57 protein-coding genes, 1 tRNA gene and 3 pseudogenes (1 of these 61 running past the window's edge) are annotated in these 57,671 nt (G+C 46.0%); 42 read left to right on the plus strand and 19 right to left on the minus strand.

Annotated elements, in window-relative coordinates; all coding sequences use genetic code 11:
• The 11 genes from AMS66_RS32855 to AMS66_RS26060 all read left to right on the plus strand — a co-directional run.
• The coding region (locus tag AMS66_RS32855) for an ATP-binding protein (RefSeq protein WP_160319738.1) at positions 1-1,999 on the plus strand (1,999 nt) is incomplete at its 5' end.
• Positions 1,996-2,799 (plus strand): response regulator, encoded by an 804-nt coding sequence (locus tag AMS66_RS26020; RefSeq protein WP_053783557.1) that lies wholly within the window; start codon positions 1,996-1,998, stop codon positions 2,797-2,799. The genes AMS66_RS32855 and AMS66_RS26020, both read left to right, overlap by 4 nt.
• Positions 2,799-2,999 carry an S-layer homology domain-containing protein gene (locus AMS66_RS26025; RefSeq protein ID WP_053783558.1) on the plus strand — a complete coding sequence of 67 codons (201 nt, stop codon included), beginning with the start codon at positions 2,799-2,801 and terminating at the stop codon, positions 2,997-2,999. The genes AMS66_RS26020 and AMS66_RS26025 overlap by 1 nt, the downstream gene beginning before the upstream one ends.
• Positions 3,000-3,008: 9 nt before the next feature.
• Complete coding sequence (locus AMS66_RS34790) at positions 3,009-3,203, plus strand: S-layer homology domain-containing protein (RefSeq protein ID WP_082350910.1); 195 nt, start codon at positions 3,009-3,011, stop codon at positions 3,201-3,203.
• A 283-nt stretch (positions 3,204-3,486) separates the two neighbouring features.
• Positions 3,487-4,131 carry a formylglycine-generating enzyme family protein gene (locus AMS66_RS26030; protein ID WP_236703659.1) on the plus strand — a complete coding sequence of 215 codons (645 nt, stop codon included), beginning with the start codon at positions 3,487-3,489 and terminating at the stop codon, positions 4,129-4,131.
• Between the two features lie 424 nt (positions 4,132-4,555).
• Positions 4,556-6,208, plus strand: a complete 1,653-nt coding sequence (locus AMS66_RS26035) for a helix-turn-helix domain-containing protein (RefSeq protein WP_053783559.1) — start codon at positions 4,556-4,558, stop codon at positions 6,206-6,208.
• A 115-nt stretch (positions 6,209-6,323) separates the two neighbouring features.
• Positions 6,324-7,298 carry an iron-hydroxamate ABC transporter substrate-binding protein gene (locus AMS66_RS26040; protein ID WP_053783560.1) on the plus strand — a complete coding sequence of 325 codons (975 nt, stop codon included), beginning with the start codon at positions 6,324-6,326 and terminating at the stop codon, positions 7,296-7,298.
• Positions 7,299-7,310: 12 nt separating this feature from the next.
• Positions 7,311-8,318, plus strand: a complete 1,008-nt coding sequence (locus tag AMS66_RS26045) for a FecCD family ABC transporter permease (protein ID WP_053783561.1) — start codon at positions 7,311-7,313, stop codon at positions 8,316-8,318.
• Positions 8,315-9,322 (plus strand): FecCD family ABC transporter permease, encoded by a 1,008-nt coding sequence (locus tag AMS66_RS26050; protein ID WP_053783562.1) that lies wholly within the window; start codon positions 8,315-8,317, stop codon positions 9,320-9,322. Before AMS66_RS26045 ends, AMS66_RS26050 begins: the two co-directional genes overlap by 4 nt.
• Positions 9,323-9,553: 231 nt before the next feature.
• Complete coding sequence (locus AMS66_RS26055) at positions 9,554-10,369, plus strand: helix-turn-helix domain-containing protein (protein ID WP_053783563.1); 816 nt, start codon at positions 9,554-9,556, stop codon at positions 10,367-10,369.
• Between the two features lie 296 nt (positions 10,370-10,665).
• Positions 10,666-11,715, plus strand: a complete 1,050-nt coding sequence (locus tag AMS66_RS26060) for an NAD(P)/FAD-dependent oxidoreductase (protein ID WP_053783564.1) — start codon at positions 10,666-10,668, stop codon at positions 11,713-11,715.
• A gap of 147 nt (positions 11,716-11,862) precedes the next feature.
• Here AMS66_RS26060 and AMS66_RS26065 read toward each other — a convergent pair whose 3' ends face one another.
• The 3 genes from AMS66_RS26065 to AMS66_RS26075 all read right to left on the minus strand — a co-directional run bounded on the left by AMS66_RS26065 (position 11,863) and on the right by AMS66_RS26075 (position 13,341).
• Positions 11,863-12,159 carry a putative quinol monooxygenase gene (locus AMS66_RS26065; RefSeq protein ID WP_053783565.1) on the minus strand — a complete coding sequence of 99 codons (297 nt, stop codon included), beginning with the start codon at positions 12,157-12,159 and terminating at the stop codon, positions 11,863-11,865.
• A gap of 84 nt (positions 12,160-12,243) precedes the next feature.
• On the minus strand, positions 12,244-12,894 hold the full coding sequence (locus AMS66_RS26070) for a nitroreductase family protein (RefSeq protein ID WP_053783566.1): 651 nt from the start codon (positions 12,892-12,894) through the stop codon (positions 12,244-12,246).
• 27 nt (positions 12,895-12,921) lie between these two features.
• Complete coding sequence (locus AMS66_RS26075; RefSeq protein ID WP_053783567.1) at positions 12,922-13,341, minus strand: MarR family winged helix-turn-helix transcriptional regulator; 420 nt, start codon at positions 13,339-13,341, stop codon at positions 12,922-12,924.
• Positions 13,342-14,242: 901 nt separating this feature from the next.
• On the opposite strand from AMS66_RS26075, the gene AMS66_RS34795 reads away from it, so the two are divergent.
• The 5 genes and pseudogenes from AMS66_RS34795 to AMS66_RS26095 all read left to right on the plus strand — a co-directional run bounded on the left by AMS66_RS34795 (position 14,243) and on the right by AMS66_RS26095 (position 18,617).
• Positions 14,243-14,365, plus strand: coding sequence for a helix-turn-helix domain-containing protein (locus AMS66_RS34795; RefSeq protein WP_144424630.1), 123 nt, complete (start codon positions 14,243-14,245; stop codon positions 14,363-14,365).
• A gap of 91 nt (positions 14,366-14,456) precedes the next feature.
• Positions 14,457-14,978: a TetR/AcrR family transcriptional regulator gene (locus AMS66_RS26080; RefSeq protein ID WP_053783568.1), complete on the plus strand. Its 522-nt coding sequence runs from the start codon at positions 14,457-14,459 to the stop codon at positions 14,976-14,978.
• A gap of 116 nt (positions 14,979-15,094) precedes the next feature.
• Positions 15,095-16,047: pseudogene (locus AMS66_RS26085) on the plus strand (NAD-dependent epimerase/dehydratase family protein).
• Between the two features lie 525 nt (positions 16,048-16,572).
• Positions 16,573-18,000: an FAD/NAD(P)-binding protein gene (locus tag AMS66_RS26090; RefSeq protein ID WP_053783569.1), complete on the plus strand. Its 1,428-nt coding sequence runs from the start codon at positions 16,573-16,575 to the stop codon at positions 17,998-18,000.
• Positions 18,001-18,131: 131 nt separating this feature from the next.
• Entirely contained in the window at positions 18,132-18,617 is a 486-nt protein-coding gene (locus AMS66_RS26095) for a hypothetical protein (protein ID WP_053783570.1), read from the plus strand.
• A gap of 115 nt (positions 18,618-18,732) precedes the next feature.
• Here the strand turns inward: AMS66_RS26095 and AMS66_RS26100 are convergent, their stop codons facing one another.
• Positions 18,733-19,410, minus strand: coding sequence for a G1 family glutamic endopeptidase (locus tag AMS66_RS26100; protein ID WP_053783571.1), 678 nt, complete (start codon positions 19,408-19,410; stop codon positions 18,733-18,735).
• 261 nt (positions 19,411-19,671) lie between these two features.
• Here AMS66_RS26100 and AMS66_RS26105 point away from each other — a divergent pair, with 261 nt between their 5' ends.
• The 4 genes from AMS66_RS26105 to AMS66_RS26120 all read left to right on the plus strand — a co-directional run bounded on the left by AMS66_RS26105 (position 19,672) and on the right by AMS66_RS26120 (position 24,445).
• Complete coding sequence (locus AMS66_RS26105) at positions 19,672-20,418, plus strand: DeoR/GlpR family DNA-binding transcription regulator (RefSeq protein ID WP_053783572.1); 747 nt, start codon at positions 19,672-19,674, stop codon at positions 20,416-20,418.
• Positions 20,419-20,420: 2 nt separating this feature from the next.
• Complete coding sequence (pfkB, locus tag AMS66_RS26110) at positions 20,421-21,332, plus strand: 1-phosphofructokinase (protein ID WP_053783573.1); 912 nt, start codon at positions 20,421-20,423, stop codon at positions 21,330-21,332.
• Positions 21,333-21,468: 136 nt separating this feature from the next.
• Positions 21,469-23,463, plus strand: a complete 1,995-nt coding sequence (locus AMS66_RS26115) for a PTS fructose transporter subunit IIABC (protein WP_053783574.1) — start codon at positions 21,469-21,471, stop codon at positions 23,461-23,463.
• Positions 23,464-23,659: 196 nt separating this feature from the next.
• A complete protein-coding gene (locus tag AMS66_RS26120; RefSeq protein ID WP_053783575.1) occupies positions 23,660-24,445 on the plus strand; it encodes a class I SAM-dependent methyltransferase in 786 nt (261 codons plus the stop codon).
• A gap of 504 nt (positions 24,446-24,949) precedes the next feature.
• Here the strand turns inward: AMS66_RS26120 and AMS66_RS26125 are convergent.
• Positions 24,950-26,112 (minus strand): annotated as a pseudogene (locus tag AMS66_RS26125) (oxalate decarboxylase family bicupin).
• A gap of 152 nt (positions 26,113-26,264) precedes the next feature.
• Here AMS66_RS26125 and AMS66_RS26130 point away from each other — a divergent pair.
• On the plus strand, positions 26,265-27,185 hold the full coding sequence (locus tag AMS66_RS26130; protein WP_053783576.1) for a DUF1214 domain-containing protein: 921 nt from the start codon (positions 26,265-26,267) through the stop codon (positions 27,183-27,185).
• Between the two features lie 172 nt (positions 27,186-27,357).
• On the opposite strand, the gene AMS66_RS26135 is transcribed toward AMS66_RS26130, so the two are convergent.
• Positions 27,358-28,245 (minus strand): SDR family NAD(P)-dependent oxidoreductase, encoded by an 888-nt coding sequence (locus tag AMS66_RS26135; protein ID WP_053783577.1) that lies wholly within the window; start codon positions 28,243-28,245, stop codon positions 27,358-27,360.
• A gap of 204 nt (positions 28,246-28,449) precedes the next feature.
• On the opposite strand from AMS66_RS26135, the gene AMS66_RS26140 reads away from it, so the two are divergent.
• Entirely contained in the window at positions 28,450-28,887 is a 438-nt protein-coding gene (locus AMS66_RS26140; protein WP_053783578.1) for a MerR family transcriptional regulator, read from the plus strand.
• A 64-nt stretch (positions 28,888-28,951) separates the two neighbouring features.
• On the opposite strand, the gene AMS66_RS26145 is transcribed toward AMS66_RS26140, so the two are convergent.
• Positions 28,952-29,872 (minus strand): AraC family transcriptional regulator, encoded by a 921-nt coding sequence (locus AMS66_RS26145; protein WP_236703633.1) that lies wholly within the window; start codon positions 29,870-29,872, stop codon positions 28,952-28,954.
• Between the two features lie 177 nt (positions 29,873-30,049).
• Here AMS66_RS26145 and AMS66_RS26150 point away from each other — a divergent pair, with 177 nt between their 5' ends.
• The 5 genes from AMS66_RS26150 (at position 30,050) to AMS66_RS26170 (ending at position 34,770) form a co-directional block, all read left to right on the plus strand.
• A complete protein-coding gene (locus AMS66_RS26150) occupies positions 30,050-30,325 on the plus strand; it encodes an Atu4866 domain-containing protein (protein WP_053783580.1) in 276 nt (91 codons plus the stop codon).
• 25 nt (positions 30,326-30,350) lie between these two features.
• The gene (locus tag AMS66_RS26155; RefSeq protein WP_053783581.1) at positions 30,351-31,088 is read left to right on the plus strand and encodes an SDR family oxidoreductase; all 738 of its coding nucleotides are present in this window, start codon (positions 30,351-30,353) and stop codon (positions 31,086-31,088) included.
• 144 nt (positions 31,089-31,232) lie between these two features.
• Positions 31,233-32,135 carry a LysR family transcriptional regulator gene (locus tag AMS66_RS26160; protein WP_053783582.1) on the plus strand — a complete coding sequence of 301 codons (903 nt, stop codon included), beginning with the start codon at positions 31,233-31,235 and terminating at the stop codon, positions 32,133-32,135.
• A gap of 147 nt (positions 32,136-32,282) precedes the next feature.
• The gene (locus tag AMS66_RS26165; RefSeq protein ID WP_053783583.1) at positions 32,283-33,023 is read left to right on the plus strand and encodes a spermidine synthase; all 741 of its coding nucleotides are present in this window, start codon (positions 32,283-32,285) and stop codon (positions 33,021-33,023) included.
• A 130-nt stretch (positions 33,024-33,153) separates the two neighbouring features.
• The gene (locus AMS66_RS26170; protein ID WP_053783584.1) at positions 33,154-34,770 is read left to right on the plus strand and encodes a sensor domain-containing diguanylate cyclase; all 1,617 of its coding nucleotides are present in this window, start codon (positions 33,154-33,156) and stop codon (positions 34,768-34,770) included.
• A 77-nt stretch (positions 34,771-34,847) separates the two neighbouring features.
• On the opposite strand, the gene AMS66_RS26175 is transcribed toward AMS66_RS26170, so the two are convergent.
• The 4 genes from AMS66_RS26175 to AMS66_RS26190 form a co-directional block, all read right to left on the minus strand.
• The gene (locus AMS66_RS26175; protein WP_053783585.1) at positions 34,848-35,207 is read right to left on the minus strand and encodes a winged helix-turn-helix transcriptional regulator; all 360 of its coding nucleotides are present in this window, start codon (positions 35,205-35,207) and stop codon (positions 34,848-34,850) included.
• Positions 35,208-35,410: 203 nt separating this feature from the next.
• Entirely contained in the window at positions 35,411-35,806 is a 396-nt protein-coding gene (locus AMS66_RS26180) for a DoxX family protein (protein ID WP_053783586.1), read from the minus strand.
• Positions 35,807-35,863: 57 nt separating this feature from the next.
• Complete coding sequence (locus AMS66_RS26185) at positions 35,864-36,856, minus strand: Gfo/Idh/MocA family protein (RefSeq protein WP_053783587.1); 993 nt, start codon at positions 36,854-36,856, stop codon at positions 35,864-35,866.
• Positions 36,857-36,897: 41 nt separating this feature from the next.
• On the minus strand, positions 36,898-38,088 hold the full coding sequence (locus tag AMS66_RS26190; RefSeq protein ID WP_053783588.1) for an adenosylhomocysteinase: 1,191 nt from the start codon (positions 38,086-38,088) through the stop codon (positions 36,898-36,900).
• 232 nt (positions 38,089-38,320) lie between these two features.
• Here AMS66_RS26190 and AMS66_RS26195 point away from each other — a divergent pair.
• A tRNA-Leu gene (locus AMS66_RS26195) sits at positions 38,321-38,404 on the plus strand.
• A gap of 61 nt (positions 38,405-38,465) precedes the next feature.
• Here AMS66_RS26195 and AMS66_RS26200 read toward each other — a convergent pair.
• Positions 38,466-38,645: a hypothetical protein gene (locus AMS66_RS26200; RefSeq protein ID WP_053783589.1), complete on the minus strand. Its 180-nt coding sequence runs from the start codon at positions 38,643-38,645 to the stop codon at positions 38,466-38,468.
• Positions 38,646-38,804: 159 nt separating this feature from the next.
• Between AMS66_RS26200 and AMS66_RS26205 the strand changes: the two genes are divergently transcribed.
• Positions 38,805-39,959 (plus strand): sn-glycerol-1-phosphate dehydrogenase, encoded by a 1,155-nt coding sequence (locus AMS66_RS26205; RefSeq protein WP_053783590.1) that lies wholly within the window; start codon positions 38,805-38,807, stop codon positions 39,957-39,959.
• Positions 39,960-40,662: 703 nt separating this feature from the next.
• On the opposite strand, the gene AMS66_RS26210 is transcribed toward AMS66_RS26205, so the two are convergent.
• Positions 40,663-41,259 carry a helix-turn-helix domain-containing protein gene (locus AMS66_RS26210; protein ID WP_024629188.1) on the minus strand — a complete coding sequence of 199 codons (597 nt, stop codon included), beginning with the start codon at positions 41,257-41,259 and terminating at the stop codon, positions 40,663-40,665.
• Between the two features lie 439 nt (positions 41,260-41,698).
• Here AMS66_RS26210 and AMS66_RS26215 point away from each other — a divergent pair.
• From AMS66_RS26215 to AMS66_RS26260, 10 genes and pseudogenes are all read left to right on the plus strand, one after another.
• A pseudogene (locus AMS66_RS26215) lies at positions 41,699-42,094 on the plus strand (phage holin family protein); the annotation flags it as partial.
• 281 nt (positions 42,095-42,375) lie between these two features.
• Positions 42,376-42,663, plus strand: coding sequence for a Dabb family protein (locus AMS66_RS26220; RefSeq protein ID WP_053783591.1), 288 nt, complete (start codon positions 42,376-42,378; stop codon positions 42,661-42,663).
• Positions 42,664-42,836: 173 nt separating this feature from the next.
• Positions 42,837-43,298 carry a DUF86 domain-containing protein gene (locus tag AMS66_RS26225; protein WP_053783592.1) on the plus strand — a complete coding sequence of 154 codons (462 nt, stop codon included), beginning with the start codon at positions 42,837-42,839 and terminating at the stop codon, positions 43,296-43,298.
• A gap of 11 nt (positions 43,299-43,309) precedes the next feature.
• Positions 43,310-44,215, plus strand: coding sequence for a DUF4261 domain-containing protein (locus tag AMS66_RS26230; RefSeq protein ID WP_053783593.1), 906 nt, complete (start codon positions 43,310-43,312; stop codon positions 44,213-44,215).
• A 186-nt stretch (positions 44,216-44,401) separates the two neighbouring features.
• Positions 44,402-44,797, plus strand: coding sequence for a YtxH domain-containing protein (locus AMS66_RS26235; protein WP_082350913.1), 396 nt, complete (start codon positions 44,402-44,404; stop codon positions 44,795-44,797).
• 225 nt (positions 44,798-45,022) lie between these two features.
• On the plus strand, positions 45,023-45,832 hold the full coding sequence (racE, locus tag AMS66_RS26240) for a glutamate racemase (protein WP_053783910.1): 810 nt from the start codon (positions 45,023-45,025) through the stop codon (positions 45,830-45,832).
• A gap of 242 nt (positions 45,833-46,074) precedes the next feature.
• Complete coding sequence (locus tag AMS66_RS26245; protein ID WP_407944573.1) at positions 46,075-47,289, plus strand: M14 family metallopeptidase; 1,215 nt, start codon at positions 46,075-46,077, stop codon at positions 47,287-47,289.
• Between the two features lie 230 nt (positions 47,290-47,519).
• On the plus strand, positions 47,520-47,777 hold the full coding sequence (locus AMS66_RS26250) for a hypothetical protein (RefSeq protein WP_053783594.1): 258 nt from the start codon (positions 47,520-47,522) through the stop codon (positions 47,775-47,777).
• A gap of 143 nt (positions 47,778-47,920) precedes the next feature.
• On the plus strand, positions 47,921-48,223 hold the full coding sequence (locus AMS66_RS26255; RefSeq protein WP_053783595.1) for a heme biosynthesis protein HemY: 303 nt from the start codon (positions 47,921-47,923) through the stop codon (positions 48,221-48,223).
• A 21-nt stretch (positions 48,224-48,244) separates the two neighbouring features.
• A complete protein-coding gene (locus tag AMS66_RS26260) occupies positions 48,245-48,466 on the plus strand; it encodes a DUF1450 domain-containing protein (protein ID WP_053783596.1) in 222 nt (73 codons plus the stop codon).
• A gap of 92 nt (positions 48,467-48,558) precedes the next feature.
• Here the strand turns inward: AMS66_RS26260 and AMS66_RS26265 are convergent, their stop codons facing one another.
• Positions 48,559-48,957, minus strand: a complete 399-nt coding sequence (locus tag AMS66_RS26265) for a hypothetical protein (RefSeq protein WP_053783597.1) — start codon at positions 48,955-48,957, stop codon at positions 48,559-48,561.
• A gap of 203 nt (positions 48,958-49,160) precedes the next feature.
• Between AMS66_RS26265 and AMS66_RS26270 the strand changes: the two genes are divergently transcribed.
• Positions 49,161-49,442, plus strand: coding sequence for a hypothetical protein (locus AMS66_RS26270; protein WP_053783598.1), 282 nt, complete (start codon positions 49,161-49,163; stop codon positions 49,440-49,442).
• Between the two features lie 174 nt (positions 49,443-49,616).
• Positions 49,617-50,447, plus strand: coding sequence for an aldo/keto reductase (locus tag AMS66_RS26275; protein WP_053783599.1), 831 nt, complete (start codon positions 49,617-49,619; stop codon positions 50,445-50,447).
• A gap of 331 nt (positions 50,448-50,778) precedes the next feature.
• Here the strand turns inward: AMS66_RS26275 and AMS66_RS26280 are convergent, their stop codons facing one another.
• From AMS66_RS26280 to AMS66_RS26295, 4 genes are all read right to left on the minus strand, one after another.
• The gene (locus AMS66_RS26280) at positions 50,779-51,513 is read right to left on the minus strand and encodes a DsbA family oxidoreductase (protein WP_053783600.1); all 735 of its coding nucleotides are present in this window, start codon (positions 51,511-51,513) and stop codon (positions 50,779-50,781) included.
• Between the two features lie 158 nt (positions 51,514-51,671).
• The gene (locus AMS66_RS26285) at positions 51,672-52,097 is read right to left on the minus strand and encodes a cytidine deaminase (RefSeq protein WP_053783601.1); all 426 of its coding nucleotides are present in this window, start codon (positions 52,095-52,097) and stop codon (positions 51,672-51,674) included.
• Between the two features lie 89 nt (positions 52,098-52,186).
• Entirely contained in the window at positions 52,187-54,187 is a 2,001-nt protein-coding gene (locus tag AMS66_RS26290) for an LTA synthase family protein (RefSeq protein WP_053783602.1), read from the minus strand.
• Positions 54,188-54,403: 216 nt separating this feature from the next.
• Positions 54,404-55,555 carry a THUMP domain-containing class I SAM-dependent RNA methyltransferase gene (locus AMS66_RS26295; protein WP_053783603.1) on the minus strand — a complete coding sequence of 384 codons (1,152 nt, stop codon included), beginning with the start codon at positions 55,553-55,555 and terminating at the stop codon, positions 54,404-54,406.
• Positions 55,556-55,794: 239 nt separating this feature from the next.
• On the opposite strand from AMS66_RS26295, the gene AMS66_RS26300 reads away from it, so the two are divergent.
• Positions 55,795-56,427, plus strand: coding sequence for an O-methyltransferase (locus AMS66_RS26300; RefSeq protein ID WP_053783604.1), 633 nt, complete (start codon positions 55,795-55,797; stop codon positions 56,425-56,427).
• A gap of 144 nt (positions 56,428-56,571) precedes the next feature.
• Here AMS66_RS26300 and AMS66_RS26305 read toward each other — a convergent pair whose 3' ends face one another.
• A protein-coding gene (locus AMS66_RS26305) for an asparaginase (RefSeq protein ID WP_053783605.1) crosses the window boundary here: on the minus strand, positions 56,572-57,671 show its 3' portion. The gene runs 112 nt beyond the window's last position; only the last 1,100 of its 1,212 coding nucleotides appear in the window; its start codon lies beyond the right edge, outside the window; the stop codon is at positions 56,572-56,574.

Below are 57,671 nucleotides of genomic sequence, written 5' to 3' on the forward strand. Positions count from 1 at the left end.
GGCAGCTCTCCATGATATTTTGTACAGTGTCGATCAAGTCATCTGGAGTGATATTCAGCTTGTTCCGTATGGCTTTATCCTCCTTGTGTTTATCGAAGCACTAGAGCTTGCCCGTCGGTTCACCAACACCTATCGCATTATCGGCGAAATGTCGGAGCAACTGATCGCTTCGAACCGGATGAAGGACGAATTTCTCGCCAATACGTCTCATGAACTGAAGACGCCGTTGCACGGTATTATGAATCTTTCGCTTGCTTTGACTGAAGAGAGATCCGGGCCGCTGAACGAGCGTCAACGAGAACAACTGGAAGTCGTTGTTGCCGTTGCCCGTCGCTTGTCCAATCTGATTAACGATATTCTTGATTTGTCTCGTCTCAAAAACAGTGGACTGCAATTGGAGCTCGGTGCTGTCGATATTCGAACGGTCGTATCGTCGCAACAGGAAGTATTCCATCATTACATCGGGAGCAAGCCTGTCACCTTACGTTTTGATTGGCCGGACACGCTTCCCCGTGTTCTTGCTGATGAGACTCGTCTGCTGCAGATTGTGTATAACTTGATCGGGAACGCAATTAAATTCACTCCCGAAGGCGAAGTTGCGGTTTCGGCTATGGTTGAAGGCGGAATGCTGCATATGATGGTTGCTGATACGGGTATCGGTATCGAGGAGGATAAGCTTGATACGATTTTTCAATCATTCGAGCAAGTAGGCACTTCTGTAGCGAGGGAATATGGCGGTGCGGGATTGGGTCTCGGCATCACGAAAAGGTTGATTGAGCTACACGGAGGCCGGATTACGGTAAAATCAAAAGTAGGCCAGGGCTCCGTCTTTACCGTCTCGCTTCCGTTGAGCGGCAATCCTTTTGTTCAGAAGGCAGAATGGCGTTCATTCGAGAACTTACAAGCGGCTTCCATCGTATCATCCGGCTTGCGGGAGACAGCGGTAACGGTAGCCACCGTGCCGAAAGATGCACTAAGATCGGACCATGAGCATGCCATCCTTGCAGTCGATGATGATCCGGTGAATCTACGGGTGCTTCAAGCGGTATTGGCGGACGAGCCCTATGAATTTATTGCAGTGTCCAGCGGTCAAGAAGCGTTGGATACGTTGGATCGTTTAGGAAATAAAGTCGGATTAGTCATTCTTGACGTCATGATGCCTGGACAATCCGGCTTTGAAACCTGCAGGCAAATTCGAAACACTTATACACTCAGCGAGCTGCCTGTTCTGCTGACGACCGTACGCAATGATCCAGCCGACGTCATGGTTGGGTTCGAGGCGGGAGCCAATGATTACTTGACCAAGCCTTTTCAGCCTTACGAATTACGGGCGCGCACGCGGACACTGCTGCAGATGAAACGCTCCGCCGAGGACGCGGTTCGTTCGGAGCTCGCATTTTTACAAGCGCAAATCAAGCCTCATTTTCTCTATAACGCCCTGAATACGATTGTCACCTTCTCGCTTGAAGATCCACAGACAACGCATGATCTGTTGTTGAATCTCGGACGATATTTACGTGGCAGCTTCGATTTTAAGAGCAAGGAGAGACTGGTTCCTTTACGTCGTGAATTGGAATTAACCGGAGCTTATCTCCGGATTGAACAGGCCCGGTTTGGTGAGCGGCTTCGTATCCGATACGAGGTAGACGAGGATGCTGATTGCTTGCTTCCCCCGCTTACGCTGCAGCCTCTTGTTGAGAATGCGGTACGACATGGCATAACGACGAAAGAAAACGGCGGTACAGTGAAGATATCGGTAAGAGCAGATTCTAGCTATACACTTCTAACCGTTGAAGACGATGGCAAAGGCATGCCCGATGGGTTCCAGACTCTATTTTCCAAAGAAGAAGAGCATAAAGGCGGCGTAGGGCTGCGGAACATCCATCTTCGTTTGGTAAAGCTGTTCGGTACAGGCGTTGAGATCGGTTCGGGAATAGATGGAGGCACGAAAGTTGTTATTCGTATTCCAAAAGCGATTGAAAAGGAGGGAAACCGATGATTCGAATCATCGCAGTCGACGACGAGCAGCCGGCGCTTCGCAGAGTTGGGAAGCTATTGGAACAATTCCCGCAAGTTCAGGTGTCCGGCTTGTTCGATAAGTCGACGGCTTGCTTGGAATATATTTTAACGGAGCCTGACAGAATCGATTTGGCCTTGCTTGATATGGAGATGCCTACGATGCATGGACTGGAGCTGGCGCGACGGCTTCAGGAATGCCGGCCGGAGATTCATATCGCATTTCTGACGGCCTATGAAGGATATGCCAAGAGTGCCTTTGAGGTGGAAGCAATCGATTTTCTATTGAAGCCCATTCTGCAGGATGACCTGGATCGCACCATTGGAAGGTTCGTGAAACGGACCGGAAGCAAGGATGAGGCAACAAATCAGCCAAAACGGGGAATAGCAGTTCAACGCTTTGGCCCTTTCAACGTTCTAACAGAGAATGGCGACATGATCCGTTTTCGCAATTCCAAGTCCAAGGAGATTCTGGCTTATCTTCATCATCATCGGGGGAAACCGGTAAGCAAAGCGCAAATGATGGAAAACATTTGGTATGGTCAGGATGAGCAGCGGACGCAAGCCAACTTGTATACAACGATTTATCAACTTCGCAAAGATCTGGAGGCTTGGGGGTTATCCGATCTGATCTCTCAGACGAAAACGGCGGGAGGCAGCTACAGCCTACATTGGCAGACATCGTTCGATGATGTCGATTCCTACGAGGAGGAGTTGAGGTTATTTAAGCGTAAATCGTCGTTAACGCATGCGCTTAAGGCCAGCGTGCAGAATTCGCGGTGATGCTGATGAATGCGTTGAAGCCGCAGAGTGAAGGAGTCGTGCTTTCTTTCACGGACGAGGCGAAAATCGATGCATGGGCAAGGACGGCAGTTGCACAGGCAGTACAAGCAGGTATTATTGCAGGATACCAAGATGGTGCTTTTCATCCAAATGATCAGATTACTCGATCAGAGATGGCAGTCATGCTTGCTAAAGCTTGAGGTGAGTTAATCGAAGGCAACGCTGCAACCCGCTTTGGGGACGACAAGAAAATAGCAGCTTGGGCTAGAGGTGCCGTCCTTTATGTGCAACAAGCAGGGCTGATGCAAGGAAAAGGCAATAACCAATTCGCGCCTCAAGATAAAACGACTAGGGCAGAGGCCGTAACGGTTTTGCTGAATAGTTTAGCTCCAAAAGAGCAATAACGTTTAGACTTGTCCGTAAAAGTTGTTGTTACTCGGCAATAATTCATGTTTGGCGCCCTAATTCAATTAGGGCTTTTTTTATTATGGATGATATATTTGTAGTGAAATATCTAATAGCGGGAGAGCGCATCGCTGGCAGCGATAGGTAAAGATTTTTGAGTACGGTAATATGACGGGACAGATGTCTGTAGAAGATTCATCACAGAGCAGTAAAATAGAAATGGGAACGGGAGGAAGACCAGTGTCAGTGTCCAATACAGAGCAACGTAATGCTGATTATCCCATGATGGAGATACCTGCAGGTCAGATCGAGTTAAGGGATGATCGGATTAAGAAGACTTGGACCACAGAAGTGAAGTCTTTTTTACTTGCACCGGTTCCGGTTACAAACGATCTATATACTACGATTATGCAAAAGACAAATGGACCTCTTAACGCGCTTCAAGCTCCGGTAGTAAATGTTTCATGGAATGAGGCGATTCTCTTCTCTAATTTGTTATCCCGGCAATGGGGTCTGAGAGAATATTACTCTGTCAGTGCAGAGGGGGAGTCAGTGAACTGCAACTTGGGCGCAGATGGCTACCGTCTTCCCACCGAAGCAGAATGGCAGTATGCATGTAAAGCAGGAACCACCGGATATCGGTACGGCGAACTGGATGAGATCGCTTGGTATGAAGAGAATTCGGAAGGCGGGGTCCATGAGGTTGGCAAAAAGTGCCCCAATGCGTGGGGACTGCACGACATGCTCGGAAACGTCTGGGAATGGTGCTGGGATCTGTATGATGAAGAAGTATACGGCTCCTATAGAGTGTTCCGTGGCGGTAGTTGGGCAGAAGAGGACAGAGGCTGCGGAGCGACATGTCGTCGCCGCAGTCATCCTACGTTTGGCATTGATGATCTCGGCTTCCGTCTTGCACGGTCTTTGTAAGAAAGAAAAGATCCAGAGCGGACAAAAGATGCCGATTTATGGTGCTTCTGGAGTCGTAGCGCTTCTGTTCAGCTTGCCAACCATGGGCATAAATTGGTCAATGTCGTTATTACGCTTGGACATGAGAGATGAGGATTTGAAACAGATGTAAAAAAGAGAAATAACTAAGCGAACACGCCTTTCGGCGTGTTTTTGTGTTGAATTTTCAAATGTTGGCCTTCTTGGGGCCTCTTACATAGTTATTGCGACAATCGTATAAGCTATTTATACCCGGAATGCTAGTATTCTGCAGCAAGACACAATGTTAAAATAGTCATACATAGCCGTTTTTCAGGCATCATCAGCAAGAGGACTGAGTGACCCCAGAACGGAACGATCAAATAGTATTCCGATATCAGTCATCACAGTCACGGAGGATAAGAAAATGAACAACTCGGAATGGGCAGAGTCCTATTTTCCAATATATACAGCAGACAGCATTCAATCACTGTATAGCACATCAACGATGCCGATCCATCGAATCCATGAGAACCTAACCGTTCTGATGGCCGTTGCCAGTGGTAAGGGTTCACTTCATCTCGTCGACCACATGTACGAACTCACCGATAGCATGGTAATCCTTATTCCAGCGAACAGCGAGGCTGTCATAAAGGCGGATCTCATGTACCCCCTTCATATGTACACGCTCACCATCAGAACGCACGAACAGACGAGATCACTGCCGGTGGGAGCTATGGGACGGTCCAGTGTGCTAGCTTCAGGAACCTCTATTCAGCTCTTCCCATATGAACCTGCAATTGCAGTACAGCTTGAAGAGCTGTATATTCATCGTTTACCTGGTAACGAAGTCAGGCATATGCGCAACCAGATTCTTTTTCATCAGGTGCTTATGAGTTTATTGGAGCGAATGGAAGCAAGATATGCTGCAAGTGAGCAGCCGTCCATGGAACGCAGTATTACCTATATGGAGAACCATTTTAGTGAGAAAATAACAACGGAAGGACTCTCCGAAATTGCCGGGGTCAGTCGTTCTCACTATTCCATTCTATTTAAGCAACTAACCGGATTCTCACCCAATGAATACCTTTCACGCTTACGTGTTCACCGCGCCAAAGAGTTATTAATTAGCGGGACCGCTTCCCTTCGTGAGATTGCGCTGAAGGTCGGATACAAGGATGAATTCTATCTTAGCCGCCGCTTCAAGCAGCAGACGGGAGAGAGTCCTTCAGGTTACACGCGCCGCAGGCCATTTCAACGAGTAGCTGTGTGGTGTGCACCTTACGCAAGCCATATGATGTTACTTGGCTTGGAGCCAACGATTATCATCTCGGAAAGCAGCGAATATGTGAGTACAGAGGGGATGCCCTCACCTCAAACGATACGATTTATCCATTCCGACAGCTCACCTGAGCTAGTAAAATCCGTATTGCTGGACGCTGATATTGAACTCGTTATCGCAGCAAATCTGCATCTATCCCTTAATGGATTAAGCTCTGACCGCCTTCGATCTGTCGCTCCCATTGCCGAAATTGCATGGATGGAGCTTGGTTGGAAAGAGCATCTGCGTTTCATTGCACAGGCAATTCAGAGGAGTGAACAGGCAGAGCAATGGCTGGCAGACTTTGAAGAGGAGGAACATCAAGCACGCGAAGCCATACAGCAGACTGAGCTTGTGAATGAGACGTTGACCATTCTCGTTATCAAACCGGATACCCTGCAGATTTATGGAATCAGAAATGTAGGATATGTGATGTATCATTCCCTCGGATTACGTCCTCCGGCCAAGATTGCCCAGGAAATACAGAGGTTTGGCGATCAATTTCATTCGGCTTCTATCCAGCTGTCTGAGCTTCAGGATTACGAAGGCACACGTATGCTCGTCATTGTTTTTCCAGATGAAAAAGGCTCAAAGGCCCATTCAGAAAGTATATTTAACTCAGAATACTGGAAAGGACTTGAGGCTGTGAAACAAAACCGGATCGTTCATCTGGAGCAGGAAGAGTGGATACCCTACAATCCGGTTTCTATTCGTCTACAGCTTGGGCGGGCGCTATCCTTATGGACAGGCATCCAATAATCCAAAGGTTTTCTCAAACAAAAAGGCATGGTTAGGTTCATCCTGCATGCCTATAATAAGCTATGGTAATGAGAATGATTTTCATATTCAAAGAAAAAAGGGAGAGAGTCATCATATGAGAAAGCTTTTTGTTCCATTTATATTGGTTCTGGTTTTATTGCTTAGTGCTTGTGGAGCCAATTCTGCCAAAGATACAACGGGGGATGCAGCTTCATCCAACGAATCCACTTCATCGAGCACGGATTCATCAGCTTCTTCATCTGATTCAGATTCGGGCACATTCACTTATCAATCGGAGACAGGTCCTGTCGAAGTTCCTTCACATCCGCAACGTGTGGTTGTGCTGACCCGATTCCTGACAGGCAATGTGATGGCACTGGATGTGCCACTGGTCGGTGTGGATGAAATGTCCAAGGAGAACCCGAACTTCAAAGAAAAACTGGCCAATACAGAGGCAGTTACCGACGAGAGTCTGGAGAAAATTATTGAGTTAAACCCAGATCTGATTATCGGCCTGTCTGATATCAAGAACATCGATAAACTGAAGCAAATAGCTCCAACAGTCACCTATACATATGGTAAGGTGGACTTCCTCAAGCAACAGCTGGAGATCGGAAAGCTTGTGAACAAAGAAAAAGAAGCACAGGCATGGGTTGACGATTTTGATGCCCGAAGCAAAAAAGTAGGAGAAGAAATCAAGGCCAAAATTGGCGCAAACGCAAGCGTATCGGTTATTGAAACATTTAATAAACAACTTTACGTTTATGGCGAAAAATTCGGACGTGGAACGGAAATACTGTATGATCAATTCGGTCTTGCCATGCCGGAGAAGGTGAAGGAAGCCACCAAGAAAGACGGATTCTTTGCTGTATCGAACGAAGTGCTAAAAGACTACATGGGAGACTATGTGATTTTTAGCAAAAATGCCGATGAAGACAACTCATTCCAAAACACCGAAACTTACAAAAACATTCCTGCGGTGAAAAATAATCAGGTATTCGAAGCCGATGCCAAGGCATTTTACTTCAATGATCCACTGAGCATGGAATACCAGCTGGAATTCTTCATCCAACATTTTCTTGGCAAGTAAACATTGAACGCGATGAAAAATAAACGACTTCCTTTTCGGTTTGCAACCAAGCTGCTGGGTAGTGTACTCGTACTTATGGTGTGCTTTATCATGGCTATGATGTTTGGCGCAGAAGAAACGACATTCCGCAATGTGTGGCTGACCCTGACCTCTGCGACCAAGAGCGATAATATTCTTATTCTGCGAGAGATCAGACTTCCGCGGGAACTGGCTGCCATGCTGATCGGAGCCGCACTTGCAGTCTCTGGAGGCATCATGCAGGGAATTACTCGCAACCCGCTGGCCGATCCTGGGTTACTCGGTCTGACTTCAGGGGCCAATATGGCACTTGCCCTGGCGTTTGTCTTTATGCCATCGCTCGGATATTTTGGGATTATGGTCGCTTGTTTTGTTGGTGCTGCACTTGGAGCTGCTTTGGTTATTGTGCTCGGATCGATGTGGAGAGGGAGCTTGTCTCCCATCCGTGTCGTGCTGGCCGGGGCAGCTGTATCTGCTTTTATGTATGCCATCTCGGATGGCATCAGTATCTTTTTTAAAATTTCCAAGGATGTGTCCATGTGGACTTCGGGAGGACTCATTGGAACGACATGGGGCCAGATTCAAGCCATTGGGCCTGTGATACTCATTGGTCTAGCCATAGTTCCGTTTCTTTCCAACCAGATCAATATTCTTAGTCTGAGCGATGAAGTGGCGACTGGATTGGGGCAAAGGCTTGTACTCGTCAAAACCGTTCTGTTCCTGCTCGTCATCGTGCTTACCGGAGCGTCGGTTGCATTGATCGGTAATATGGCCTTTGTCGGATTAATGATCCCCCATATTGTCCGTAAAATGGTTGGCACGGACTATCGGTATATTATCCCCGTATCCATTTTTGCCGGAGCATCGTTTATGCTGCTTGCCGAAACGCTGGGACGAACGATAAATGCACCTTACGAAACACCAGTGGTCGCCATTGCTGCCATGCTTGGTTTACCTTTCTTCCTGTTCGTAGTGCGTAGAGGGGGCAAAGCGTTCTCATGACGATGTCTGCGCGAATTCGCAAGCAACGACTGGTTCTTCTGATCTGTTTGTTGCTGATTCTCATCACGGCTGTGGTTGGTATGAGCTGGGGATATTCTTCATTGTCCTTCAAAAGGGTAATTCCGGTGTTATTTGGTCAAGGTACATTCAAAGAGGACTTTGTTCTGTTTTCTGTCCGATTGCCCCGGATTTTTATTACGTTATTGTCCGGTATGGCGCTTGCGCTGTCAGGGTCCATTTTGCAGAGTGTTACGCGCAATGACTTGGCCGATCCAGGCATCATCGGGATCAATTCCGGTGCAGGTGTAGCCGTTGCGATCTTCTTTCTGTATTTCCCGATCGAACCTGGTACGTTCGTCTATATGTTGCCGTTAGCTGCTTTTATAGGCGCATTGCTAACTGCGGCGCTTATCTATGCGTTCTCCTATAGTCGAACAAAGGGACTTGATCCCATAAAAATGGTGCTGGTCGGGGTTGGATTTTCGATGGCGCTGTCAGGCATCATGATCGTCATCATATCTTCAGCTGAACGCTCCAAGGTTGATTTTATTGCCAAATGGATATCCGGTAACATATGGGGGGCAGACTGGCCGTTCATATGGGCCTTGCTGCCTTGGCTTATTATCTTGATCCCGCTCACCTTGTTTAGAACCAGACGGCTTGATTTGCTGGGACTGAACGAAGAAACGGCAATCGGAGTGGGGTTAAAGCTGGAGCGAGAACGGTTGGTACTTATTGTGATTGCTGTTGCTGCCGCCGCTTCTGCTGTATCCGTTACTGGTGGAATTGCGTTTATCGGTTTGATGGCTCCGCATATCGCCAAAGCGCTGGTCGGTCCACGTAACTCGTTATTTATTCCTGTTGCGGTTCTGCTTGGGGGCTGGCTTCTGTTAATAGCCGATACGGTTGGGCGTAATCTGGTTGATCCTGACGGAATTGCCGCAGGAATTATGGTATCCCTGATCGGTGTGCCTTATTTTGTTTATTTGTTATTGAAAAAGTAATCCAAAAAACGTTAGACTATTTGAACCGTAGCTAATCAGGCTATCTTTTGTCGTCAAGACAAGGGATAGCCTTTTATTCGAGTTTTGACGTGGAGCTACTTAAACGTACTTATAGATCCATGCTAGTTTACTAACGTGAAGCTCAAGCTACCCGGTATGACTTGATTCGTGTGATAAGATAAAATGAGATCAGCTTAAACCCATGCTAAAAGAGAGCAGGTGGAAATGACCATGACAGATGTGGAACAATTAGCTTCAATATTTGCTGAAAATTCTTTTAAAATAGATGGAATCAATCGGCTGGTTTTGCAGCCCAAAAGTATATTGCGTGAATTCAGAACATTAAATCATGGATTTCTTTTTGTGGTACGGGGAGAAGCCAGCATGTCAGTGAATGGAACGGTATACGAGTTACAGCCCGGGTCCGTTTTTCACGCAGCACCAGGCATGCAATTGGACTCACAAGTGAATGGCCATTCAGAGTATGAATATTATTTACTGTTTTATAGTTTTGACCAATTGGAAGAGGGCGACAGCGTGCAGGAGTGCAGCTCTCATTTCAAATTGGACTCCGGGGCCAATCCAAGGGTGGTTGAATTACTGGTTATGCTGCAGGAACAACTGCACGCGCAAGGAGGGATTGGCAAACTTCGAGTCAAGGAGTTATTTTTGAGCATCATGGTTCAGGTTTTCACAGGCTGCAGTCAACGGGAAAGTGGAACTTCGCTGAGTGAGAAGGTGATTGAGCAAGCCATCTCTTATATTCATGGACATTACATGAATCTGCTGACACTCGACGAGTTAGCAGAGTTACATGGCATGAGTTCAAAGCGTTTTTCCTACTTTTTTCACAAATACACGGGATTCCGCCCCATCGACTATGTCATCCATTACCGCATGGAGAGGGCGGGGGAGCTGCTGAAATCCGGTAGCTACTTGATTCGCGATGTTGCAATCAGTGTTGGTTATACTAATCCGCTCTATTTTAGTCGTATTTTTAAAAGTAAATTTGGTGTTTCTCCTTCGGAATACGCGCATCTGGATTAAGTAATCATACATATTCGCGCCTTGAAATTATACAATATATTCCATCTGTTGATCTCAATGAGATTTACCATTTTGCTCATGCTTCATGCTTTCATTAGACAATAATACATCTCAAATTGGTGATTTGTGCATTCGCATTTCCAATGATCCTTGCTATAGTATTAAATGATAATGAGAATCATTATTATAAAGGTTTGAAAGGTTGATAGAAGTGCGTTCTCGGCCGTTCAAACCTTGCAGCAATAAATTGGATAAGATTGTTGGACAAAATCAATTCTGAAATGAGGGTATTCAAGATGAAAGACCATGAAGTGTTTGATGTAACAATTATTGGCGGTGGGCCTGCCGGATTATTTTCAGCTTTTTACAGCGGTTTGCGTGAAATGAAAACCAAAATTATTGAATTCCAACCCTATCTGGGTGGGAAGGTGCATGTGTATCCTGAGAAAATGATCTGGGATATAGGGGGGTTACAACCCGTTCCTGGCGCACAACTGATCGAACAAATGGTCAATCAGGGGCTTACTTTCCAACCAGAGGTTGTTCTTGGAGAAAAGGTCACGTCTATATCCAAAGATGAGCAAGGATACTTCGTACTGCACACCGCCTCAGATGAAGAACATTACTCCAAAACTGTGATTTTAGCTATTGGTGGAGGAATTCTGAAGCCGATTAAACTGGAGATTGAAGGCGCAGAACGCTTCGAGGTTACAAACTTACATTATACAGTCAAATCGCTCTCCCGCTTCAAGGACAAAACGGTTCTGATCTCGGGTGGTGGTAATGCGGCGATTGATTGGGCGAACGAACTCGCCCTTATTGCCAAGCAAGTCTATTTAACGTATCGGAAAGATACGCTGAAAGGTCATGAAGCTGAAATATCACGTCTGGAGAACAGTCCAGTGGAATGCTTGCTCAATACAACGATTGAGAAGCTGGTCGCCACAGACGATCATCAACAGATTGAGACGGTTGTGCTGAAACGTAATGAAGACGGAGCTTCACTGGAACTGGCCGTGGATGAGGTCATCATTAACTACGGCTATGAGCGAGACAAGGAATTGCTGGTAAACAGTCATATTAAAATAGATATGAAGGATCATTGGATCGCAGGCACACCAGTCAGCGAGACATCCGTACCGGGCATTTTTGCTGCGGGAGATATTTTGCATCATGAAGGAAAGCTTCATTTGATCGCAGGAGCGTTCCAAGACGCCGCCAATGCTGTGAACAAAGCCAAACTGTACGTTGCACCCGAAGCCAATACACACGGGATGGTTTCCTCGCACAATGACTTGTTTACGCAGAAAAACCGTGAGCTGATGAAACATCTATACACCAAATAAAATACACAAACCAGAATGGTCATCATAAAGTTTTTCTTTCAATATCAAAAAAACCGCTCACCCGTCAGCATGACGAGGAGCGGTTTCTTTTTCACAAGCCGACGATTTCGTCGGTCTGCTTAACTAATTAATGTAAGGCTTCGTATTTTATCGTTTAACCGCTTCTCCGGCAAATACTTCAACGTTCATAGGAGCGGCCATGAATGCTGCTGCTTGTTGAACGAAAGCCTGGAAATGGGCACTTGCATTATGGGAAGCTGTAGCGGCTTCGTCCTTCCACAGCTCAATCATTGTGTAATGATGTTCGCGTTCAGTACTTTTGGCGAGATCATAGCTGATGTTGCCTTCTTCGTTGCGTGTTGCAGGGATCAGTACTTTTGTTGCTTCCAAAAAAGCTTGTTCCTGGTCTGGTTTAACTTGCAAGTGAGCGTGAATGATAATCATAATATTCAACCTCCATTAGTGTATTAAAAATGTTGTTTGATCCTGAACGTAAATGCTGCTTAACATGTAAAATGTTGCCTGATATTATGCCCAAGTCGTAATTTTCTCAACAGGCAGACGGTAGGAAGGATGACCTTCTTTGGCCGCTTTACCGATCGAGATTAGCATTACAGGCTGGTAACGATCTTTGTCCATGCCGAAAGTTTCAGCAATTTGATCTTTCTCATAACCACCGATTGGGTTAGTATCATACCCATGAGCACGTGCAGCGAGCATCAATTGCATGGAAGCCAGACCTGCGTCAATCAGATTGACATCGCGAATAGCGGAAGCGGGCATGTTATCGTAGTATGGTTTAACAGCTTTCATTTGCATATCTTTGACTTCTTGTGGCATGTAACCAAGCTCAACCGCTTTGCTGAAGATTTCGTCCATGTGTTCCGCATTGTTCATGTCAATGAACACACCAATAACAGCGGCGGAAGTCAGTACCTGATTCTGATTGAATTTGGCAAGGGGAGCAAGCTTTTCTTTTCCTTCAGCCGTATCTACGACCAGAAAACGCCATGGTTGCATATTAACCGAAGAAGGTGCGCGTGAAGCTTCAGCCAAAATCTCTGTCATTTCTTCACGGCTGATTTTGACTTCAGGATCGTATAGTTTTACAGACCGGCGGCCGTAAGTAATTTCGTTAAAATCATTTGTCTTTTGAAAAGTGCTTTGGAATGTACTCATGTATGGTTCTCTCCTCTATATATGGGTTTAGAAATTGTTTTGCATGCGTTCCAGGAAATCAGCAAGCATATGAATTTCTTCATCACTAAAATCCTGTAAAATCTGATTGATAAAATTGGTTTTCTCGACTTTATAACCCTCGATTTGCTTCCGTCCTTCATCCGTAAGGCGGACAAAGGTAACTCGGTTGTCTTCCGGATTTTTACGTCTGGTGACCATCGAATCGGCTTCAAGCTGCTTCAGATGGCGAGTGATCGCCGCACTGTCGATATTAATGATTTTTTGCAACATGGACTGATTAATTTCGTCAACCTGATCCAACTCATGTAAAATCTCAAAGCGAGATGAGCTGATGCCCGTACAGCGTTCGAACTTGGGGCTGATCTTGTTTCCCAGCCCGTTAAGCAGATTGATGATCTGCTCTTCCTTGGAAAAAACACGTGTCATGACTAGACCTCCCGGGTGAATCTCGACCATGAACAACGGCTTATGTGAACAAAATACATAAAGTTGCCATTACACAGTGCCATTGCTTAGTCAGTGAAATCTGCTAAGTCAATCTTTGACGTATCAACTATTGACGCATCAACAGTTGATGGCTCAATTAATATATCATGGCTGTTTTGATTTTGCAACAGGGTCGTCATGAGAAGATAAAACAATCTATTCCACAGCGATAGTCTTCTTGATTCCACAGATGTAGGATATCCATTCAAGCCACTTTATAACGATTTACATTGTAATTGAGAATTATTATCAATTATAATGAAAGGTAATGTACATATGGATGAAATTGACGTCACAGAAGTGCCTATCTATATGTGATTGATGGATCTGCTGTAGTAAGAATGGATCAGCAAAGGTACATCGTGGATGGGTTCATATTGTTCACGGGGGAAAGCTGGCTAACGTAAACATCAAGACCGATTCAGGTCTTGTTTATTATATGATTCTGTACAAAGCGATTCTGGCGCTTCCCTGTCGGATGGAAATTCAGCATTTGATGGAAAATGAACGTCCTTTCCAAGATCAATATTCGCTTATACCGACCAACCCATTGGTTAAGTATCAATATATCAGAACGCTGTTTGGCTCATGTTACTTTGGTATGTTGGAATAACATGTGTGCGAAGGTACTCGCGATATTGTTTAATGTTCTGTTTGGATATATGAAAGCTGAGTGCAACGTAATTGGTGTTATCAAGGGATTTCATAATGTATACTCATTACCTGGATTGGAGTGATGACTCATGGTTGATGTTCTTGCTCTTTATATGTTAAAACCGTTTAGCATCCATCACTACCCTAATCAGGAGTATTTATATCACATTAAGGAGGATGTCCAGTACTGGCAAGTGGGCAATTCAGTGTAACGGAAGCTGCACATCAGGTGGGGTATGCCAACTGCAGTTATTTCATCAGCCGATTCAGGCAAACGTACGGGTATAATCCAAGCAAACTCAAGAAATAAGAGGGGTAGGTCTCTTTGCAATGAATTAGACTTTCCTATATACTTCTAGCTATTGATCAATTAATTACTATTGAATGGAGGTGTGATTATCATGGCTAAAGATGCAGCGGTGTCGGTTAATCGACGTAGTGATATCATATCCGCAGCGATTGAAGTGTTTGCTGAAATCGGCTATTTCCGAGCGACCACAGCTCAGGTGGCAGAAAGGGCCAACATTTCGCAACCGTATATCTTTCGTTTTTTCAGAACCAAAGAAGCTTTGCTGTTAACAGCACTGGAGGTATCCTGGACACGAGTAATTGATTCATTCCGATCGGTGGTGGAGACAGCTACTCCAGATCAGTTGGAGAATGAGTTGACTGAAGCTTATGAAGAGATTATTCAATCTCACAAGAACGAAATTTTGCTGCAAATGCAAGCGCAGACGGTTCAGGAAGAAGTCATCCGTCAAGCAATGCAAAAAGGATTTACTGAGGTGCGAGATATGGTATTGGAAGCTTTCACAGCGGCAGGCGTTGCCAATCCAAAGCAAAAAACGTTGATATTTCTGGCAATAGGCATGTTATGTAATGTATCGAAGGCACTGGATTTGCCAGCGCTTATGGATAGATAGAAAGGGGAAGTGTCCCTTTTTTCATTTTAGTTATTGATCAATCACTAATTTAGGTTATATTGTGCTTAAGTAAGTAATTGATCAATAACTAATTGAGAGAAAGAGGTTGAGATGAAATGAAAAGAGCAATTGTGGTTGGGGCAACAGGTGGAACGGGTGCAGCAATTACAGAGGAATTGATTAAACGTGGCATTCCTACAATTATATTTGGCCGCTCACGTCAAAAACTGGAGCAACTTGCTGTGAAGCTGGGATCTCCTGATTACCTACAGATCGCTGTGGGGGATGCGTTCCGACCCGATGATGTTGCAGCTGCTTCACTAGGAGTCGATGTAATGTTTCACTGTGCGAATGTACCTTACAACGAAATGGAGAGCAGATTGATCCCTCTGGGTGAATCCGTCATGGAGGCGGCAGAACAATTGGGCCTGAAGGTGGTCGTCATTGACGGGATTTATCCTTATGGCAGAAGACAAATGAACGAAGTGACTGAAGAACATCCAAAGCAGCCGCATCTCGAAAAGGAAAGACCCGCCTTGCTTATGAGCAAATGTTATTTAGCAGCCAATGGCGTAAAGCGCAAGTCATGATTGTTCGCTTGCCTGATTATTATGGCCCAACTGCCAATCAGGCTTCTTACCTGGGGTCCACGCTTGAAGCAATAGCGGAGGGGAAAATGACTTTTTTTGTCGGAACGATGAAAATACCACGAGAATATATCTATTTACCAGATGCAGCGGTCATGGTTGTGGAGTTGGCACGCAGAGATGATGCCTATCGGCAAAACTGGAATATCCCTGGTGCTGGCATAATATCGGGCAAGGAAATCGTACGTATTGCACAACAGGCCGCAGGTAAGGCGAAACCGGTGATAGCACTTGGAAAAACAGGACTTTCGCTGCTTGGTTTAGCCGTACCGATAATGAAAGAAATTGTTGAAATGTTGTATTTGACAGAAGAACCGCTTGTGTTGAGTAAAAAGAAATACGAGGCCAGCATTGGGCCGGTGAAGATGACTTCTTTTGAAGAAGGGATTGCAGGGACGATAGGTGAGCTGCAAAAGAAATAAATGTGTTATGTAGATTTGTAGTTTTGTAATTAATCAATCAATAAATAAAATGTATTAGGATTCCTTTGATGCTCACGACCTAAACTAAAATGGTGAATGCTGACTTGACTTCATTAATGGGCGGCATTCCATTTATCTGAACTAAAACAACACGAAAACAGATCCGGGTTGGATCGACCGTTAATATCCAACCTGATCTGTCTTTTTTACATACAGGACAAAGTCTTTAAAATTTGGTGTTTCGTTATAGTTAACAAGTATGTTAGAAATTTTTAGGTGTTGTGACAAGAAATCTGCCGTCATATTCAAAAAAATGACCCTAACTCTTATAATAACGCTAATCCTTATGAAGATGATGTAAGGAATTGAGACGGAGTCGTCGTCTATATCCATATGGTAACGAAATTAGAATGCTTTGAACTTACGGATTATCGATCAATTGAATAGATTCTCACATAAAACTGACATTTAATAAGGACTCCGTATTCGTAAATATACAGTAGAAGTTGAAAGGGTTGAGGGATGATGAGCCTTGAAGCATTAAACCAACGAGTACTTGATGATTTGGCTTATCTCGCGTATGGAGGTTCGGATTGGATTCGCCCGCGAGAACATGATGAAGGTCATATCTATGATGTTGTTATCGTAGGTGGTGGACAGAGCGGCTTGGGTGCCGCTTTTGGATTTCTGCGTGAGCGAATATCCAACATTCTGGTTATTGACGAAAATGCCTCAGGGTTGGAGGGACCTTGGGAGACTTACGCCCGTATGGTCACTTTACGTACACCGAAACATCTGACCTCTATTGATCTCGGTATCCCTTCGCTGACTTTTCGAGCATGGTGGGAGGCACAAGCAGGCCCCTCCGGATGGGAAGATATTGATAAAATTCCTCGCAGCGAATGGATGAATTATCTGCGCTGGTACAGACAAGTGCTTCATCTGCCAGTCGTGAATGAAGTGAAGCTGACACTGATTGAACCTATAGATGGAGGCGTTCACAGACTGCACATCACAGGCGCAGGGGCTCCAACCAATATATTGCTGGCACGCAAGGTTGTTTTGGCTACTGGCATTCAGGGAGGTGGGGAGTGGCATGTACCATCCCTGATCGCTGAGCAAGTACCTAAACATCTGTACGCCCATACGTCGGAAACGATTGATTTTGAACGGTTACAAGGAAAAAGGATCGCCATACTTGGCGGCGGGGCTTCTGCCTTTGATAATGCCAACTTTGCACTAGTCGCAGGCGTGGCTGAGGCACACGTATTTGTACGGCGGGAACAATTACCGAGCATTAACCCGATTCGTCAGATGGAACAATCCGGTATGATTGAACGGTTTCATGCTCTGCCGGACGAGGATAAGTATGCGGCCATTTCCCATTTTTTTAACTATAATCAACCACCAACCAACGATACCTTCAACCGGGCTGCTTCATGGTCAGGCTTCCAATTGCATCTTCATGCGCCTTGGCTGGATGTACAGATGAAGGATGGGAAAGCGTTAGTGAGTACACCACAGGGCCTGCACTCCTTTGATTTTCTGGTCATAAGTACAGGGATGGTCAGTGATCCGGCACTGCGTCCCGAGCTCAGAGTGGTGGAGGCACACATTGCACGCTGGGAAGACCGTTTTCAAGCCCCGGCTGCACAAAGGAATGTGATGCTTGACGCCCATCCCTACCTTAGCCCCGGGTTTGCAATGACCAGCAGAGATGAGGAGGGGGAGGATAAGCTGCGTGGCCTGTTTGTCTTTAACTATTCTGCACTTGCAAGTTGCGGCCTCTCTGCCTCGGCAATATCGGGGACACGTAATGCTGTGCCGAAGTTGGTTTCAGCGGTTGCTGACCAGCTTTTCCTGGATGACCGGGAACAGATCCTGGAGCAATTTTTCAAGTATAACGAACAGGAATTTACTGCTATTTGGGTGAAAAGTGGAATTGGAATCTGATTATACAAAATGACCGTACAGCAGGTTAAGAGGCTGTACGGTTTTTGTTTTCCGAAAGTTACATTTACGGGTGCTTATATAATGCTGTAAAATATCGAATTATACAGCGTTAAGGCAGGCGATAGATTATTGTGAGAATCATGGATTATGAGGGGTTCAAAACCCATTTGAAGAAGGCGTCACGCAAACGAAACGAACCCTTGATCAAAATTGTGGCTTTTCAGGAAAAGTATATGAAGATTGATGAAATCCAATATTATGATGTAGAGCAGAACTATATGAGTGTTCAAGCGTGTAATACGCTGTGGATGAACTTAAAAGATAAATCTTTCCACAATCTGGTGTCCCATGATCTGAAGTTTTTCCAAACCATGGACAACCTCGGACGTCATTCATTGGAGAATCTAATCAAAGAACTATACGATATGGCTGTTCCAATCCTGCTCGATTACGATCCAGCTGATTATTATAGTTTGCAGCAGTTGTCTGAAATTCTGGTACTGGATGAGATGAAGCTAATTGAGAAATTGGAGATGGGACGTTTCAAGGGTGCATTTATTAATGAAGAAGGAAATTGGGTGAAACCCAAACCAGACAGGGCTGATCTATTCCTATAAATGAAAAAGATAAACTCGTGTCAATTACATAATGACCGAGCATCCATTCTGCAATGGTACGCCGAATATGGCACATTGCAGTTTTTTTCATTAACGAACCTGCCAACGATAAGGCTTAGTCGTTTCGTTTCACGATGAAAGAGTCCCCTCGTGGCCCTGGTGCTCTTGGAATGGAAACAACCTGTTTTTGCTGAATCATGATGCCTTTTTCTTTGGCGACTAGTCCGGGGGAGCGGCCGTTCAGGCGACAACATTTGAAGGTGACAGGAGTGTTCCTCGCCATCCGTGAGATGGAATTTCCTACAGAAGGTGCTTCTACAATCCACTCCGCTGATGATTGCTGGCCTGTATATTGCTGAACGGTACGGAAAGTCCAGCTTTGGGTCAGGTTATGAAGCGTGATACACCATCGAGTACGATTGATTCTGTATATGGTAGCTCTAATCCGATCTCCTGGAGACACAGGGAAAGGGATGACTGTTTCAACGTCCGGCAGGATTTCCCACCAGGCATAATAACTAGCTTTGCCGTTAACCCAATCATGGCCTGTTCCAGTCTGAATCAGGTTGGAATTCTCGAATCCATCAATTCCGATCCAAGCTGAAGAGTATGAAGATTTAGATGATGGTAAAACAAAGGGCACGTTCCATTCGGCCGAGATGCGTCTGAATTCACCTTTGTAACCCGCTCGGGCATAACCGCTCCAGTTAGAGGAAATCCACCCGAAACGTAGTGAATTTGTTTTGCCTGTATGAATACAAGGTTTTCGGCGTTTGTTACGATTATTGGCCATAAGGCCACCTCCCATGAAATATAGAGACGAAATTATTCGTTCGATATTATCAAATGCATGGAAGACGAAAGAGGACATGGACAATCTGAAAAAGAAATAAGTAATGAACGATTTTGAAAGATATTCAGGGCTGAATACGATGATTGATGATCGGAAGATGTCGAATGTTGATGATTTTTGGATGTTTTTAAATTAATTTGAACGAAAATGATTGTTTTTTATGAATAATATGTTACTATAAAAGCAGTTGGAGGAATGAAAATGCTAACTGAAGAACGATATGCTGCAATTATAGAGCGCTTACAAGAAAGAGGGATTGTGAAACTGCAAGAGCTCGTCGATGTGCTCGGTGCTTCTGAATCAACGATACGGCGTGATTTGATTGACCTGGAGAGCCGACATATGCTGAAACGTATACACGGTGGTGCTGCTCTGGTAAATGAAAAGACACCAGAACCAGGTATGGAAGAAAAAACGTTCAAAAACATTCAACAGAAAACGGCAATTGCTCGTTTAGCTGCGCAGGAGATCAACAATGGTGAATGCATCTATCTGGATGCGGGGACGACGACATTAGCCATGATTCCCTATATTGAAGCCAAGGACGTTACGGTAGTGACCAATGGACTTTCTCATGTAGAAGCGTTGGTAAGTAAACGAATACGCAGCTATCTGCTTGGCGGCATGATGAAAATTCACACCAAAGCCGTGATTGGCAGTATCGCATTACAGAACATGGACAACTTCCGTTTTGATAAATGTTTTATCGGAACCAACGGAGTGGACCCCGAAATGGGGTATACAACTCCTGATCCGGAGGAAGCCTTGATTAAAAGGCGTGCACACCAATTGTCCGGGAGATCTTATGTGCTGGCTGATTCCAGCAAAATTGGGGAAATCACTTTTGCCAAATTGTTTGACCTGGAGGAGGCAGATTTGATTACTGAACATATGCCGGAACACTGGCGTTCTGTAATCGCCCAGAAAACTAAAATAATTGAGGGATAGCCATGATATATACCGTAACACTTAATCCTTCCATTGATTACATCGTGGAAGTGGATGATCTGAAGCTTGGTGATTTGAATCGTATGAATCGGGACCTGAAACTTCCTGGTGGAAAAGGCATTAACGTATCGCGAGTGCTTAATCAACTGGGAGCCGAAAACACAGCACTTGGATTTCTGGGAGGGTTCACGGGTCGTTTCATTAATGACAAATTGCAGGAAGATGAAATCCAGACGGATTTCGTTACCATCGCAGATGATACCCGGATTAACATTAAGCTGAAGCATGGGGAAGAGACAGAGATTAACGGACTGGGACCAGCCATTCGACCAGAGGAAGCAGCGGGGTTGCTTAACAAGTTATCCGCATTGCAAAAAGGAGATATCGTCATACTTTCGGGAAGTGTACCGCCTTCGCTGGGGGCAGATTTCTACGATCGACTGATCAATGTGTGCAAACAAACGAGTGCCGAATTTGTAATCGATACGACGGGACCTGCATTGATGGATGCTCTGGTACATGAGCCGCTGCTGGTGAAGCCGAATCACCATGAACTTGCTGAACTCTTCGGAGTAACCATAGACACTCAGGAGGAGCTGGTGACGTATGGTCGCAAGCTTTTGGAAACAGGTGCTAAGCATGTGTTGATCTCCATGGCAGGTGAAGGCGCGCTGTTGATTACCAAAACAGATGTCTACCACGCGAGTGTGCCAAAAGGTGTCGTGAAGAACTCGGTTGGTGCTGGAGACTCCATGATCGGTGGATTCGTAGGGACATTTGGATTAAACGAAGACCTGCTTGAAGCGTTCCGAATGGGGGTTGCTTCAGGTAGTGCAACGGCTTTCTCGGATGACCTGGCAACTCGGGAACTCATTGAAAAGCTACGTATTCAAGTCATAATAACCAAATTATAGTCCGTACAAAATGAATGGAATGCATGCCCCTTTATAGAAGAGGGGATTCATTGAATCGCAGATAACAGCGCAAGAAGTACAATTATAAGTCGGTCTGCATCACACGGGCCGACTGAATTTAAGGGAGTGTACCAAAATGAGAATAACAGACCTGATGATCCAGGAAACGATGATCATGGACCTGCAAGCCACGACGAAAGAAGAGGCTATTGATGAACTCATTTCTAGTTTAAACCGTAGCGGACGTATTAATGACCCGGTATTGTTTAAGGAAATGATTTATAAACGCGAAGCTGAATCGAGCACGGGGATCGGTGGCGGTATTGCCATGCCTCATGCCAAGACAACAGCTGTGAATGAACCTACAGTTGTATTCGCCAAGAGTCGAAAAGGACTTGATTTTGAAGCGCTTGATGATGAACCGGCTCATATATTCTTCATGATTGCAGCTCCAGAAGGGGCGGCCAATACCCATCTTCGTACGCTTGCGGCTCTTTCCAGGCTGTTGATTGATAGCGATTTCATCTCACAGCTGATGAGCACGGACACTCCTGAAGAAGTGACTGCATTATTCGATGCCAAGCAGGCGGAGGAAGCGGAGAAAAAAGCTGCCAAAGAAAAAGCTGAAGCGGAGAAAGCAGCAAATGCTGCAAATGGAACAAACGCTGTATCCGGCTCGGGCCATACGAATGGTCAGAAACAGAGCACATCTGGTGTTATTGTTGGCAATGCGGCATCTGAAGATTTTGTCGTAGCGGTTACAGCTTGTCCAACGGGTATTGCTCACACGTTCATGGCTGAAGATGCTCTCAAAAAGAAAGCACAAGAAATGGGCATAAATATCCGAGTGGAGACTAATGGTTCCGAAGGAGCACAGAACGTACTGACAGCTGATGAAATCGCTCGTGCCAAAGGGGTTATCATTGCGGCGGATAAAAATGTGGAAATGGCCCGCTTTGATGGCAAACCGGTATTGCAAAGACCAGTGAGCGATGGTATTCGCAAATCCGAAGAGCTGATTCGTAAGGCAGTTAACGGCGACGCTCCGATCTACAGAAGCCAGGGCGGCAGTACTGGCAAGGCTGAAGGAGAAAGCCAAGGCAAAGTGAACGTGGGCAGTAAGATTTATAAAGATTTGATGAACGGAATCTCGCATATGCTTCCATTTGTAGTGGGTGGCGGTATTTTGCTCGCAATATCTTTCTTGTTTGAACAAATTGCAAGTCCTGAAAATCCCATCGTGCAACTATTGCAGACGATTGGTGGCGGAACCGGTGCGTTCCATTTCCTGATTCCTGTCCTTGCCGGATTTATTGCGATGAGTATCGGTGATCGTCCTGCCCTCATGCCTGGTATGGTCGGCGGATTGCTGGCCGTGAACTCAAACGCTGGTTTCCTTGGTGGTCTTGCTGCCGGTTTCCTGGCAGGTTACGTTGTAATCGGTCTGCGCAAACTGTTTAAAGGATTGCCTAAAGCCATTGATGGTTTGAAACCAATCCTGCTGTATCCTGTATTCGGATTGCTTATCGTGGGTGCAATAAGTTTCTATGTCTTTGATCCGATTTTTGGTTCCCTTAACACATGGCTTGTGGATGCACTTGGAAATTTGGGTACTGGAAATGCTGTATTGCTTGGCTTGCTGCTTGGCGGCATGATGTCCATCGATATGGGTGGACCGTTTAACAAAGCGGCTTATACGTTTGCCATCGGTGTATTCACATCGAGTGGTAATACAGATGGTGCCTGGATGGCAGCTGTTATGGCAGGTGGTATGGTGCCGCCACTGGCAATTGCCCTGGCTACAACGTTCTTCAAATCCAAATTTACGGAGCAAGAACGCAAATCAGGTTTGACGAATTACGTGCTCGGATTTTCCTTCATCACGGAAGGTGCCATTCCATTCGCTGCAGCTGACCCGCTGCGCGTCCTGACATCCTGTATTCTGGGTTCCGCTGTTGCTGGCGGACTGACTCAACTGTGGAGCATTAACGTACCCGCTCCGCATGGTGGAATTTTCGTTGCAGCACTGGCAAATCACGCGTTACTCTTCCTGCTTGCTGTAGCAATTGGTTCAGTGATCTCCGGTCTGATCCTGGGACTATGGAAGAAATCGCCGACCCTTGTGAAATAAATTAAAGGATGCAATTTTATCCTAAGGTATAAACAAGATCTATCTCATAGCTTTGTAAAATAAAATGGCATCTTCTGAGTGAAATTCACTGGGAAGATGCTTTTTTATTTCGCTGTTAGTCATTCTGTGATAAAATAAACAATATTATTTTAATGAAACTTAGTTTCATCTGTTGAAACTAAAAGGAGGAAACAGAATGTCTAATGATCAGATTAAAGGGCAGGTGCGCAAACAATTTGCTAAAAATGCGGATAAATATGTGACCAGTGTCGGCCATGCCAAAGGTGACGATTTGGCATTACTTGTAGCTTCATCCCAAGCGAGTACTGACATGAAGGTGCTGGATATTGCCACTGGAGGAGGACATGTTGCCAATGCATTAGCTCCACTTGTGGAGCAGGTTACTGCATTGGATTTAACGGAAGAGATGTTACAGGTGGCTGAACGCTTTATCCGGGGGAATGGACACCAGAATGTGGATTTTGTAGCAGGTGATGCTGAACACATACCTTTCAAGGATGATTTATTTGACCTTGTGACCTGTCGGATTGCTGCACACCATTTTCCAGATGTACCTTCCTTTGTATCAGAGGCGTTTCGAGTAATGAAACCTGGTGGAAGGTTGTTAATGATTGATAATGTGGCGCCTGAGCGCGATGAGAACGATCAATTTTACAATGAAATTGAGAAGTGGCGTGATGCAAGTCATGTTCGGGCATGGCGCAAGACGGAATGGATTCGGATGCTGGAGCTTGCCGGATTCCGCATGGAAACGATGGTTTCTTTTGAGAAGGGCTTCATATTTGAAGATTGGTGCAATAGGGCTGGACTTCCTGAGTCGGAGAGCAGAGAGCTGGAAGCAAGCATGCTGAGTGCGCCATCTGTGATTAAGAAGTATTTCAAGTTTGAAGAGACGCAATTGGGCAGACTCGTTAGTTTCGAGGGAGAAAGTGTATATATTCAGGCGGTAAAAGCGAAATAAAGATTCACTGTGGTTGAATGATTCGTTGGAGATGAGGAATTAAAAAAGGCAGAGGTACCCGTTAGAGGGACAACTGCCTTTTTTTGATTCGTTACACAATTTACACAATCAAGGTTTTAGTATAACTTTAGTACATTCGTGTTCGTACAAAATCCGTTAAGCTTCCTTCGCATTCTCCAGAGCAATACGGTGGGAGATGACCTCGGTAGAGTCGAATTCGTCGATGGTGATTTTGCGAAAAAGTTCCGGCATATATTGAATGAGACAGGCGCTTGTCCCATTCTCAAGTTAATGCTACTACGTTCAAACAGACCGCCTAGCTGAAACATGTTATAGGACGCCCCGTAAACCCGGGTTAGCTGCATCGTCCCGCATTTGCGCACAGCCTTGATGCCGATCTCAATCGTAATCAATGAACCGCCATGACATTTCGGCTTCTGTCCGATTTCCTCAGCAATACCACGCGCTCTCTTTTTTCCTCTATCTGGTAGCGATGTATACCTATTACACGACAGGCCATTTTTCTTTACGCAATGCATGAAGCAGTTCGGGGGAAGCGTTCAGGTTATCCCGTACAAGCTCTTCCGGAGTTAATGCCATCCATTGATTTAGAGAGATATCCTCAAAGCGATCGCTTCTGAACATTTCCAAAAACCATAACGTGTCGGCGCCCGTATTCTGAATATAATGCCCCATGGCTACAGGTACATATCCAACATCTCCAGCCCGATAGTCAAAAGTGCGTGCAATGCCATTTCCTCCAAACACCGTCATCCTTCCTTGCCCGGTCAAATAGTATTGCCACTCATCAGCATTGGGATGCCAGTGAAGCTCGCGCATGCCTCCAGGCTTGATTTCGACCAGTGCTGCGGCAACCGTTGTGGAGATCGGGAAGTTGGTGGAATCCACGATGCGCACACTTCCTCCCGGTGTAATGATCGGTTTCTGGGCTAACAGCCGATGCTTGAAAGAGAGAGGCACCGTACCATAGGGGGACTGCACTTCTTGGCTTGCGAGGGAACCAGGGACCTGATCCTGGAAAATGTAAATCTGTTCCGTTGGCATGGATTGGAATGCAGATTCGGGAACGCCAAAATTGACGGACAATACTTCCGGTGGTGTATGCGCAAACCAATCAGAGATGGATAATGTGTTTAGATCGGAGAAGGACCCGTCGTCAAATACAAGCAAGAACTCACACCCATCTGCCAGTCCCTGAATGGAATGGGGTAGACCTTTCGGGAAAAACCACAAATCTCCCGGTCCTACATCGGCGATAAAGTTACGACCATTCTGATCCACGGACGTAATCCGTGCCGTGCCCCAGATCATATACGCCCATTCAGACTGTTGATGCCAGTGCAACTCCCGAACGCCTCAGGTGTAAGACTCATATTCACACCAGCCAGTGTCGTGGCGATGGGCAGATCCCGTACCGTAATTTCACGGGACCAACCGCCATGATTCAACTGCATATGAGTATCGGAAAAAGACATTCTTAGGTTAGGTAATAACCCGTTGTCGGTCACTGGAGGTACCAGCATATCCGGATTTTGTAGATCTCTCATCACATCCCGAGGTCCCAAATCGGGTCCTCCGGCACCGTCTTTTCGTATCGGCTGAGGTATAATTAATGGCTTGCTATTATTGTTGTTTTCATTTTTCATATGCAGATTCCTCCAGTTCATCACTTCATCCCATGACAGATGTCGGTATAGTGAAGATTATGAACCAGAGCTTGGCTATTATGAGGGACGGGAATAATCTGCATTGACGAAGTGGAAAATAACGTGAAAAGTCAAGATGGGTGGTGAGCCGAATGCGTAAACGTTTCAGGTTATTGCTTTACATCGGTTTGATCGTTGGGGTTGTATCCGCTTCGATCGCGGCGAGGCCACTGGAGGTTCTGGCCAGTCCAGATCACATAAGGAAAGACAATGCTGCTTCTTCTCAGGAACAGTTGGCTTATTCGCTTGGGGTCCAGGCCTACATATACGGCTATCCGCTGGTAGTTATGGAACAAACGAAACAGATGGCTCTAAAAACAAGGGCTCCGCTCAATCAGTTTTATTACTCCAGCATGCTGGCTTCTCCGCAATATCACGATATTGTAACTCCCAATAGCAATACGCTTTATTTTAGTGCCTGGCTGGATATTTCCAAAGGTCGGGTGGTCCTGAACGTTCCGGCAAATACGGATGACCGTTATTACACCGTCCAAATGCTTGATGCGTATACCAATACGTTCAGGAATGTGTCCAATCGTACGACGGGAAACAAGGCAGGGCAATTCACCATCGTTGGACCGGGTGAAGGCAGTGATGTAACCAAAACATCCATCCATGCCCCAACGCCAACCGTTATTGGCGCCCAAACCGGAATAGGCAACGATCAAAATGCGGAAAAACTGCATGGCACGCAACGTTATGTGTTGCATTTCAATAAGAATGATCTTCCGCAGGTGACCGGATTTTGGTCTCTCACCCTGTATGGCTCGGATTTTTATCTGATCGATAATGAAATTGGCAGATATTCGATTGGGGATTTGACAAAAGGGCTCGTGTACAACGCTGACGGTTCGCTCGACATCTATATCCAGCCATCTGCTCCTGAAGGGAAAGAATCCAATTGGCTTCCCACACCATCAGGTGAGTTCAATTTGGTGCTGAGGATGTTTGCTCCGAAACCTTCCATGCTGGAAGGGGGATATGAAGTACCTCCGGTCGCCCGGATACAATAGGAATGGATGAGTACCATAATGCACGGAGTGGTATGACCAAGGAACAACAAAAAGACGTGACCGATACGCTTGGTCCCGTCTTTTTGGATGCGTACAGAATGAAAAATAAGAGTAGATAGATTCCATATCGGATTAAATGTAGAGCGAATTCCACATCAGCTCAGTAAAAGGATCAGACACTTTTTTTACTTACTGGGTCAATTTTGGAATCAAGCTGCAAAAATTCATGCTCATAAATTTCATGTACTCTGTTCAGAATTGCTGAGCTTTGCTCCGCAAAACGAAGATTGGTGGGTTTGTTTTTCATCAGGAACGTACCGGATGTAAGTCTGATTTGCGCAACAGCAGCGTTATAAAGTAGAGAAGCTCCATGGCTTGGATGTGGGAAGAATAGCTTCATGATTGGCTTTATATAAAAGGGCAGTCCGGAAGTTTTATTGCCTCTGAGTGTATTGTTGCCTCCGGGGTCCACACTCAGTAACTGAATTCCTTTAGCCGCAGGGGTAGAAGCAGCTTCATGTGTCCATAAAGATAGTGCGAGCTTCGAAGTCGCATAAGGACCGAACAGCTTTTTGAACTCTGCTGGATGTTCCAGAATGTCCAGGTTAAACTGTTTGACCATATTGAACGCACTGGTGGATGTATTAATAACGGTTTTCAATGTGCCTTTGTGAAGAAGATCCTGTAGTTCCATGTAAATGATATATGGCACCACGGTCTGTAATTCAAAGTGCATTTCATGCCCCTGATCCGACAAACGAAGATCGTAACCACTGCCCCCGGCATTATTAAACAACACATCGATGGCATCCGTTTCCGATTTGATTTGATTCAGCGCTTTTCTTAGACTGTCGTACTGGGTAAGATTAGCTTGAACCCAACGGAGCTGGCCGGAGCGCAATCCGTCCTGAATATCGCTGTCTTCCTTCGGGAAAGCGGAACGATTAAGGCCGATAACTTGCCAGCCTTCGGATAACAAGGTGCGGGTCAGTTCAAGACCGATTCCCGAAGTTGAACCTGTAATTAAGGCTGTACGAAGTGTATGTTGTTTTGAATTCATATGAATACCTCCTGAGTGATGGGGTGATAGAGCTAATCTATCTAATGCGCTCATTCTATAATTTGGAGTCGACTCCAAGTCAAGCGTACTGTTGGTTTATATTTTTATTTTTAGTAAGTGGAGTGTTTGAACTCATAACAACCTTGACTTGGAGCTGACTCCAAGTTGTAAGATAGAGAACAATGAAGGTGGAGGAGGTCAACGATGATGAATGATACTGTAGTGTTCTCTATTAAAGAGACGTCAGAACAAGCCGGACTATCGGAAGATACCATTCGTTATTATGAGAAGATTGGACTTCTTCCCCGGGCTGAACGCAAGGCCAACCGCCATCGGGTATACCGTCCGGAGGATATCCAGACGATGAAGCTTATTACTTGTCTAAAAAAAACAGGCATGTCTCTGGAGGAGATGAAGCCTTATCTACAGATGTCCATGGATTCGGACCTGGATGATTTCCCGGATGAGCGTGAAATGCTGCTAAACCATCGGAAGAAGATCGAAGCGCAGATTATCTCCTTGCAGCAGATCGTCGATTTTATCGACGAGAAGATGGAGAAGCGAAGCATGTTTCCAGATGAGTGTCCGATTACCGGGGAGAACCAGATGTCTGTATTTGAAAAAAAGAATATCTTCTCCTGATTGTTTAATCCATCAGTTGAAGCGAAGAACCCACGTCAGGTTGACGAGGGTTCTTCGCTTATATTTAGCAATCCATATGGAGTGTATGACGAAGGCGTTTGATATCACTTTTGGGAGGGAGGCCATACATGCGGGCGTACTCCCGACTGAATTGGGAAGGACTCTCGTAACCAACCTGGAATGCAGCATCGGCTGCATCGGTTGAACCATCAAGCAGCATTCTCCGAGCCTCCTGCAATCGAATCTGTTTTTGATATTGCAGTGGGCTCATGGCGGTAATGGCTTTGAAATGATAATGCAATGAGGACGTACTCATATTGATCATGGAGGCCAATTGCTCGATTCGCACTGGAAGCGCATATTCGGATTGGATCACTTCAATAACTTGGGCGATGTGCTGGGCATGACTGTTCTGAACTGCAAACTGCCTGATGGAATGTCCGTGTTCATCCTGAAGCAGGCGATATAGGATTTCCCGAATCATGAGCGGAGCAAGTACAGGAATGTCTTCAGGTGTATCCAGCAGTCGAACCAAGCGGATTACGGCTTCCAGAAGCGGGAGCTTGGTTGAACTTACAAACAATCCCCGACTTGACGAATTGTCGGGTTTGGTTTGTGAGGCAGGAGAATCCTGGGTAAGATCAAAAATCTGCCCTGAATCAAAATCTAGTCGCAGACAGAGATAGGGCTGATCTGGTGTAGCCTGTACAACCTGCCCTGAAATAGGCAAGTTTATGGAAGCAACCAAATACTGTGAAGAGTCATAGGTGTAGCTCTCCTGTCCGAGAATAACCAGTTTGGACCCTTGGGCCACAATGCACAGGGCGGGTTCGTGCACGGCATGAATGGGCCCTGAAACCTGGGAAGCACGGATCAAAGCAAGCGAAGGAATTGCTGTTAGGTGAACCCCGTCTTCGTGGGTAAAACGCCCGATTAAGCGGGCCAATTCCTGCTGCTGCTGAATAATAGCTGTATCTGGTTCCATTTTTGAAAGCATGGATTGCAGGCCTTCCTTTCCTCGTGCTCGTTTAACTATTTTAGAATGTGCTGGACGAATAGGCAAGAATACTGTGGGATTCTTCTATCGTACAGAGATTGATCCCTTACATAATGAAGGTAAGCAATTGAATCTGTTGGCAACAGAAAGGAGTGTCGTGGAAATATGGTAGGCAATAGATCGGGAAAAAGACAAGAAGTGGAACATCCGTATGTTGGGATGTGGGTGACGAAGGACGGGTACATCAGACATGAACTTCTCCCTGACGGTCGCTATGATGAAGCGCGGGGAAATAGGCAAAGTGCATATCAAGGTCGATATGTAGTCGATGGAGACCATATTGAATATGTGGATGATACTGGCTTTACCGCGGATGGAGACTTTAAGGACGGCGTGCTTTATCATGCGGGCATGGTTTTGTACAGAGAAAATGCACAATAAAATACCTAATAGGGAGAGAAACAATATGTTTAATGTAAAAGGGAAAGTCGTTGTGATCACTGGTGCAAGCGGCGGAATTGGGGAGGCAACAGCGCGTCTGTTGGCAGAGCATGGTGCACATGTTGTCATTGGTGCAAGACGGTTGGATCGTCTAGAGGCGCTGGCGTCCTCCATTCGCTCGGAAGGAGGTTCGGTGGAATATCATACCCTTGATGTTACACAGCTGGAAGAAATGCAAACGATCGTAGGGGTGGCGCTCAGTCGTTATGGACGCTTGGATGTGATTATAAATAATGCCGGAGTCATGCCGCTATCGCCACTAGAAGCATTAAAAGTGGACGAATGGAACCGTATGATTGATGTTAACATCCGCGGTGTTCTGCACGGCATCGCAGTTGGGCTGCCAGTTATGAAAAAGCAGGGTTCCGGCCAGTTTATTAATATTGCCTCCATCGGAGCTTATGCCGTGACACCAACGGCGTCGGTATATTGCGCAACCAAATATGCGGTCCGTGCGATCTCGGAGGGTCTGCGACAGGAAGTAGGCGGAGATATTCGTGTGACCCTTGTATCGCCAGGAGTGACTGAATCCGAACTTGCCGAATCGATCTCTGATGATGAAGCACGCGAGCTTATGAAGGATTATCGGCGTATTTCCATCCCGGCCACGGCTATTGCTCAGAGTATTCTGTATGCGATTAACCAACCGGCTGAGGTGGATGTAAATGAAATCGTGGTAAGACCCACAGCAAGCATGGCTTAAACGCCGCTGAAGGACTAGAGAGATGTTCCCATCCATGGACGGAATGGGGACGTCTTTTTGTACCCTGAAAGAGAGAGCTTGCCTGGGTTGCGATATGGTATAGTAATGATCAAAGTACTGCACCAGAGAGAGGGGAATACTACATTGACGCTGCAACAGCTAAAATATGTAATTGAAGTAGCCACACGTGGCTCGATGAATGAAGCCGCCAAGCGGCTGTTTATTTCCCAGCCCAGCCTGTCGAATGCCATTCGGGATCTGGAGCAGGAGCTGCGGATTACCATTTTTGAACGCACAAATAAAGGGATTACCTTGTCCAAAGAAGGTGTGGAATTTCTAAGTTATGCACGCCAGGTGGTGGAACAGGCGGAATTGCTGGAAAATCGTTATTTGAATGCCAAGCCGTCTCCGCAACATTTTTCCGTCTCCACACAGCACTATGCTTTTGCGGTGAATGCATTCGTGAAGCTGGTGCAGCAATATGGGCAGGATGAATATGAATTGGCTCTGCGAGAAACGAAAACGTATGAAATTATCCAGGATGTAAAAAGCCTGCGCAGCGAGATTGGCATTCTTTATCTGAATGAATTTAATTCCAAGGTCATTAACAAGCTGCTTAAGGATGCGGGTCTGGTGTTCAACAGTCTGTTTGTTGCCAAGCCACATATCTTTATCAGTGTGCAAAATCCGCTCGCGAAGCAGGAGTCGGTTGCGATTGAACAGCTTCAGGATTATCCATACCTGTCCTTTGACCAGGGGGAATATAACTCCTTCCATTTTTCAGAGGAGATCCTAAGCACGCTTTCTCATCCCAAAAGCATACAGGTTAACGACCGAGCCACGCTGTTTAATTTGCTGATCGGTTTGAACGGATACACCATCTCGACAGGTGTGCTTAGTGCAGATCTGAATGGGAACGAGATCATCCCCGTCCCGCTGGAGTGTGAAGAGACCATTAATGTCGGTTGGATCAGCCACAAAAATGCCTCGCTTTCCAATCTGGGCGTGGAGTATGTCCAGGCTCTGCATGAGGCGATTCAGTCCTAAATGGTCATGAAAAACCGCTTCCGTTCAGCGGAATCGGTTTTTTTGTTGGTTTTATATCATTCTGGTTTAGTGTACGATACTATCTTCACGTATAATATAGGAACACACTTATAATCATTGCGTAAAAGTACGAGAGGAGAACGGTTAGTGCGAGTTTTATACCGAAATAAGAGTGAACAGCATGAGTTGACGATATATGACACATCCAAGCTTTATGGGGAAAAGGGCAGCTTTCGTGTGCTGGAGTTCTCAAATGCAGCAGTTCAGGGAGCAATGGATCTGGATGATCCATCCCGAATGGTGCTGGAGTATCCAAGAGCGATGGTGCATCTGATGGAACGAAATAATCCGGAATATGAATCGGTTTTTGTGGTGGGACACGGTATTGGAACCTTATCAACCTATCTGTCTAACCGTCAAGTAAAAGTCGCCGAACTCGATGCTGAAGTCGTTGAGCTGAGCAAAACTTTCTTTGGATATAGTGGAGATCATGTGCTGGTTGGTGACGGACGTGAACTATTGGAGCAGGAAGCCTCAGGCTCATACAATTATATTGTTGTGGATGCTTTTACGGCTACGGGAACTCCTGCACAGTTCACTTCAAGTTCATTTTTCACGATGCTGAAAGATAAATTGCATTCTGGTGGTATCGTATTGCTGAATGTATTCGGACGTGTGGGCAATGACAGACTGGTGAATGCGATTCATACCACGTTACAGGAACACTTCGCTTATACACGCTCATTTGCATTGCCAGCTGAAACATCCGATGAAGTCCAAAATCGCATCTTGGTGGGGTGTGACGAGCCCATTTCATTTCAATCGCGTCATATGGCAGGGTTTGTAGAACAGCAGCCTGGAGAGGGATATGTTATTGTGGATTCATAGGCAAATGTCATTAAATTGTCAATCTTCCTATGTAATTATTCGAACTTCATAAACTATTTATTTCTTCTTAACAACTTTCGTATAAGATAGAAGGAATATGCCTTTTCATGAAAAACCGGGGGAAGCAATAATGATCGCAGAGAATAAAACACCCAGATTAAGAAGAAAAGTAAGGGAGTTCAAAAAAATCAGCCTTACCGCCCTGTTGAGTGGATTGGTCACCATTGCCGTTTTGATGACATTGACCATTATGTTTATTTCATCTTATACATCCCAGAAGCAGTCGCTGATTAATAATACACTCTCACTTAATTATTCAAGTGCCATGCAAATGAGCCAAACACTGGACTCGTTGTTTCAATCCATGCAGGGCAGTTTGAAGTATTCAGCCAATTATTTTCCGGAAATAGACTATGCGGATGCCAATAAGCTGGATTCCACACTGGATTTGATTCGAAACAGCAGTAATTATTTCAATTCGGTTTCTCTGATAGATGCATCGGGAATAATTCGGGGCTCATCTCCTTATTTGGAAAAAAGCCTCGGACAGCCTATCACTTCAGATGCAGCCAAAAAAGCGTTCAAATCCAGAGATTCCTATATATCTGAAGCATATCGTGCACCTTATTCGGAACGAAGAATTGTTTTTGTGAGTGAACCGATCTTCAGTCCGTCAGGTGAATTCAAAGGCATGATTAGTGGGAGCATCTATCTGCAGGAAAACAATATCTTGAACCTGTCATTTGGCAGCCAGCTGAAGACCAGTAATGGTTCTTATTTTTTTATTGTTGATGCCAAAGGAACATTGCTATTTCACCCCGATAGGGAAAGAATCGGTGAAAATCTAAGCGAAAATCAAGTTGTGCAGAAATTGCTTAATGGCCAGACCGGTAAAGAACAATACAAGAATCTGGCTGGTGTGGATTCACTCGCAGGTTATTATAAGGTGCCGACAACCGATTGGGGAGTTGTTGTTGTATCTCCAACCCAGATGGTATACGATCAGCTGAATCAACATATTCGCATGTTGCTGCTGTACACTTCAGTGCCGTTCATCATTCTGACGCTTATCGTTATTCGTGTAGCACGCAAGCTGGCCAGTCCGTTTGTTTATCTTGCGGACTTGGTTAACCAGGTGGATCAGGGCAAAGTAGATTTGCCTGTAATGAAGCCGCATTGGAATAGGGAAGCTGACCTGTTAACGCGTACCGTGTTAAGCGCATTGGCAAATTTTCGAAAGCAGAAGGATCAGCTTACTTATGATGCCAGAACGGATGTATTAACTGGAATGACCAATCGCAGAACATTTGAAGAAGTCATCCAGCACTGGATTGATGAAGAAGTTCCTTTCTCCATTGTCGTCCTGGATATTGACCGTTTTAAATCCATAAACGATACGTATGGTCATCATGCGGGGGATCAGGTTCTGAAGCATATCGCGAATATCATTAAACTGTCGGTTCGGACGCAGGATGTATGTTCCCGGTTTGGCGGCGAGGAGTTTGTTGTGTTATTGCGACATACGGAATCCAAAACAGCGTATCAAATTGCCGAGCATATCCGCGTATCCGTGGAACAAAGTATATTGCCTATTGATCGTTCTGTAACGATTTCGGCAGGCATTGCCGAATATCCGTTGCATTCCACAACACCGACAGAGTTGTTCCATCTCGCGGACAATGCGTTATATCAAGCCAAGGAAGAGGGACGTAATCGTACCATTACCATTCAAACGGTCACTAAATAAGGTTTGCGCACCTTCCATTCGAAAACAAAAAGAAGCTAAACCCATCTAAGCAGGGGATAGCTTCTTTTGTCTTTTGTTTAGACCTCTTGTGATCTGGCGAGGACTTCATTCGTATACTGTTCTCCCCAGTCTCGCATGCTGTAGATAATTGGCCGGAGCGTTTCTCCAAACGGCGTAAGGGAATATTCTACTTTGGGCGGAACCTGAGGATAGATTTCTCTGTGAACAATTCCGCTGCTTTCCAACTCTCTTAGCTGGAGAGTTAACATCCTTTGGGTAATATCAGGAAATAATTTTCGGATCTCGTTGAATCTTAACGAACCAGAGAATAGGTGATAAAGAATCGCACCTTTCCATTTGCCTCCGATGACGCTAAGTGTGACTTCAACGGAACAGCCATAAGGCGAGGGGCGCGCATCGTTCGAGTTCTTTCTCATTATAGTTGCACCTCCAGTTCGTGGTGGTTATTTATAGTATCCATTTCAGTAACTACAGCACATAAATGTATATATCACTTACATATGAGCATATCACTTCTCCACTGGATTATAAACCCCATGCATCTGCATGAGGTTAAATCAACAAAGAACCCCGGTTTCGTATCGCGAAACATCGAGGTTCTCAGGATTGAAAAGCTTGATTATAGTAAAGTGTCTAGGGAGTACGCTCCTGCACCCGCAAGTGCAACACCGATCAGCGATCCGAGCATAACCAGATTGTACTCGAACCCTCCGTTCAGATTCCAAAGTCCTTTACCAGCATGGACTTTCACTATGGCAATAACCATAGGAATAATGAGCAAAATGACAGCAACACCAGTCCAGAGCCCTGCTCCAAACAGGAACCCACCGATCAATTCAATAAGCCCTCCACAGACAGCCATAACTCTCGCAGGCTTCAGACCAATTGCGCCGAAAAATTCAGCTGTTCCTGATATGCCTTCTCCACCAAACCAGCCAAACAGTTTCTTGCATGCATGACCCATCATAATAAAACCAATAACAAGTCGAATGATAAGTAATCCAGCGTCTAACATATGTTTATTTCCTCTTCTCAGGTTGTATAAAATGATTGGCCTCATATCGTATAAACGTCAGATCAGCGACGCCAGAATGGTATCGCATAGGGCCATGGTTTCAATATTATCCTTACCACTGGAATGTGGAACTGCCTTGTTCTGGCAGCATTCCATGAAATGAGCCATCTCACCTACAAACCCTCGTAAGTAGAGGTCACGATAAGCTCCTGACATGGGAGAGCCGGAAGGGGTGAAAACAGAATCCTGCTCCTCAAGGGATTTCCAGGGAAGGTTATCCCCTGTACGAGAATGATGAACCGTGAGTGTGTTAATCTCATCTGCTAACGCAAATCCGTCGTCAAAGGTGACTAGTACACTTTCGCTCTCGCGTGACCATGCACTCATGCCAGCAAAGTACGCACTTCCTACCACACCATGATCAAATTTCAGGGAAATGCTCTGGTTAATATGTTCTCCGTCTTTAATTGTTGTGCCTGTAACTTGTACGACTTCCCCGAACAGAAAACGCATCAGATCAACCATATGAATGGCAGCGAGCTTCATGAATTGTTCCTCATCCTTGCAAAATGGTGTGCTGTCTACAGCGAATTTCATTTGGAAAGAACATGCTCTGCCCATTGATCCGCCATCAATCAGTTCCTTGAGTTTCATGTAGACTGGAGCATATCGTTTCATAAATCCAACCATGACAACCACACCGGCCTTTTGGGCAGCTTCAGCCACAGCAGCAGCTTCGGCAGCGTTCCATCCGAGAGGCTTATCCACGTATACGTTTTTGCCAGCCCGGATGCATTCAAGGGCAAGAGCTGTCTGATCCTCTGGTTGCGCCACAACAACGACGCCATCACAGTCTTCATTCTGCAGCATCAGCTCAGTATTGTCATAAGCTTTCCCGCTGCTCCCAAAACGAAGGAGCGCCGCCTTGGACCGTTCAATATTCCGAGTGGCGATGGCCTGGATTTCTGCTCCTGCTTCAACAGCAGAAGGATATATATTTGTGGATGCATGAAAACCTGCACCGATAAAACAAAGTTTGGCTTTTTTCATGAGGGATCTCTCCTTTAAATTCATATCACCATTCACAATGATTAGATCTTGTAGCTTAAATGCTTCAGCATCTGTCCGGCAATGGTGTTGTTAACACTATGAGGGACCGGCTGTGGCCCGAAGATGAGATGTTGGCGTTGTTGTACAAGATATAGCAGGGAGGCCGCTTGCAGGGACAAGCCTAGATCCATCGTTTCGGCAGGGTTGCCGCTGCCACCAGCCAGATTCAGCATCTCTCCTTGAGTAAGTAACATGAGTCGACGTCCGTTGGCTAATGTAAATTGTTCGATATCCGCTGTCAGTTGTTCCGTATGCTGCGCATCCTGACGGAGACTTTCCAAATCCATCTCCCATGAAAAATGTCCGGCATTGGCGAGGATCGTTCCATCATTCATCTGGCTAAAATGTTCCTTCAGAATGGCGTTGGGACGGCCTGTAACAGTAATGTACACTTGGGCAAATGCAAATGTATCCTCCAGTCGTGCCACTCTGAATCCATCCAGCGCGGCCTCCAGCCCCGCGATCGGATCGGTTTCAATGACGACAACTTGGCTTCCCAGATTGCGTAAATACCTCGCAATGCCTCGTCCACAGGTTCCATAACCTACGATGACGAAACGACGTGTGGGCAGAATCAGGTTCGTAGTACGCATGAAACCTTCAATAATGGTCTGTCCGACGCCGTGTTCATTTTCCATAATGCGTTTGAGTGGACTGTCATTAATGACAATGATCGGGAAAGGAATATTCTCACCTGTCTCTTCACGCAGCAAATTGGCCCCGGTCGTCGTTTCCTCCGTACCACCAATAAGAGAGTTATTGTCATAGTGTTGGATGAGGGTTCGCGCCAGATCGGCTCCGTTATCCATGAGGAGATGGGGGTGGTGCCGAAGTACATTATGAATATTTTGCAGGTGTTCATTGCGCCTGTCCGAACGTTGTCCATACACCGTGATACCTTCTTCTTGCAGTGCTGCTGCGACGGCGTCTTTCGTTGTGCCCGGGCTGCCAGTCAATACAACGTTGGCTCCACCAGCTTGGAGTGTTCGGCATAACACAGCAGTTTTGGGCTCCACATGAATACATACACCGATGGTTAAGCCAGCAAAAGGCTGCTCTTTGGCAAACTGCGATTTTAATTCACTGAGCAGGGGCATATGCATTTCTGTCCAGTGAATGCTGCGTTTTCCTTCTTCAATACTTCCATGTGTTGTGTTGTTCTTGAGATTCATGCAAACTCTCCTTTTCTGTGCAAGGTACAGCGTGCCCTGCGGGTCACCTGATCTGCTAATGTCTACGATAGGGAGTTTGGATGTGTTAAAAAAGGACATATGTCCTTTTTGTTGAAGTTTGGAAAAAAGATGTTGCAAACTTATTTTAGAGCATGTATACTCTTAATTACGGTAAAACAAGCTATTGCTTGACCGAAATGCTTTTCATCTATGATGAGAAGATACATATTATGCGGTCGTGGCGGAATTGGCAGACGCGCACGGTTCAGGTCCGTGTGGGCTAACCCCCGTGGAGGTTCGAGTCCTCTCGACCGCATTGAAGAAAAAAAAGCTCGTGAAATTGCTCTAAAGGCAATTCGCGAGCTTTTTTTGTTTTTTTATTTATTGAATATGAATTGTTGCACACATAGGCCTGCAACCGCTCCGGCAATACCGAAAAGCGTAACACTGGTCATGAGCTCATACGCCTGAAAGTGAAATAAAAAGGCGACGCCGCTTCCGAATGTTGTTCCTGCGAGAAATCCGAGAGAAATCCCTATTTCTTTGGTTAATTTCATAGGTTCACCTGCTTGGGAATGTGAGTTTAGGATTTGCAAATTTTTAAAACAGGAAGTAAAGTGTGATCAGGAAAATACTCACATTTTATTTCCTTTTTTCATTTTGTGGTTTTATCCATGTAATTATGCATGATATTTCTCAAGGGAGGTTAAGAGCAAATGAATATGAACGAACGAATTGCAGTATGGAACGAAGAAGCGCAGAATTGTACTTGTGGGCATGATCACCGTTTGGTGCAAATGCAGGTGTACTTAGAGCATGGAGCTATTCAGCGGTTACCTGGCCATTTGTCCGAGCAAGGGTACAGACATGTGACAATTGTTTATGATCGATATACGGGATCGGCAGCAGGATACGAAGTGGTAAATAAACTTCGACAAACGGGCGTTCATGTGGATGAGATCTCCATGCCAGAGAACAAAGCAGGGCATGTTGTCGCCGACGAGGTGGGAATTGTGCAGGTTCTACTGGGTGTGAAACTGGGCAGTCAGGCGATCATTGCTGTTGGTTCAGGGACCATTCATGATCTGGTGCGACTTGTTTGCTCCAAAATGAACAAGCCCTTTCTGTCAGTACCCACGGCAGCTTCGGTTGACGGATTTACCTCGGCAGGTGCACCTCTTATTGTAAGCGGCGTCAAACAGACTTTCCAGGCGGTTCCACCTGAAGCTATATTCGCGGACATCGATATTTTGGAGCAAGCCCCCCAAGAGATGAATGCCGCCGGATTCGGGGATATGCTTGGTAAATATACATCACTGGCGGACTGGGTAGTTTCCAGGGATCTGGGCGGGGAACCGTTCTGTCCAGTAGCTTATCGCATGACGGAGGAAGCACTAACGACCTGTGTGCAGCATGTACAAGGTATCGCCGAAGGGCGGGCTGATGGTGTGACTGTATTAATGGATGCGCTGATTGCTTCCGGCATTTCCATGCTGATCATTGATCATTCCCGTCCTGCATCCGGTGGAGAACATCATCTGTCCCATCGGTGGGAGATGGATCTGATGGAGGCAGGGCACAAGCCCGTTTTGCATGGTGCCAAGGTGGGAGTGGCCTGTGCACTGCTTACGGTAAAATATAAAGATCTTGCACAAAAATCCAACGAATCTGTTTTCCGTGTATACAATAATCTGCCGAATGCATCTCAGCTTACAGATTGGCTTGAGCAAGTTGGGGGCCCTACAACAACTGAACAGTTGGGCGTATCCATGGAGATGGTAGAACATGCGTTGACCACAGCTCATCTGCTTCGTGATCGTTATACAGGACTGAAATATATCAACGAGATTCTTAATGCGGGTTCGAAATAAGGGTGAAGAAATAATATGGACAAGTGTTATCTCATGCGTTTAGTTGTACGTACAAATTAGGGAGTCATCATGTAATGTACGAGACAAGGAAGTGCCGTTGTTTACAATTGAGCTGATTGTGCTTGATGCGATAGCAACATATCTTGATGAATTACTGAAAAACACGGTCATACAAGGGACTAGGAAGGATCGGGACAAACGTTATACAAGCTGAAAGCAGAGGATAAATTAAAGCCTATTCCATTGGGGAACAGGCTTTTTACTTTTTTATAAAAAGTGTGAGATTAAATTGTTCGTACAAATATAATATGCAAGCGAAGCTAGCAATGACGTTCTATTCTTTTAAATGATTAATGATTAATGATTAATGATTAATGATTTAATGGAGTGGTTTGTAAGCATCGATAAGGAATATATGTGCATATGTAGCCGCTCCTTCCGTTAGAGAGATTTTCGCCTCGTTCAGAGAGCGAGCTGTTTTGGCTCAGGGAAAGGAGTGACTAAGGAGGAAGGGGATGTGCATACAAAGGTAGTTGGGGGGCAGGGAGGCTACTTATCGTCCCGGAGAGACGATACTGAGTGCACGCGACTGGAGAAATGGTAACTTAATATAACCTATACGATGAAAGTTGTAACTTTGTACTTTAAAAAGGCTCTGTCTTTCCCCATGAGGGAGGACAGAGCCTTTTGGTTGTTCGCTAATTTAGTTATTGTGACGATCTTTCAAGATGACATCTGCGAACAAAATAGTTTTCGGGATGCGGAAAAATTGTTCCGCTTGTTCCTGAAACGCAGCAGAAGGCAGCGTTCCCTGATGCAGCCATTTGCGGAAAGTGCCAGGGTGAACCCCGATCCAGTGGCTGACATCTGTCACCGACAAATCATGGACCATACACAAGCCTGTCAGAATACGGTTGCTAACCGGAGAACGGGTCACCGTACGCTTCATGAAGCGGGAAGGCTCGGGCTGACAAATAACAGGGCTTTTGCGTACCACTTCTTCATTAAAAAGAATGTGGCGCGGGTAGCCGAGTAACTGACATGCCTTGTCCAAATTGGTACTGCCGGGTATCCGTCCTTCATACACCCACGCGCTGACGCTACGTGAAGAGATGGATAGATCTTCGGCGAGCTGGGACAACTTGATATCATTGGCCATCAGCACGGCAAGAAGAACACGGTTGCGGATTTGACAGCGTGTCGGTTTTCGGAATCGTTTAACACGGACGCCTTTTCCCAAATATTTACGGTTGATCAGAGACCACGCCTGGATGGAATGTTGTTCTGGTTGATTAGGCATATTTCCTCCGATTTTTTTAACCAAATACTACAATAAGTACGGGGGTACTTTCAAGTGCCGGGTGCACCTGTTTCAAATGAACGGATGCGTGAATCCGCTACAAAGGAGGAATTATGAACTAGACCAGACGCAATTCACATCCTAGTATATTCCTAGATTACAATGTTTCACTAAATTTAAGGGATCAAATAGATAATGAATAAAAATAAAATGAGTCTAATTACCTATTAGTGAGACTATAGTACTTTTATCTATTTTTTGTTGATATGATGCGGTTTATTTCCCTGATTTACCCATAAATACTCGTTTCCCGTTAAAGGAACCAATTTCCAATGTGCACAAATCTGAAATTAGAAATCCGCGGGTTCAGCCAGGCATGTGACCTGTCAAAATCTCTTATTCTTACATATCTTGTATGGAGATCAAGTGAGAGGGAGAGGTGAGAAACGTGAGTCCATCCGTAAGTACCTTTGCTGCCATTTCAGGTGCGTTCATGACGTTTGCTTTTGGTGGATGGGATCAGCTGCTTAGCTTGCTGGCGGTTGCAATGGCTGTGGATTATATTACGGGTCTCGCTGCGGCAGTAAGAACGGGTAAAGGATTGAATAGTAATATTGGATTCTGGGGGCTGGCGCGAAAAGGTCTCATGCTGACGGTTATTCTGCTTGCCCACCGAATTGACCTGCTCATGGGGACTGACATCATAAAAGGGGGAGCCATCTACTTTTATCTGGTGAATGAGCTAATATCCATTACCGAAAATTATGCCCGCATCGGGCTTCCACTGCCTGACAAGCTCAGACAGGCTATAGCGGTGCTTAAAAAACAGGAGAATTTGTCTGACCGGGAGTGGCCCCAACCACAGCCGAATGTGGAAAATAAAGAGACAAAAGAAGAAACAACGGAAGTTGTCTCGGAAAAACAGACAAACCAAAGTGAACAGATGGATAATATGTCTCAGGAGAATTCAAAGGCGAATGAAAGCAGGCCCGATTAGATTATCTTTTAAGAGAACGTTTCCAAGTATCCTTTCGTAATAGAGGACGTTATGATATATTTTGGATACAAGAAAATTCATTCATACCAATTATTATACTCAAATGAGGTGCTTGTCTGATGATTAAACATATTGTTCTGTTTAAAATGAAAGATCGTTCTTCTGAAAGTATCGAAGCGGCTGCGAATGTTCTTCGCAATCTGCAAGGGAAAATTGATGTTCTGGTCTCGCTTGAAGTGGGTATTGACGTGCTTCGTTCGGACAGATCTTTTGACATCTCACTGACGGCAGAATTTGAATCACTGGAAGATCTTCAGGCATATCAGGTACATCCGCTGCATCAGGAAGTCATCAAGTATATGAACGAGGTCAGAGAGCAGTCGATTGCAGTGGACTACGAAATCTAATCTGTTATTCATTCTACTTTGGATAAAGGGGACTCTGTATGAGCGATTTAAGAGACGTTATGGAATTTTTATATATTTTTGTCGTGTTTCTGATCGCTTGTCCTGTGATGTTATTTTGGCTTAAGCGAAGAGGAAAAAGGAACCGATAATTCACTGAACGGGAAGTGAACATATTGTATTATGTAAACAGGGAACAGATTGCACGCAGGCTTGCTGCCGTACCGGAGGTGGCTGAAGGTCTTCGCCGCGCGTCACAGGCTTGGGATGGCAGTCTCATGCTGGGTTTGGTACAGGAGCGTTGTCTTCATCTAGCCATTGAAATCGTTACGGATGTGGGGAGTTACCTCATAGACGGCTTCATCATGCGTGATGCGAGCAGTTATGATGACATTATTCAAATTAATCACGAAGAGAAGGTTTTTGATCATGGAACCTATGAGGTGCTTAGTCGCCTCGTATCGTTGCGCAAGCCGCTCGTTCAGGACTATTACAGCTGGGAGCGGTCTGAACTGCATCCGCTGAGCAGTGACTTGCCGGGCGTGCTTGAACAATTTTCCCATCAGGTCCATACCTATGTGGAAAAAGAACTCGGACCTTTCCAGACTGCACAGGCCGAGGGACAGAGCAAGGAATGAGGGGAAGCAGCATGACGAACGAATGGAAAGAAGAGCAAGAAGGAAATAATGAAACAAATGACATACCTTCCGGATTTCATCCGGTATATATGATTGAGCTGTTATTTCAGGAACGTCCCGTTATAGACCAGGGGCGTTTGCAGGATGCGCTAAGCCGTCACACCGGACAAGTTCGGCTTGATGTGAAGCAGGGCAACGCAGAGCATAATCCTGAGATGCTGGTTTTCTACCATCTGGACCATAAGGTTTCTTTTCAGGAAGGTAACATTCCGGCACAAACTTGCATGCTCCCCATTATTGAAATTGTAGATCGTGCCCGCTTTGGAGGGGCTTTGCAGCAAGCCTGGCATTGGCCAGAAGCAGGACAAGCTATGGAAACGATCCGATATTCCATCCGGCTTCACGATATGTTCACTGCTGCCATGCCGCGCAAACAGCGACTTGAATTGTTCCAAAAGACGATTCAGGCTGTCATGGAAGTGTTGCCTTGTGAGGCGTTGTACTGGTACGGCAGTGACAAATTGGTTGAACCGGAAGCCTATGTGCTGTCACAGGAGCGTGAGGAGCATCTCTACGCTGCGATGAATGTGCGCATGTATCAGGCTGGAGGCACGGAAGAACAGCGTCAGCTGGTTATGGACACGGTAGGATTGTCGGCACTTGGCGTGCCTGATGTACAGTGTCATTTCATTGGACTCGATCCGGATACGGTAGCCCAGACATTACTGGGTGCCGCCTATTACATATTTGATCAGGGAGATGTTCTACAGGATGGACAGACGCTGGGATCCTCCGGCGGACGACGCTGGCGCTGTGAGCATCAATCGGCGATGATTGCACCGGGACGATATGTAATTGATCTGGATCCTGGGGATGAACATGCGGCTGCTCCGCTTGAGCCGGCCCGGCAGACCTGAGGCATATCACTATAACGTCAGAAGGTGCGGGAACGGAATCCAGAATTTTTTTTGGTATCTGAGTGTCAGGTCAAGCCCTTGCTGCTTATACTGCATCAACAGAGTAGGCATTCGCCCGGATTGACGAGCAACAGGCCGTTGCTTGGTTATTCGGTACTTCATTTAAGGTAAAGGGAGAGATGCGACGTGAAGGATTCTAACAAAAGTTTGTTGTGGGGAGCATTAATCGGCTCGGTTGTAGGTTCAGTGACAGCTCTGCTGCTGGCACCAAAATCAGGGCGCGAACTGCGTCAAGATATTTCAGAAGGTGCACGTCAAGTGAGTGAGAAGGGTCAGGAACTGGCTAGCAAGGTAGGCGAACAAAGCGCACAAATCGTATCCAAAGTAAAAGAGACGGCGGATGTCGTTATCCAGGATATCCAATCCTGGCGCAATTGCGCTGAAGGTAAAGAAGTGCGTGTATCCGCAGTTATTACGGATTCCGATTCTTCAAGCGATTCAGCTGCGGACAATGCAGTGGAAGAGTCAGGCATTGAAGTCATCGCGAAGTTTCCTGCCGATGATTCCAAAGATAACATCTAAAGCTAAGCTTGAACGCGAGCAGGCTTTCCTCCATCTGGAGGGGAGCCTGCTTTGTTGTGCGTGATCGTGCAGGAGCTGTACGATACGGCATTTTGTTTGAACCCTGCGATGAAATCGGGTAAGATGTAGGTACCTTTTTGCCTGGAAAATCATACGGTAGGAAGAAAGCTCTGGGAACCAATTTGTTAACAGAACCAATTCAATGAAGAAGGAAGCGGTGTGTTCGTGCAGCAAGCAATCGCTATATTAGACTCCGGTGTAGGGGGATTGACCGTCGCCAAAGAAGTGATGCGTCAGCTCCCACGGGAAAAGATCATATATTTTGGAGATACTGCCCGGACACCGTACGGACCCCGTTCGTCCGAACAAGTTAAACAATTCACGGAACAAATCGTTGATTTCTTGATCCAGTTCGATCCGAAAGTTATCGTTATCGCCTGCAATACGGCTACGGCAGCAGCGCTCGACTATATTCGAGCCAAGGTGAATGTGCCTGTGATCGGTGTCATTCATCCTGGAGCACGAGCCGCCATCACAGCCACACGCACAGGACGCATCGGTGTCATTGGCACCGTGGGAACGATTGGAAGTGGTGCATATACCTCAGCACTTAAACAGTTGTCTCCTTACATTGATGTGGTCAGTCAGGCTTGTCCGGCATTTGTGCCACTGGTGGAGCAAGGCGAATTCCGTTCCGAGCAAACGACAAGTACGGTGGAGCAATCTTTGGGCCAGATCAAACAACAGCCGATTGATTGTCTTATTCTGGGTTGTACGCACTATCCTTTTCTCATGGATACCATTCAGGAGGTTATGGGGCAGGAAGTGAAGCTGATTAGTTCGGCAGATGAAACGGCGAGGGAAATCAGTACGATTTTGTATGATAAACGAAAGCTGGCCAGTGGGGATGAGACTCCTGTCCATCAGTTTTTTTGCACAGGGGACCCACGCATGTTCCAGAATATTACCCGCCAATGGTTGGGAGAGCAGATCTCCAAAACGCCAGTTGTGTGGCAGGTTACGAAATTATCATAGCTTTTTTTGATTTCTATGGCTTATAAGAGTCCCGGAACCTTTAGTGTTCCGGGATTTTTTTTGTTCATATCATAAAGTAGAAGAACTTCGGATGATCATCACGTTTTTCTTATGTTAAAGGGATTTACGCGATTCATGTCACATGACGGACAACCAGATCGGCATACATATTACATACAGTAAGGACACAGGCGAGAAAAGGACAGGAGATTACAAAGTTTCCTAAGGGAGAGGAGATCAACATGGAGCTGCAATGGATTATTGTTCATCAGGGAGATACCTTGTCGCGTATTGCGGCAGCAAACCATATGACCAAGGAGCTACTGGCCGCTCTCAACCCGGAAGCGGCGTCCCAGCCCTATTTGCTGAGAGGGCAGATGCTGCGCATTACGCCGGGAACAGGGCGCAGATATGCAGTACAACCTGGGGAGAAAGTGGCCGTGATTGCATTACGATTTGGACTGAATGAAGAAGAATTGCGCGAGGCCAATCCAGAAATAGCGAACATTACGGACTGGTGCGGGCGATGTATTCATATTCCGGATTCAAATGGAAAAACTATCGTAAAGTTGCAGGGAGAGTATGGTTACCGTGAAATGAACCGTGATATCGGTTTACTGGAAAAGAAGTATCCATTTATCGAGATTGGCTCGATTGGCAGCAGTGTCATGGGTAAGAATTTGCCTTATCTGCGTTTGGGTCAAGGTCCCAGACATATTCATGTCAACGCATCTGTTCATGCGAATGAGTGGCTGACATCGGCGGTTCTGATGCGGTTCATTGAAGAATATGCCAAAGCCTATAGCACGCATACGCCATGGCATCAATTTCAGACGGAGCGCTGGATGCAGGAAACCACGCTGTGGGCTGTGCCCATGGTCAATCCGGATGGAGTTGAATTGGTGCAAGAGGGCGTAGTCAATGATCATCCCCATGCAGAAGAATTGCTCGAATGGAATGCCGGGCGCTCCCACTTTACGCATTGGAAGTCCAATATCAGGGGGGTAGACCTTAACGATCAATTCCCGGCTTATTGGGAGGAAGAGGCAGCTAGAAGAGGGATAACGTCTCCGGGACCCAGAGATTATGCAGGAACCTCTCCTTTATCGGAACCAGAGGCGTTGGCACTTGCACGGTGGACCGAGCAACATCATTTCGATGCTGTCGTCTCGCTGCACAGCCAGGGACAGGAAATTTATTGGAACTACCGCGATTTGGAGCCAAAGGAGAGTGCTCCGCTGTCACGCAGACTGGCAAGGGCTTCGGGGTACAAGGCAGTCAAGCTGGGGGGAAGCGATGCAGGATACAAAGACTGGTTCATTCAGAAGTTTCGTAAACCAGGGTTCACGGTAGAAGTGGGACTGGGGGTTAACCCACTCCCCATGGATCAATTCGATGACATCTGTGTGGAGGTTGGCATGTTATTGGCTGAATTATTATCAGATAGAGAGCACTGACAGGGAATACCGCGAATTCATGAAACCTGACTTAACATAATCTGGATAGGAAGACATGAAACTTACGGGTTGTCCACTCGTATAACAGGAACGGGCGCTGTCACCAGCGTTCGTTTTTTAATCTGCAAGTTGCATCATTCGTTCCGGATCGCTCTGGAACGGGTAATGATGGGTGTTACGATAACGTGTACTGTTTTATTTCGGTGCAATAATAATACGGAGGGGTTCATATGAAGTGGAGAAGACTGCTGTCGTTCAAACGATGGACACAAGTATTCAAACGGCTTCCGCGTCTGTTGCGGGCTCCGCAGATCCCTTTGGGAGAGAAGCTGCTGTTCATCATCCCGGCGTTGCTCTACTGGGTTCTTCCAGACGTGATGCCGTTTATGCCTATAGATGATATCGGGGTTACGCTGTTGCTGATGAACTGGTTTGTAAGTCGTGCGGAGCGCAAATATCCGGTGCTTACAGCGGGGGAATCGTCTTGATCCGACGCAAAAAGTGTGGTTTTAACATCGGTTTTGCATCATGTTATTGCGAAGCACAGTAATTTTCTTTACAATAGATGCTGGAGTTTAGAAATACTAAAAAATTGTTGGAACCAGCAATTACGATATAGGAGATGAATGGAATGAACTGCAAAATTACACGTAATGCCGCGAAAGTATTGAAACTTGAACTGGACAAGCCTGAGAACGAAGGTAAATTGCTGCGCGTTGTGATTACACATGCGCATGGAGATCATGCCCACTACGGACTTGATATCGATACGCCAAAAGAAAATGATACGGTAGTATCTACGGATAAAGAGATCGACGTTATTCTTGAGAATGATCAACCTTTGCTGGATGGCGTTAAAATTGATTACCTTTACTTCCCTGAAGAAGGATTCGTTATTACGAACCCATCCAAAGGCAACCACGGCGACCACTAAGGGAGCGAAGAAGGGGAACTCATGGCTAACGATATCCGCGTATGCGAAAAATGTAATCATATCAGACTAAAATCGATTGTAGCCAAGTTGGAGAAGATGGCTCCGGATACGGAGATCAAAATTGGTTGCAAATCGTATTGCGGTCCTTGTGCGAAACGTGCTTTTGTGTTCATCAATGGTCGGTACATCAGTGCTCCGACAGAAGAAGAAGTGCTTGCGAAAGTAGCGAAATTCGTGAAGTAATTGTATACATTTACAGTGGGCAAACTTGTCCACGAAGGGAAAAGAGAGGCTGTAGCCTCTCTTTTTTAGTTGTGATCGGAAATGGTAAAAGGTCAAAACGTGAAGCCCGGCATCATTTCAACAATCTCAAAGGTATCCTCTTGAAATACAATGGCGATGATAGTATCGCTTTTTTTCAAATAATGAACATGCCCCATTCTCTCTTCTTCCAACTCAACCCATCCGGCCCCGGCTAACTTCTCAAAATAATCGGATGGTACATATAACCCTTGTTCTCCTCCGATATGTTTCAATTCATATTTAATGCCTGCTTTATAGTTTGGATTGTCTGAATATGCCGTTAGGCTCAGCTGCTTTGCATTCACTGGAACTGGAATCTCGTCATTAATGGAGGAGCCCGTATATCCTGTTATTTCATACGTCGAAGGTGTACAGCCACTGGTAAGCAGCAATAAAGGTGCCAGAATGAAAAGAATCCAAAAGTTCTTCAAATACAAACCCTCCTTGTGAAAAGATAACTTATAAAATAAACGCAGTCAGACCGGAAAAGGTTATACATATCATTGATATTTATCTTTAATCTTACTGGGGAACAACGAAGATCCGTCATTGTTTCAGCAAAACAAGAATAAGGAAGGCCGATGTCAACCATCCTAAAGGGGTAACAGGAACATGATCCCAAGGAGGAATACTCATGCCGAAGCGTTATGATTCCAGTTTGCAAGCCGATACGACCGTATCCCAGGCGCAAAATGCAGTGAACAAACTTCATTTTGCCGTTTCACAGGCAATGTCACATCCAACAGAACAGACCATGGAACAGGCAGAACGCCGTTTGGCGCATACCGAGCAGGCCATGCGTCAAGCTGAACATTCGCTTGGAGGTCAGGGCGTTGAGCTGGCAGAAGAGATGTTCATTGAGGAGAAGAGAAGATTAAACTCGATCCAGAGTCAGAATGGGCAAGGGGATCTATAGGCGTTCCTGTCACACCAGAACCCGCAGAGCAGCAGTGCTTTGCGGGTTATTCATGTCTCTTTTGAATAATCTTCGAGAAGTAGATCTATCCAAACTGTATGAAAAGTGCCGCTTAAAATTTTGTGAGAAGGTTAATAGACCAAGAGCAGGCAAATTTCACACAGGAGGTACAGAATGACAAAACATATTACAGATTGTACGATTCTGAACAACGGCGTGACGATGCCATGGCTGGGATTTGGGACTTATCGAGCAAAGGGTAAAGAAGTACAGCAAGCGGTGGAGACTGCATTGGAAGTTGGATATCGGAGCATTGATACGGCGTCCGTTTATGGAAATGAAGAGGAAGTTGGACAAGCCATTGCGAGCAGCGGTATCGCCCGGAATGAGCTATTTGTAACAACCAAGCTATGGAATGAGGATCAAGGATTCGATTCCACCTTGAGAGCATTTGAGGCCAGTCAGAAGGCCCTTGGATTGAATGTCATTGATCTATACTTAATTCACTGGCCTGGCAGAGACCAGTATAAAGAGACGTGGAGAGCTTTCGAACGTCTATATAGCGAAGGAAGCGTACGTGCCATTGGTGTGAGTAATTTCGAAGTACACCATCTGCGCGATATCATAGATGAAGGTGGAACAGTGCCTGCGGTGAATCAGGTGGAACTGCATCCAGGTTTGATTCAACAGGAGTTGCAGGATTTCTGTGGGGAACAGGGTATTCAACTGGAGGCATGGAGCCCGATTATGAGAGGTAAACTGAACAAGGAATCGGCTTTGAAAAGTCTGGCCCAGAAATACGGAAAAACACCCGCACAAGTTATTCTGCGCTGGGATATTCAAAACCAGATCGTGACGATTCCGAAGTCGGTTACCCCGGAGCGGATTCGTGAGAATGCGGACATCTTTGATTTTGAATTGACTCCGGATGAGCTGAAACTGATTGATGCGCTGGATTCGGATAAACGGACAGGATCGCACCCGGACCAGCTGTTTTGGGATTGAGCGTGTAGCTCAATTCCCAAATGAGTGTTTGATGATCTGCGTGTAGGTGTTCCGGTTACGGATCGTTCTTCGTGATATAAAATGAAAGCATAATCCTTTACACTAGGCCACTACGTGTGCAGAACAATCTTTCGATCGCCTTTATCCCCGGATTTTTGGAATTCCCTTTCTTCAAAGGGTAGAATCCAGTGATAAATGCGAAGTATATGCTTCCGTTGCAGCTTTCTTTCAGAAAGCTTTTATGACTTCATCTTATGTGGATGGATTTAAAAGGGAAAAGTAAAAAAAAGCAGCAGGACCAGGGATAAACCTTGATCCTGCTGCTTTTGTGTTATTTGGATTGATCCGGTTGCGGAACCTCGCAGCCGTCTTCTGTGCATACTCCGCTGCCATCTGCGTCAGCTGAGTTGGACTCTACCATGGTGAAAGGGGAGCGCTCGTCCCATGCTTTCTGGATAGCGTCAAGGAACACCTCATCCGGTTGAGCGCCAGATACAGCGAACTTGCGATCAAATACGAAGAACGGTACACCCCGGATGCCTAACTGTTCGCCTTCGGCCTGGTCGGCACGAACCTGTTCTGCAAATTGATTACTGGACAACACTTCTGCTGCAGCATTGCGATCCAGACCAACTTCTTCAGCCAACTGAATCAGTACATCTGTATTACCGACATGTTTGCCTTCAATGAAGATCGCTTGAAATAGCCGTTCGCTCAGCTCAAGCATTTTCCCTTGTGTTTCCGCCCAGTGAGTCAAACGGTGAGCAGAGAAGGAGTTGGTAGGGATCATCTCATCAATGTTGTATTCCAGTCCGGCCGTACGTGCATTATCATTCATCTGGGCATTCATGCCCCGTGCCTGCTCTATACTCATATTGTATTTGGCGGCCAGATATTCTGCATTGGTTTTGCCACTGTTCAATTCAGCATTTGGATCGAGTTCAAAACTTTTGAACTGCAATTTTACTTCATCGCGGTGTGGGAATTGTGCCAGTACATTCTCCAGACGACGTTTGCCAATATAACAGAAAGGACACATAAAGTCGGACCATATTTCAATATTCATTCAATAAAACCTCCATCATTTATAAATGAAACCAATACAGTTACAATTATATAGCGACTTTCCATCATTCGCAAGGTTGTGGTTATTTCCAGGCTTCAAAAAAAACAAGTGCTGAAGCATGCAATGGATTGCAGCCTCAACACTTATAGTTTAACTTCTTACTTATCCCGGTATGCCTTGGTCCAATGGTAAGGCTGAATTTCGTCTAGTCTCTTGAAAATTAATGCTCCATCTGGATCGTACACGGCAGCCTTCACGTCTTCTCCCCAAAAAAACAATCGTTCCTGACACACACCGCAGGGGGTGAGAACCTTAAATTCAGAGTGCTCATCATCGCGTGCCACACAGATCGAGTGGGTGACCCGTTCGTTTAATTTGTGGGCTTCCAGATAGGCGCCTGTTTCCATACACAGATGCGTGGCGTCATTAATCACCTCTGGAGCTACGCTGATTAAGAGCGAACCCGTTTCGGTATATACAGCAGCCGCGCCGCCCCAGCCTTGAGGGTAGCGATGTTTGACAAAGTTAGCAGCTTCTTGGAACAGTTTTTGTTCGATATTGAATTGATCTTGATGTGACGTCATGGTATTGCACTAGCTCCATTTCATTGTAGTGTCGGGTTAACTTTGAAAAATGAATTATACAGTTCCGTCAGCGTACCGTTCCATATCTGTTAGGATGGGGATTCAGACGTTTGCTCCTCGCGAAAACGCGAGATCAGGTCAAACGTATTGACCGTATCTGACACATGCAGTCGCTTTGTCGCTTCATCGTGACCAGATCGGCAAGCATTAATATCCGTTTTGGCGCCGGTAGACAGATCGTAACAGGAGCCGCTGTCATACAAGTAATCATCCGAAGGGATATAGAAAAAGGAGCCATCAGTGAATGCACCACTGCGCAATACCACCATGCGGGAGGAACCGTCGTACACATCGTTGCCCATATGGTAATAGAGTTGATCTGAAATACCCAGCAGATGCAGTACGGAAGGTGTAACATCCAGTTGTCCGGCAGGCTCGTCAATCGTTCCGGCTTCTGCTCCGTCGGGAAGATGCACCAGCAAAGGCACTTCGTTCATAATTTGCTCCATATCCAGATCGTTCAGCGAACGTCCGAGAAATTTCTCGTATTGTTGCTGCTCCTTGATGGAATTATCGTGATCTCCATAGAACATGAAGATCGTTTTGTCCCACAATCCCCGATTTTTCAGGTCTTCAACCATGCTGCCGAGCGCAGAATCCACGTAATGAACGGATTGCAGATAGTCTCCAAACATCGTACCTTTGAATTCCCCAACATCCAGCTGTTGTTTGTCTTGGGGTAATGCGTATGGATGATGACTGCTAAGTGTAATCAGGAATGAATAGAACGGCTCAGTAACCTCGCTGCTCATTTTCTCAACCGATTGGCGGAAAAAGGACTCATCCGACAAGGACCAGCCAAGCGGGTCATCCTGTTCAAAATCATTTTTACTGTAAAATTTGTCATACTTCATATTCTGATACATCGTATAGCGATTCCAAAATCCGCTCTCATAGGCATGAAATACATTGGTACTGTAACCATGATCCTTCAAGATAGAAGGCAGGGAATCGTAACTGTGGTCTGCGTAACGGACAAATGCTGATCCAACCGACAGTGGATGCAATGAAATATTGGCCCCAAAGTCAGCATCCGATGTTCGCCCCTGACCTGTCTGATGATAAAAGTGACTGTAGTATTGGCTTTCCTTCATCAGCTCGTTAAAATGGGGCGTAATTTCCTGACCGCCAATGCTCTGGCCGATCATGAAATTCATGAAGGCTTCACCTTGGACAATGATGACATTGCTATCTTTGTACTTGCCAAACATCGCATCCTTCAGTGGTTCCGCCTGTTGTCTGTTCGCAAAATAAGCTTCCGCCTGTTCCAGATCGACAGGGTCGACTTCCGGTCCAAAGCCCAGATGGTCTTTGGCATAGTTGTACAGATCATAGCCGTGAAAAGCAAGAAGTCCGGTAACATTATACATGGACACGTTCCACCAGTTGTTATCGAACAAGCCTTTTGCCCAGGTTTTACTATAAAAATAAATCGGACCTACCGCGAGCCCAAAACCCAATACAAGAGCAATGCTGCCTGCAATGAGTCGACGACGCATGCTTGATTTGCCGGGGGTTAAAGTGTAAGAGTTCAACCCGTTCGAATATGCGCTGGAACGTCCACCACGACGGTAACGTTTACTGAACAGCAGGATCGCTGCATATGGGATGATCACTAGCCAATCGACAAAGAACCACAGATCACTGGCATAGATGAGCGTAGCGATACTGTCACCCAAAGCATCAACCTGTCTGGCTTGCATCAATACAGGAATCGTCAGAAAATCCTGAAAGTAGCGATAATAAACCATATCGGCATAGATCAGTGCAGTAAGCAGCAGATTGAGCATAACGAGCGATATGATCATGCCTCGTCGAGGCAGCCACCAGGTCCAGAAGGACAGAAGCAGTACCGAACCGATGGCAATCACTTTGTCCAGAAGCCCCATTGTGATGTTGTAGGCGTGCAGATTGTGGTGAAGCCATATTAATTTGAGTAACATGAGTACAAGAAAAATAAGATATAACGTAATTGGATGATTCAGAAGCCCGCGCGGCGTAAGGCTGCGTGTTGGCTTAGTGACAAACATATATATGTCTCCCCCCTGATGAATGGTTTTGTTAACGGAATGTAAAATAGGGCTCCATCCATTATAGCGTGGTGTCATGGCTTTTCAACTATGCCCAAGGGAGAAAAACTTCATGCGGAAGCAATGTCGCCAAGATCAACCCTACTTCTACCAGAATACATACAAAAAAAGCGCCCACGCCGTGGAAGGCAGGAGCGCTTGATCATTCCAATGTTGTTATTGTTGTGGTGTTTTATTCCGTGGAGGCAGTGGGCCCAAATACTGATAATATTGGGTTTCAATACGTCCATTGAACAACTTACGGCGTTTGTCTGCCTTGTGGCCAAAGTCTTCCTCGAAAGATTTGGTCGACGTGATGGCAAAAAAGGACCATGTCGGCAAATCGAGGTAACTGCGCCCTAAAGAACGCAGCAGCTTCTGCACTTCTTTCTCTTCACTCAAACGTTCACCATATGGAGGGTTGGTAATAATGACACCATATTCGCCCTGTGGTCTGGCACGATGAGCGGGCAGGACGCTGACTTCAATATCTTTGGCGAAGCCGGCACTCTTGATTGCTGCCTGTGCAACTTCAATGGCTTCCGGATCGATGTCGCTGCCCGAAATTTGCAATGGAATATCGTCGCGAACCGCGTCAAATGCTTCTTCGCGCGCCTGTTCCCACAATTCTTCAGGAATGACAGCCCAGTTCTCGGAGTTGAAGGTTCGACGAAGTCCTGGTGCAATGTTCCAGCCGATCATGGCGGCTTCAATCAGCATTGTGCCTGAACCGCAACATGGATCATAGAATGGACGGGATACATTCCAGCGGCTGAGCTGAATAAGTGCCGCAGCAAGCGTTTCTTTGAGTGGTGCTTCGGTTACGAGTTTACGATAACCCCGTTTATGCAGACCTGGTCCCGTCGTATCTAAAGTAAGCAGGGCGCGATCGTTCAGCAGAATGACCTCAATCACATAACGAGACCCATCCTCTGGGAACCACTCCGTGTCATAAGTCAGCTTCAGTTTCTCGACGATCGCTTTTTTCACGATTCCCTGTGATGCAGGCACGCTGCTTAGCTGGGATTTGTGGGAGCGACCTTCAACCGGGAATTCGCCATCGGCTGGAATCCATTCCTCCCAAGGTAATGCTTTGGTACCTTCAAATAATTCATCGAAAGTTGTCGCCGGGAATTCACCCATTTTGACCAATACGCGGTCCGAACTTCTCAGCCACAGATTACACCGGCAAATATCAATATAATCTCCAGTGAAGAAAACCCGGCCATTGTCGATCGTAACATCCTCATACCCCAGTTGTTTCAGTTCCCGGGCGACAACAGCCTCGAGTCCCATCGCCGAGGTCGCAATCAATTGCAATTGAGCCATGTGATTCATTTCAACTCCATTTCAAGCTGGAGAAGGAATATCCTTCTCTCAGCTGTATAGTGACGGTGCGGCCTTGCCGCTTTCCGTGAAAAAACTTACAATGAGAAATGCGGTAAGCTAATGCATTCATCCTAGTGGTGAACTACATGCTGACCGCCTGTGTTTGACAACAAACATTTATTATAGAACATTGGCATCCATATGGAAAGCAGTCCAAGTGTCCAAGGAGGATTTTAGCGGTGAATCTGACCCCTGACGAATATGTAAATCAATTATTTCAAGAGGATGATCTCTTGTTAAAGGTAAAAGAAGCCATCCGATCGAATGGCATGCCGGAAGTTTCGGTTGCTGCGGCTTATGGCCGTTTGCTCACTTTTCTCGCGAAGACATCGAAAGCGGAAGCTGTACTCGAGATCGGCGTGCTGGGCGGATACAGTGGCATCTGCCTTGCTCGCGGTTTAAGTGACGGGGGGACCCTGACTTCGCTGGAACTGAAAGAGGAATATGCAGCGATGGCTCATGGCCATCTGGAGGAAGGTGGCTTTGGGGATAAAGTTGAATATCGAATTGGCCCCGCAGCCGACAGTCTGGAGCAATTGGCGCAGGAAGGACGCACCTTCGATTTCTTCTTCATCGATGCGGACAAGGAGAATTATCCCGTTTATCTCGATTACGCCATTAAACTGGCGCGGCCCGGGGCGGTCATTGTGGGAGATAACTGTTTCCTGCGCGGCCGTACGTTAAATCCAGACAAGCAGGGCCCGGCTGTGCTTGCCGTTCGCCGTTTCAATGAACAGATGGCGAGTGATCCGCGCCTCGTAACGACGATGCTGCCGGATTATGATGGTCTGGCTCTGGCCTGGGTGAAGTAAGAAAGCTACCGATGGCTTTTCGTTGAATGGAAGGTCGGCATATTGCATCATTACGGGTTGAAAAAACAAGAGACGATCACCCCCTGAATAACAGGGAACGTGTCGTCTCTTGTTTTTTTCGGAATATATAAGGATGAGACCTTCTTATACTTCTGGCGTTCCGTATGTTTCAAACCATTTTTTGATCGTATCAAAATCATCGCTGAAGGAAAGCCCGAGCATCAATAAAATGCGTGCTTGCTGAGGACTGAGGTTGTCACCGGCAATAACGCCTTTGCCTCCGCCATATACACTGCCTGAACCTGTCCGAGTGGTCGTTACGAAGATTACGCCATCCTCCACCGCTTTGGTACGTGCTTGTCCCATCGCTCTGGAGATACCACCTGCTCCGGTACCGGACGTTACGATTCCCGTGGCGCCTCCCTTCACAAATCCTTCAATGGCTTCGCCGCCAGCTTCCTGATAGGAAATCGCAATTTCCACCTTGGCGAGATCTGCCTTCGTGATTTTGCTCAGGTCAAAGGCCGGTTTCAATGTACCTTCAGGCTTCAAGGCACGCGCAGGGGCGCGGTAAATTCGAATGTTTTCTTCATCAATATAACCTACTGCACCAAGCATCGGGGTTTCGAACGTGTCTGTTCGATAATCATTCGTTTTGGTCACGCCGCGTGCCAGTTGAATGGTATCGTTCAACATCAGCACGGTCCCAAATGAAGTGGTGCGCCCGCTGCCTGCGAGCTTGATGGCGTTGTACAGATTGGCTTGTGCATCCGAGCCGATAACGGTCCAAGGGCGCATGGACCCTGTAATGACTACGGGTTTATCACTTTGTACTGTCATGTCAAGGAAGTAGGCGATTTCCTCCATGGTATCTGTACCGGTGGTAACCACAACGCTGTCATACTGAGCCAGAGCCTTGTCTACCGTCTGGGACAAGTCATAGAGATCAGCCATGGTATAGGAGCCTGAACCTGAATTTCCGAATTGGAGTGTGCTAACATCTGCAATCTTCTGTTTGTCCGGTAGAGCGTCGACCATTTCTCCAATTGGGAGTGTACCCGCCTTGTAGTTCTGGAAGCTGGTCGCATCCTCGGATTGACCTGCAATCGTACCACCCGTTCCAATGACCAGAACATTAGGCAGAGCGGATTGTTTGAACAAATCCGATAAGGCAGGGATGGATGTGTTGCGAGCCGGAGTGGATGATGCGGTCTGAACTGCACTGGTTGTACCGCTCACTTCTA

Origin of the sequence: Paenibacillus xylanivorans (assembly GCF_001280595.1) — a bacterium.
Classification (GTDB): domain Bacteria; phylum Bacillota; class Bacilli; order Paenibacillales; family Paenibacillaceae; genus Paenibacillus; species Paenibacillus xylanivorans.

What these genes read in the sequence shown, in the direction of transcription:
- AMS66_RS26020 (WP_053783557.1), top strand. Translation starts at nt 1,996, where the DNA reads ATGATTCGAATCATCGCAGTCGACGACGAGCAGCCGGCGCTTCGCAGA.
- AMS66_RS26025 (WP_053783558.1), top strand. Translation starts at nt 2,799, where the DNA reads ATGCTGATGAATGCGTTGAAGCCGCAGAGTGAAGGAGTCGTGCTTTCT.
- AMS66_RS26030 (WP_236703659.1), top strand. Translation starts at nt 3,487, where the DNA reads ATGATGGAGATACCTGCAGGTCAGATCGAGTTAAGGGATGATCGGATT.
- AMS66_RS26035 (WP_053783559.1), top strand. Translation starts at nt 4,556, where the DNA reads ATGAACAACTCGGAATGGGCAGAGTCCTATTTTCCAATATATACAGCA.
- AMS66_RS26040 (WP_053783560.1), top strand. Translation starts at nt 6,324, where the DNA reads ATGAGAAAGCTTTTTGTTCCATTTATATTGGTTCTGGTTTTATTGCTT.
- AMS66_RS26045 (WP_053783561.1), top strand. Translation starts at nt 7,311, where the DNA reads ATGAAAAATAAACGACTTCCTTTTCGGTTTGCAACCAAGCTGCTGGGT.
- AMS66_RS26050 (WP_053783562.1), top strand. Translation starts at nt 8,315, where the DNA reads ATGACGATGTCTGCGCGAATTCGCAAGCAACGACTGGTTCTTCTGATC.
- AMS66_RS26055 (WP_053783563.1), top strand. Translation starts at nt 9,554, where the DNA reads ATGACAGATGTGGAACAATTAGCTTCAATATTTGCTGAAAATTCTTTT.
- AMS66_RS26060 (WP_053783564.1), top strand. Translation starts at nt 10,666, where the DNA reads ATGAAAGACCATGAAGTGTTTGATGTAACAATTATTGGCGGTGGGCCT.
- AMS66_RS26065 (WP_053783565.1), bottom strand. Translation starts at nt 12,159, where the DNA reads ATGATTATCATTCACGCTCACTTGCAAGTTAAACCAGACCAGGAACAA.
- AMS66_RS26070 (WP_053783566.1), bottom strand. Translation starts at nt 12,894, where the DNA reads ATGAGTACATTCCAAAGCACTTTTCAAAAGACAAATGATTTTAACGAA.
- AMS66_RS26075 (WP_053783567.1), bottom strand. Translation starts at nt 13,341, where the DNA reads ATGACACGTGTTTTTTCCAAGGAAGAGCAGATCATCAATCTGCTTAAC.
- AMS66_RS26080 (WP_053783568.1), top strand. Translation starts at nt 14,457, where the DNA reads ATGGCTAAAGATGCAGCGGTGTCGGTTAATCGACGTAGTGATATCATA.
- AMS66_RS26090 (WP_053783569.1), top strand. Translation starts at nt 16,573, where the DNA reads ATGAGCCTTGAAGCATTAAACCAACGAGTACTTGATGATTTGGCTTAT.
- AMS66_RS26100 (WP_053783571.1), bottom strand. Translation starts at nt 19,410, where the DNA reads ATGGCCAATAATCGTAACAAACGCCGAAAACCTTGTATTCATACAGGC.
- AMS66_RS26105 (WP_053783572.1), top strand. Translation starts at nt 19,672, where the DNA reads ATGCTAACTGAAGAACGATATGCTGCAATTATAGAGCGCTTACAAGAA.
- pfkB (WP_053783573.1), top strand. Translation starts at nt 20,421, where the DNA reads ATGATATATACCGTAACACTTAATCCTTCCATTGATTACATCGTGGAA.
- AMS66_RS26115 (WP_053783574.1), top strand. Translation starts at nt 21,469, where the DNA reads ATGAGAATAACAGACCTGATGATCCAGGAAACGATGATCATGGACCTG.
- AMS66_RS26120 (WP_053783575.1), top strand. Translation starts at nt 23,660, where the DNA reads ATGTCTAATGATCAGATTAAAGGGCAGGTGCGCAAACAATTTGCTAAA.
- AMS66_RS26130 (WP_053783576.1), top strand. Translation starts at nt 26,265, where the DNA reads ATGCGTAAACGTTTCAGGTTATTGCTTTACATCGGTTTGATCGTTGGG.
- AMS66_RS26135 (WP_053783577.1), bottom strand. Translation starts at nt 28,245, where the DNA reads ATGAATTCAAAACAACATACACTTCGTACAGCCTTAATTACAGGTTCA.
- AMS66_RS26140 (WP_053783578.1), top strand. Translation starts at nt 28,450, where the DNA reads ATGATGAATGATACTGTAGTGTTCTCTATTAAAGAGACGTCAGAACAA.
- AMS66_RS26145 (WP_236703633.1), bottom strand. Translation starts at nt 29,872, where the DNA reads ATGGAACCAGATACAGCTATTATTCAGCAGCAGCAGGAATTGGCCCGC.
- AMS66_RS26150 (WP_053783580.1), top strand. Translation starts at nt 30,050, where the DNA reads ATGGTAGGCAATAGATCGGGAAAAAGACAAGAAGTGGAACATCCGTAT.
- AMS66_RS26155 (WP_053783581.1), top strand. Translation starts at nt 30,351, where the DNA reads ATGTTTAATGTAAAAGGGAAAGTCGTTGTGATCACTGGTGCAAGCGGC.
- AMS66_RS26170 (WP_053783584.1), top strand. Translation starts at nt 33,154, where the DNA reads ATGATCGCAGAGAATAAAACACCCAGATTAAGAAGAAAAGTAAGGGAG.
- AMS66_RS26175 (WP_053783585.1), bottom strand. Translation starts at nt 35,207, where the DNA reads ATGAGAAAGAACTCGAACGATGCGCGCCCCTCGCCTTATGGCTGTTCC.
- AMS66_RS26180 (WP_053783586.1), bottom strand. Translation starts at nt 35,806, where the DNA reads ATGTTAGACGCTGGATTACTTATCATTCGACTTGTTATTGGTTTTATT.
- AMS66_RS26185 (WP_053783587.1), bottom strand. Translation starts at nt 36,856, where the DNA reads ATGAAAAAAGCCAAACTTTGTTTTATCGGTGCAGGTTTTCATGCATCC.
- AMS66_RS26190 (WP_053783588.1), bottom strand. Translation starts at nt 38,088, where the DNA reads ATGAATCTCAAGAACAACACAACACATGGAAGTATTGAAGAAGGAAAA.
- AMS66_RS26200 (WP_053783589.1), bottom strand. Translation starts at nt 38,645, where the DNA reads ATGAAATTAACCAAAGAAATAGGGATTTCTCTCGGATTTCTCGCAGGA.
- AMS66_RS26205 (WP_053783590.1), top strand. Translation starts at nt 38,805, where the DNA reads ATGAATATGAACGAACGAATTGCAGTATGGAACGAAGAAGCGCAGAAT.
- AMS66_RS26210 (WP_024629188.1), bottom strand. Translation starts at nt 41,259, where the DNA reads ATGCCTAATCAACCAGAACAACATTCCATCCAGGCGTGGTCTCTGATC.
- AMS66_RS26220 (WP_053783591.1), top strand. Translation starts at nt 42,376, where the DNA reads ATGATTAAACATATTGTTCTGTTTAAAATGAAAGATCGTTCTTCTGAA.
- AMS66_RS26230 (WP_053783593.1), top strand. Translation starts at nt 43,310, where the DNA reads ATGACGAACGAATGGAAAGAAGAGCAAGAAGGAAATAATGAAACAAAT.
- AMS66_RS26245 (WP_407944573.1), top strand. Translation starts at nt 46,075, where the DNA reads ATGGAGCTGCAATGGATTATTGTTCATCAGGGAGATACCTTGTCGCGT.
- AMS66_RS26250 (WP_053783594.1), top strand. Translation starts at nt 47,520, where the DNA reads ATGAAGTGGAGAAGACTGCTGTCGTTCAAACGATGGACACAAGTATTC.
- AMS66_RS26255 (WP_053783595.1), top strand. Translation starts at nt 47,921, where the DNA reads ATGAACTGCAAAATTACACGTAATGCCGCGAAAGTATTGAAACTTGAA.
- AMS66_RS26260 (WP_053783596.1), top strand. Translation starts at nt 48,245, where the DNA reads ATGGCTAACGATATCCGCGTATGCGAAAAATGTAATCATATCAGACTA.
- AMS66_RS26270 (WP_053783598.1), top strand. Translation starts at nt 49,161, where the DNA reads ATGCCGAAGCGTTATGATTCCAGTTTGCAAGCCGATACGACCGTATCC.
- AMS66_RS26275 (WP_053783599.1), top strand. Translation starts at nt 49,617, where the DNA reads ATGACAAAACATATTACAGATTGTACGATTCTGAACAACGGCGTGACG.
- AMS66_RS26280 (WP_053783600.1), bottom strand. Translation starts at nt 51,513, where the DNA reads ATGAATATTGAAATATGGTCCGACTTTATGTGTCCTTTCTGTTATATT.
- AMS66_RS26285 (WP_053783601.1), bottom strand. Translation starts at nt 52,097, where the DNA reads ATGACGTCACATCAAGATCAATTCAATATCGAACAAAAACTGTTCCAA.
- AMS66_RS26290 (WP_053783602.1), bottom strand. Translation starts at nt 54,187, where the DNA reads ATGTTTGTCACTAAGCCAACACGCAGCCTTACGCCGCGCGGGCTTCTG.
- AMS66_RS26295 (WP_053783603.1), bottom strand. Translation starts at nt 55,555, where the DNA reads ATGGCTCAATTGCAATTGATTGCGACCTCGGCGATGGGACTCGAGGCT.